Below are 57,671 nucleotides of genomic sequence, written 5' to 3'. Positions count from 1 at the left end.
AACCACGTATTTTACATAAATTTATTTCTTCGTAATCTGGAACACCACTGCTCTCTAGCATATTGCTTTCATAATCAACAACTTGAGCTAATCCTTTAACAGCAGCAACAAATTTTGTCATCGCCCAATCACGATCAATAAGATTATTATCAAGAACTTTTGCTTTTGATGCAAAACTATCATCACCATATTGCACTACAGACATTTTTACTTCCCCTTCAACACTCTTGTTCAATCTTTCAAATGAGGGAGATTAAACAGGTTCTCTTCAATGCTGATACACTCAATAAAGCTCGTGGTGCAAACATCGCTCAAACAACAGCACGACAATCCTTCAAAGCGTATACCACTTCAACTTTCAACGCATTCTCTCAAGTATTTTTCTTGCTTTGCTCCAAAACCATCATTACGGCTATACTAATTCACCAAAACGCTATAAACTTAAACCTTACGCAGCAATATCGAAAGTTCTACATTTGCTCTGTCTATTTTGGTCTATTTCGCCTTGCCGATTTTATCTTTGCCTATTTCGTCACCAGCATGCCTTCAACAGAAAACAACAACGCTCTCACGAGAACTTTGTCCATAAAAAGACCACCTGCCGACAAAAACCCACAGCATATCTCGCAGCATATCAAAGACTTAAGCTCATTAAAAATTTCAGCATTTTAACGATAGCAGCATCTTACCCTCCATAACCTTATGGCTTTTTTTGCACCTAAACTTGCATACCTTCCGGCACCCCATAAGATGGCACCCTACAAAATTAGTTGCACCCATTCAAAAAGACACACCCTCCCCCATGCTCCTTCTGCACATATGCAGTACTTCGCATAAAAAACAAAAAGAATGCTCTTTTGAACAGATTAGCCATACAGCAATATTAAAAAAGACATCTTAAAACAGCTAAACAGCCATCAATCTCCCTTTTTTTAATTATCATTCGCTTTTCTTTGCAATGAACGACTATATAAGATTTTTTGAACCTTTTCAAGAGTTTCTTAGCCAATCAATTCGATACGTCTTCAATTGCATATTCACGCGCTTGTTTTAAAGAAACATCTCTTAAGTGTACCCAAGCCTATTTCGCGCCATAACCCATGAATAATATAATGATAAATCCCCCATGACATGTATAAAATCCATTGAGCACTGTCCATCTTTACGCTTAATAAAAGAAGCAAGCCAGCACACCATCACATATTTTGCTAGCCCCTCATGTTGCGATATCCTTGACATTTAAGTGCGGTTCAAAAAGCATGCCTTTCTTGTACAGTTTCGCTCCGCATGGACCCTCCCCACTTGTAACTGCAAAAGACATGGTTTTGGTTGATTAAACCTAGAGCAGATTTGGAATGAAAAAAATTTACGGTATTCAGGACTCTAATTCAAGTTGAATAACGATAGATTATCATTATAAATCAAAATATTATCCAATGCATAATGCTTAACGCTCCCCACATTGATATTTTCAGAATTTCCACAGCATCTTCCTATAGGTTATTTCACTCCATAACACAGTTTGCTCTTAATATCGCGGCTTTACATGTGCTACTGGTATAAAAACATAGAAACAATCATTTTATAATAAAGGTACAATTTTTGTTACGAACTTTCTCTCATTTTCAACCTTCTAAATGCAGCTCTTCTCTTTCATACTCATCACATTTCAAATCTATCCCATGTTGAATAAATTAAATTTACTTGTTTGCACATCACAAACAACGCCCTGATGTGTTGATAAAATACACTGAAAGAAAAATGCCTCTTATGAACCGTCTCAAATGCCAAGGGCCATAGTAAACATTGGAAGCAAGCGTACGATGACAGTGACTTGCTATTTCATAAGTGTAAAGATGGTAGCATTCTATAGATTTTTATATTATTCAAATTTTATATTATTTCACGAGAGCTTTACTGTTATACCATTTACGAGTGTCATCGTAAAATGTTTGTCGTGTGCATTGAGAGATGTTTTCTTACAAGTACATAAATATGCAATACAAATATATTAATATACAACATAAGTATATTTCGTTTGGAACGTTCTGTTCTTTTGTGCAAAACATGCCCATTAGAACAGCATTAACCAATCTTACTATGAGATAAACGATCAGAAAACATTTTTGTCTTCTTCTGTGCACCTTAAAGGACAAAGATCTTAACTCAATCTGCTCTGTACGCAGTCCGAATTTTTGTCAAGCAATCTTCTCTTGACTTCCTACTCATGTGAGTCACTTAAACGAAAGGCTCAATAAATCAACCTACGAATATTCATCGCACACTAAAAAATACTTAAACGTTACAAGAAAACTTATATGCCTTATATTACCGCTATAAATGATAGTGTTTCATAGCATAACAGGATAAAAAAGTTTTCTGCAACACAAAACCTACAAAATCAATTAATATTCTCTTTAAAACTTTCTTTTTTAAGATTTACAGTGCTCTAATTCCTCAAGCCTTTACAAAAAAGAAACGATTTTAAGCTTGCCTAATATATTGTATCAACATATACTACGGTTTGTAACATATTGTTATTCATAAAATCACCTCAAAAAGAACAGAAAGAGGTTTTTATGGCTGATCTCGTAAAAGCCGCAGTGCTTTATTCAACCTTGATTATCACCATGAATGCTTTTGTTGTTATTTTAGTTCTCGTAATAGAAATATACTAAACATACTCTCTTGGCTTTTTGTAATTTGCGCAAACGATCATTTTAATTTTACATAAGATCAAAGCGAAAATTTAACTCTACAGATAAATTACACACCTAATTTCAAACATCGCTTGCAACTATTTAAGTGTTAACTCTGCTTTTTGTATGCATTTTTAACCATCAGTTTCCATCTTTTCACGCTACTTGAATCTCAACTTCATTCCCGCCTTAAAGAACTAAATTTTCTACCAGATCCGATCTGTAAATAATTTGTCTCCTTATTGAGTAAGTTCCTCTTGCTTCTCCCCTTCAGGGCATATCACAATTCTAAAGGAATATTTCAAGAAGCTTATGATAAATCCATTGAACACCATCATCACACACTTGCGAGGGAATAAACCAGCACCATCACATACTTTTCCAGCACCAAATGTTGCAACAACCTTTAATCCTTGAGATAGTTCATAAAAGACATTTTTACTTCTTTCTTCAACAGTTTTTATCCACACGGCTCTCCATGCTTGTAACGTGCAAGTAGATGGTTTTAATTGATTCAACCTAGAACAGATTTTGACGAGATCCTTATTCAACATAAAATAATTAAATTATTTTTATAAATCAAAGTATTATTCAAAAAACAACTCATACATAAAGTTTTGCATGAGCTCCACCACTCAACATGATAATATTACAACACAATTAAAATAAAAAATAACAAGGAAAAACCTTACAAACTCAGAAAAGAGAGGGGGAAAATGAAAAGATATGGAGAGCGCTCAATTCCTCACACATCCAGCAAAACCGTCCTAGCAAAACTGCCTCACGTCTTAACTAATGTTATAATATTCTCAAATCAAAAGCAATTTTTTAAAAATATTTTGAGAAAAACATTTAAGTATAAAACGATAATAATTCCATTCAGAATATTTTTCTCTTTATTAAGACAGAGAAAAGTAAATTCCAAACAAATGTTTCCTCCCAATTTTTCCGAAATTAGCCGCAACGCTTAAAGCCGGTCTTAGTGTGATGAAACATTTATTTGTGATGAACGCAGAAAAACACCCCAAAGGTAGATTCAATCTCATGTTTTAAATACATGCGACCAAAACATTAAACAATCAGCACATAGTTTGAAAAATTAGCAATAACACGTAGCAACTCATTCGGATGCAATACTATCACAATTGAAAGCACTTTTTGGCTGGACAAATAGACAGTATAGCATCCGTTTACACAAAGAGTACAGATCGTAAACGGCTAATTCTTGAAGCCATCAAAAGGCTCTCTAAAAGTTAGAGAGAGCCTAAAAAACGTAATAGAATCAACAATTAACCAATTCCTTATTGATAGAATAATTTATTGAATTTTATGTTTTTAATTAATGCCAAACACAAGTTCCATATACGCTTGTCTGGCATGTTGACAATTTTTAGATTTCTTTATAGACGATGGATCCATCTTTTCACACTTTTTTACCCACTCTTCGAGTAATGTTTTATCTTTCTTGAATTCCGCCACGCTGTGATTTTTTTCGCAAGCAGCAAGGACAAGTCCAGTACAAAGCAGCACTGCTGTAATAATGACTTTATTCATGATTTAATTCCCTTCCTTTTTATCTTCAGTTTTTTCTTGGTCGTCCTTTCCAGAGCCGAAAACTCCCCATTTTTTACGAGTTTCTAATTCAGCTTTTTCTGCGTTTTTACAATTTTGAGAATCAAAACTCCCTGCAATAAAACATTTCTCTAACCACTGATTGAGTAATTTAGGATCTTTCTTAAAATCTGCTACGCTATAGTTTTTCTCGCATCCAGCAACAGCAAGTCCAGCACAAAGCAGCACTGTTGTAATAATGGCTTTATTCATAAATAAATTCCCCTTTTTTCAAATTTACAAAGTTTAGGACACAATTTAGGGTTCCATTAAATTTGTACATTCGGTTCATTGGTGCATTTTCAAAAATTTTAAAATCGACTTCTGTACGCAATTTTTTCCAACCTATGATGATAAATCGCGTACAAAGAAAAACACCGCTATCAATATATTTTTATGATTTAATTGTTGTCCTGCTTTTTTTCAGTTTCATTCCCTTTTTTGCCACTTTCACGAAGTTCCTTTGCAAGATTTCTATAATGCTCTTGAAAAAGCTCCATATCGGCTTGCATGACATTTTGACAATTCTTGGTTGCAAAAGCAGAGGTCCCGATTTTATCGCATTTCTTTCCCCATTCTTGCATCAATTTTTTATCTTTCTTAAATTCCTCAACACTGTAGTTTTTTTCGTGAACCAACAGTAACAAGCCCCGTGCAAAGCAACAGCGCTGTTATAATGATCTTGTTCATGATTTAACCCCTCTCTTTGTTTTATATTTTATTAACAATATCTTTGGATTCACATCCCCTCCTATATTGTGACCTTGCGTCTAACTTTCCTTTGCAAATACGCAAACTTGCAACGCAAACATGTTAAATCATGAAAACTGCTTTTATTTATCAGACTTGCATTTGTAGCATTATCTGCACGGCTGCTCTTTGTATTTGAAGTATTTAAACTTCAGCAGTAATTTTGATATCTTGGCATTTTTCAAAAACCACTTCATCATGAGAAGTCGCACAAAATCTTATCAAAAATTCGTAATGCCTATATCCATTGCAAATTCCCTGCAAAAGAAAGAATACACCTTTTAACCAACTGATTGCGCTCTTATCATTTCTTAAACCACCGGAAAAGAAAGAAAACTTTAAGTCCCCCTGCACTTTTTAAATGCCAATAGAAATGCTAAAAAAGCGATCTTATACATTATCAATTGAAGCAAAAAAGCCTATTTCCTTGCGTACCATTACGACTGGCATTAACTATTTAAGACTATAAAATCATATAAATGTAAGAAATACTGTCTATAATATGCTCAATGACTTCTTTTATTTATTAGGAAAACTTATAGCGCGCCAATATCAGTAAATTTTACTTATTTATATCCCCCCTTTATAAACATGAATATAATTTAATAAAATAAATCGCTGCATAACAGAAAAAAATAATCAACGCTACTCTTAATTACATTATTTACGCATGTATTAAGTGAAATAAACAAAGAAATAACCTGACGTTTAAAATCATTATCAAGAAAATTTTTATGGAAGAATAAACTTATCTATTCATCTAGCGGATAAGATAGCGATATAAGATCACAAGTAGTATGGTGATTATCATACTTATAGGGAAAAGTTTGTATAGGGAAAAGTTTGAAACGGAGAATTTTTCGCAAACTCATAGCTCTTTCATGAAATGATACAGAACCTTATGAAAAACAACTTAAATGAAGCAGCCCTCGTGAAAAAAGAAGGGAGATTTTATCATTATTAACTTCGTATAAAAACAAATGATATCATCTCTAGAAAAAGTATTCAAACCAACGAAAACTTATTATCATATATCACTTTTTACACTTTTCCGTATTTTTGTGAAAGCAATTCGCGCACCTCATCGGCTATTTTAGTTCCACGACTTGCACAACTTACCTTAATCAATCGATGCAAACTTTCTGGTATATCAATCGTGAGGCGCTTCATACCTCCACTCATGCTCCCTTTGGGGCTTCCTACCCATGCATCTGCTGTTAAAGGAATTGATTTATTCGTTGGTTTCGTGCCGATTTTAATTTTTTTATTCATCGCGCTAACTCCTTGATTTCCGCTGCAACAGCTTCAATCTCTGCTGTTGCTGGTCCTTGCTTATCAACTTCATAAACCGCCTTCCCCTGTGCTGCTGCTTCTGCAAAAATCACGCGCTGCGCAACGCTAGAAGAAAGAACATGCACGGGGTATATGCCAAGAGCTTCGTTCACATCACGCCCTATCGCTGTATTGACTATTTTACGATTAATAACAAAAGCAGATTCAAGATTTTCTTTATAAATACGTGCTTCGTCAATCAGCTTTACAATTCCATCGGCTGCCCAAATATCATAGGGACTAGGCAAAACAGGTATAAGCACCAAATCCGAAGCCATAAGAGCACTACGAGCAAGATCAGTCACACGTGGAGGACCATCGATAATAATATGATCATAACCATGACCAATCTGTGTAATCTCTTTGTGAACCGTTGCACGTGGTAAACCAATAACCGAAAACAAAGGTGCATCTTCACGCGCTGCAGCCCAATCCAATGCGCTCCCCTGTGGATCAACATCAATAAGCAATACCCGTGCACCGGTACGCGCAAAACTGGCCGCAAGATTAACACTCAACGTAGTTTTTCCTACGCCTCCCTTTTGATTCAAAAGTCCAATGATCATTTATTACGCCTTTCAGCATTATCGTTTTTACGATTATACAGAAAGTAATAAAAGAAGCAAGCATCCAATACGTGCAAAATAACCATTTCTCCTATTTTTAGGATAAAACGACAGCCCGCAATTTTGTCTTTATAATATTCTTTTAGCATAAGAAAAAACATTATGAAGATGATGTTTTTGAGAATAACAAAAATAAATCTAAACAAGAGACACGATCTTCTTCCCCCACCCTAAAACGAAGATTCTTACATCCATGTCGATCTGTGAACAATGCTCTGTAAATGATCCAGCTTCTTATCTCGCGCCTGCCATTTGGGCTTCTCCCTTCATGCAGTCCACTTAATGCAACTCTACAAATAAACTCCACTCTGAATATACAACAAACTATAAGAAGCATTCATTGTTTTGCACGTTGAATGAGAGAGCCGAAATCAGGAAGATTCTCTCATTTCATGCCCTCTGATATTAAATCAATCAAAATCATGTCTCTTGTACGTTACAAGCGGGGCTAGCGTGTGGGTAAAAACTGTACAAGAAAGGATTAAAATACTTCTTATGAACTGTCTCAAGAGCCAAGGACTGTAGTAACATTGGGGACTGAAAAATATAACAATGGTACCAGCCTACTTCTTCATAAGCGTAAAGAGGGTAGTGATCAATGAATTTTATACTCTTATACGCTCGACAGGGTAAAATAGGCTTAAGAGAAATAAGGATACCTCTACCAAACGTGTGAACAAGCAACACAATGGAATGTCTATGCTTGGTAAACATAATAGATTATGCATAAAGACCAAACAGCCGTCTTGCATAAGGTCGAATAACGAACATATTGCGGAGTGAGATATTTTGCATCTTACAGCTCATTTTCCCAAAATAGATCTTCTCGACAAAAAGAATATTTTTGTTAAGATACCATTGAAAAACTTACCTTCACTATGTTCTTTTATATACCAAACTAGGGGGGATCGTGAAAATCGTGCAATTGAGAATAAATAAAGATGAATTTACAACAAATTGAACCTGATATTTTTATCAGCGCCCAAATTAGCATAGAAAATATCAAAACATTGGCACAAGCTGGTTTTAAAACAATTATCTGCAACCGCCCCGATCACGAGGAGCTTCATCAACCTGACTTTTCTAGCATTAAAACGGTCGCAAATGAATATGGCATAAAAGCCTATCACATTCCCATTTCTCCTCCAACTATAGAACAGTCAGCTGTTGAAGCTATGCAAACAATTTTAAAAACCGCCTCTCTGCCTCTTCTCGCTTATTGCCATCACGGAGCACGCTCGCTGCATCTTTATCGTTTAGCGCGTCTTTAAACACAGATTTCATACGCTTCCTCCTCGCCTTAAAAGATAAAGACTCTTAAATACACATCGATCTGTAAAAAATAATCTGTCAATAATCTTTGTCTTGCGCTTTCCACTCAGGCTTCCCACTTCATAAGACTCTACACGCAAACTTTGCTGTTAAATATACAACAAACATGCACACCTGAAGCCATAAAAATGCATGAAAATTCATATGATGATCAAGGAAATCTATTTTCACCTCACCTTTTATCACTGCTTCACCTTCTTTGTCTCTCCCCTTACCAGTACGAGCTCATTCGTACACCATAGACACCTAAAACAACAGTAAAGCCACTAAGAAAACCCCATATTCCGTATAAAAGGCATGCAGAATATTTTATAAAAAATCCGTAAGCCATAATCTATGGTTAATTGCAAAATATTGATTTATAACAATTAATTATTTTGCACGTTGAGTGAGAAACCCTAATACCATAAAATTATCTCATTTTAAGTCTATTTATAGTGAATCAATCAAAAGCGTGTTTCTTGTATGTCACAAGCAGGAAGAGTTCGTATGAAATAAAACGAGTTAAGAAAAATCCCTCTCATAAACATAAACGCTCTCAAATAGCCAAGGCTGTACAACACTGAAGGCTTGTCAATATAACTGATGATACCGGATTGCTCTTTTATTAGACATAAAGATGATAGCGCTCAACGGAGCTTGCAAGATACCATTCATGAGTGCCATCATGAAAATGGATATAGGAAGCGTTGAGAGATATTTCTTTAAAACAGGCGCGTAAATTAGCAACACAAGTATATTCCAGCATTTTATTTTACCTGTAGAACGTGATTATCCTATTCAAAAAACAACAAAGCCTGAAACTGTTATTTTCATGATTTAAGAGATATTGCTCTAGACACTTTTGAAAGTGGCAAAGCCGAATTTAAAAAAGACAGTCATCTGGACTGATTTCCCCCTTTATAACTTCATATTTTTCCCCAATAAGGCTGTAGATTGATTTCAGAGATTATCCAAATGAATATAGGCAATAGGGCTGTCCCCATCTGGTATACAAAAGCTGTAACAGCAGAGAGAGCACTAAAGCGCCTTAATCTTTGTCTCAAACATACTGCTCGCGTTGAGGATTGCTAAAGCAAAAGTTTTATGAGAAAAGCAACAAGACATAATTGGCTTTGCATTTTCATATCCTTACAAGACTGCCTTGCCGTTACATTATAGGCGTTATATTTGTGAAGGACAAAGGAGATATATGGACAGTTCTTTGCTTGAGAATCTGAAAGATTTACGTATTACGACAACCAAATTGTGCCTTTATCAATCAAAAGCATTAAAAATTTTTGAAACAAGTACACCTGCTTTCTCACAATGATTTCTTTTTATCTGCAATCGATCATAGTCTCCTTAATGTAGATTTCCTATCACAATATACGAGAGAAACGAGACTTAAAGCATTTTCCATCAGCTTCATTCTCGTTTACGTGATTGGTTAGCACAAAGCCGCTGCTGACCACCGCTCTACTTCACGAGGCTCAACAAACGAACCTTTTTTTTAATATTCATCATATGATACTAAATATCACATGCGTAAGATTTTACATAAACCCAATCCCATCATAAAAGACGATATGTCATAATAAAACAAATTAGAAAAAAGAGACCATAAATTTTTGAAATAAAAGAGTTATCGATTAAATTTTATCAAACTATAAGCTTAAAATCGCAAAAAATTTAAAAAACAGCCTTTCTCTCTCTTCACGTCTATTATTGCCAAATAGGCTGGGGCTTATTCTTTACTGCATCTTTTATGATGGGTTTTAACGGATCAGAAAGAAACAAGCAGTAAACTTTTGAATGACAACAAAAGCCATAAAATGAACTTTGAAAAAGATAATGCCAAAATCAGATATTCAGATATTCGATTCTCCCTCTCAACAACGGAAACAACATATATTCCACGATGTTTTGGAATATATCTTTGTGATTATAATCACTTTAAGTGCTATTTTTACAGCTCTTTTATCTTTTGCAGATAAGTTTAGGGCATATTTTTAAAAGTAAGCAGCCTATCCAACTTTGATAATGGTTGTGCTATCTTTAAAATTTCTTTTGCTTTTTTTTCATCACGGTGCATTTGCGCAATCAAAGGTTCAAGCCCATCAAATTTTTCTTGTCCTCGCAAAAACTGGAAAAAAGAAACGGTACAGCTTTCCCCATAAAGGTCGTCGTTAAAGTCAAACAAATAGGTTTCCAAAAGTGGCGCACCATTTTTAACAACCGTTGGACGACAACCAAAGCTTGCAACACCATCATACAAAACACCGTTCGCACGACGCAAACGTACCGCATAAACACCATGAGCCAAGCGAACTTGGGGAGGCAACATTTGATTGGCGGTAGGAAATCCCAAAAAACGCCCAAGTTTATCGCCTTGAATAATATTGGAGCATACCCGATAGTGATACCCTAACAAATGAGCTGCTTTGTCCACTTTTCCTTGTGAGAGAAGCTGCCGAATAAAACTAGAGGAAATAATCAACTGTTGTGAATCTTGAAGACGCGAAACGCAAGGAACTTGCACAACCTCAAATCCATATTTCTCTCCCCTTTGGCAAAGAAGCTGCACATTTCCACTTTTCTGATGACCAAATTGAAAATTTTCCCCTGTCACCACAACTGAAACATCAAAAGCCTGTTTTAAAATCGATTTGATAAATTCATCCGCTGAAAGCGTGGCAAAGTGCGCATCAAAGGGCTGTTCAATCACACCATTAAAGCCAAGGACTTTAAAAATTTCAGCTTTTTCAGCTGCCTCTGTCAAACGATAGACAGGAGCTGAACGTTGAAAAAAACTTCTTGGATGTGGTTCAAAGGTTAAAACAACTGCTGGTTTCTTTTTTATCCGTGCAAAATCAAGCGCTTTTTGCAACACCATCTGATGTCCGCAATGAACACCATCAAAATTTCCAAGTGCCAACACGGCTCCCCGCCAAGCCGAGGGAAACATGTGAGTCCCCTGAAGACGCAAAAAATTAGCCATTACTGAAGTGCCCACATGATTGCTTGTGGTTTATAACCATGACGTTCAAGAAAAGAATGCAAAGCTTGCTTATCCACCACACCATTTTGCGCATAATCATAATGATGAATCCCCCCCATAATATAAAGGGCATCAAGACCAAAATGAGCCGCCCCCTTAATATCCGTCAAAAGACCATCACCAATAGCTAAAACTTGACTTTTTTCCACAATTCCACGAATGTTTTGAAGTTTTTCAAAGGCACACTCATAAATAGGCGCGTGAGGTTTTCCAGCAATGCGTACTTCCCCCCCTAATTGTTGATAAAGACGCGCCAATGCACCAGCGCACCAAAATTCTTTATTTCCATAATGGACAATCACATCAGGATTAGCACAAATAAAAGGTAAATTCCGCGCCCGCATGCGAAGAAACATCTCCTCATAAGCAGAGGGCTCTTCGTCAAAATCTTCAAGAAAACCGCTGCAGACGACAACAGAAGCCTCCCATTCTTCAACAAATTCACACTCTAACCCTTCAAACAGCACCAAATCACGTTGTGAACCAATAAAAAAAACTTTACGCGGAGCTGTCCGAATGAGATCGCGCGTTACATCCCCTGAAGTGATAATGGCATCATAATAGTCACGATGAACATTCATGCTTTGTAATTGAGCAGCAACATCTTCCCGTAGCCGAGGAGAATTGGTCAATAAAATAACATTTTTTCCCATTTGTCGAATTTTATACAATGCTTTCAACGCTGGTTCAAATGCATGCACACCGTTATGCACAACACCCCACACATCACAAAAAACAGCATCATAATGCGTTATAATATTCTCAATATGGGTAAGTTCATTCATGGTGCACCTATCTTTATTTATCATTTAAAGCTGTCTTTTATTTCAAAACTACTTACCGAAAGATAATACTTGTGTCATCTGCTTTCTCAAACCATATTCCAACTTTGCATCGCTTATAGCAATCATAAGAAATGACAAAATAAATAAGTTATCGTTAAGTTGTGCAAAATTCTAAAACGCTTTATATCAAAAGCTTATCATTCCACAATGCTCATTTTTCTCATAAAAACTTTAATTCTAATAATAACTGCGTTGATACAGTTTTTTATCTAAAACACGCACATTCTTAAAAACGAACAAAAAAACTCCTTAAAAAAACGCTTCCCTAAGTATAGAATTATTGATTTATAATAATAATTTATTATTCATACATAATGAGAAACCAAAATATCTTTTCTCATTTCAAATCTGTTGATATTGAATCAATCAAAACTTTTCGCTTGCACATTATAAGCAGGATAAGCGTATAAATAAAAACACGTGAAGAGAGAAAAAATAGCTCTTATGCTCCCTTTCAAAGGTAAAAACTGTCGTAATATTTTAGACTGACAAAGAGTATGTGCCCTCCAAGCATCTTTTTTTCAGTAAAGATAGAAATATAGCTTTTATCCCATTCATCGAAGCTTTTACGTTATACACTTTACGAAACGCCATTTGTGAAATGGGCGCTAACATTGAGAAATATCTTCTCAAAACAAACATGTGAATATACAACAACCAAATCTATTCTGTTTTGATTTTATTTTGCATGAGGGCTCTTTACTCATAAAAGGTTTCCCCTATCATCATGATATCTCAGACGCATCAAAACAAGCCATTTTGGTTATTGGTTAAGCACAGCACCATAGGCAGTGCCTTGAGCTTAAAAACCAAGGTTTACCTTTGTAAAAAGCGAATCTTAAAACATGAGTTTAGTAAGCGGGTTTTAAAAAGTTGAAAGGCAAATAACCTCTCATTTAAAAAAATCTATCCGTCTTAAGAAAAACTATTTTTATTGCCAATCTCCTAAAATTACTTTACTAATTAGAAAATGTATTGGTCGTATACGCAACGACCAATAGGGCCTTGAAAACCCGAAACCCTAGCGTAAAAATAAACCCAGTGTGTGGGTATCCCGGAATTCCGGGAGATTTTGCTATGTCCAGGTGCTCCAAGCACTAAAAGCAAAATGCTGACTAGGGTTCAGTGTTTTCAAGCTCCCGGAATACCAATGCGAGGGCGCTCGCAACCGGAGGGGGTAAATGCAAACTCAAAATCTTAATGTTGATCTTTTTGTAGGCAAAAAAATTCGCTTTAGGCGAAAAATGCTCAAAATGTCTCAAAAAACATTAGGGCATCATTTAGGTGTCACTTTCCAACAAATCCAAAAGTATGAAAAAGGCTTAAATCGCGTGAGCGCAGGACGTTTAAAGGAAATCTCCGATATATTGGATGTCCCTATTGCCTTTTTTTACGCTGATATCATCAAAAAAGAACATACCCCGTACCATCATGATGAAATTGTAGCGAGCAAAGAGGAATATTTGCTTTTAAAAAGTTTTAGAATTCTTACATCTGTCAAACAAAAAGCAATTTTAAAATTAATTTCTGATCAAAATTAAAACCTTTAAAAACATAAGTATAGGGTGCTACACGCTCTGTTCTTGGCTTCCTTCCCACACATCAAAGGATGCAAATCCCTCCTCAAACTGGTTGATACCCAATCCAACTTCTCAAAAACAGCTCCCTCTCGGCTTCACATTTCATATGGTTCCTTTCACAAAATTATACAAGAAAGCCCTCTCTTGAATATTCACTACACTCTCTTATCAAAACACCCCATGCATAAAGTTTTTATGCCTTACACCACACCTCAAGCGATATTGATTTATAAAGAGTATTCATTGTTTTGCATGTTAAATGAGAATCCAGAATAGCGTAAGATCCTTTCATTTCAGACCCGCTCCATGTTGAATCAACCAAAATCATGTCTCTTGCAAGTTACAAGCGGAAAGAGCCCTTGTGGATAAAAAACTATTAAGAAAGGATTAAAAATGCCCCTAATGAACCGTCTCAAGTGCCAAAGGCTGTAGCAACACCCACGAGCTGGCAAATATGCGCCGGCTTACTCCTTTATGAAGCGTAAAGATCGTGGTGCTCAATGGATCTACCATTATACCATTCACGGACACCACCGTGAAATGGGATTGGCTGCCTTAAGAGATGTTTCTATAAGACAATGCTATCCAGTTTTCTCATGATCATAATCCTCAATCTAACAAAGATGAAACAAACAATAGGATTGCAAATATGATTTTGGAAGCTCATCTGAAAGATGAAAAATGATAAAAATCTCCGCTATAAAATTTAAAGAAGCAACTATTCGTTGAACCGTAACTTCTTTATTTTAGAATTTTTATATAACACTTTACTGTTGAGTATGCATAACCGTTAAAACGCATGACCACGATCTATAGAATTAAGCTTTGGCGAGAAAAACATTTCAGTATCTGCTTGTAAAACATTTTGACAATTTTTAGATTCCTTAACAGCTTGTCCTGAAAGAAAACACTTCTTTCCCCATTCTTACCTTAATTTTGCATCTTTCTTAAAATCCTCTACGCTATAAGTTTTTTCACACCCCACAGCGAATAATAGAGCCATGCATAATAAAATAATTTTTTTCATTTTATCCCTCTTTAAATACCTTATCTGTTAACATCATCCCCCAAATGAGTTTTAAATTTTCATACTGTATGAGAAGACAGCCTTACTATCACTTGCTTTCTTTCAAAGTGAACACTCTGAGTAAAATAATGCAAGAAGAACTCACGACAGCCATCGTATGAGTTTGTCATAAAATATAATGAGAAGAAAAAAGCCCAAACTGAGTAAAAATGACGAAATTAGAAGGCGCACTAATGTTTTTGTCCAACTGATTTCAATAGTGACATTGCGATAGGAACCGCACCCCTCGCCCTATAGAAAGCCTATGAGCATTATAATACTTAAGTATCACGATCAATAGACTACAAAGCTATTACAAAAAAGTATGAGCTCTTTTCACCTATTTGTATGTTGATTATTGTTTCCCCCATCAAATGCTTAAATAAAAACGTCTTGTGATATATAGAAACAATCAACAATGCAAATCATTTTTACGAAGATTTCTTCGTGTAGCGTCTGTTTGAAATCCATCTTTTCGAAGTCTGAGTTTAGAAGCAGATAATTATGAAAGCTTTTCAAGGAATTAAACAGATTGATCACTTTTAAAGAAGTAAAAAAACGTGATCCAATCTTGAAGACAAAATTCTAATGAAAAAAACTTTTGCTATGAATTCTTTTAAGGCACTGTAAAATATTCTATCCGTTATATCAAATGTTACGCCATTTTGGGATCTATTCATTTTTCACTTTTATCAACTCTGCTCTAGAAATCCATTTCTTGAGCGTTTTTTATCGTCTCATTTTCTCCTTCAAACACAAATACTCAAAAATGCTTTGCCACTAACAATGACATTTTCCTGCTTTTATAAAACACATAAGTAAAAATAGAGGAGGGATTTTGAGAGCAAACCTCCCTTGAAAAGGGAAGTATTATTCATTTACTTCACAAATACTTCACAAACGGAAATAATCTCACGGTTTATTCAAATTTGCCCTATGGTCTTTTGCCCTATGGTCTGGTGCAATTTTATTGATAAAGTTTCCTTTATACAAATTTAAATAAATATGTTCGTTAAAGCCAATCACGGATTTTCAAAGGGGTTGTAAGATCCATTATCTCGCCGCCATTTTAAAGGTTCAGTGAAATCACTTGACCAAAGACCAATCTTGTTGTTGCGTGCTTTTTCTTCCGCATGATGGTACTGGGTTGGAATAGGATCTTTCCCCTCTTTTGAGAGTACCAACATACCTTCTGTAAGACCTGCCTCAGCTAAATCAACCCCTTGAACAAAACATTGCGCATAATAAACACCATTGTGCATCAAAGCCTGTTTACAGGATAAATCCTGCCCAAGTGTTTTGGTGACAAGCCAAGCCGTTGTAACCGCACCACAGGGCCATTCTTGATCATTTAATCGTGCTTTTTGGCGTGGTGCACATGTGTCTACACCATAAAGATGAATATCACGGGTGATATATGAGCGCCAAGATTGTGCAGCAGGCGTCAGCAATTTAAATGTAACCCCACTTGTAACAGAGGCCTTACCATGAAAAACAACAGTATTATTTGCAACATCGTTTGATGAAACACTCTTCTGCAAATCGAGAGCTGGTTCATTTTTTTCTAATTGCTGTTTGGTGATAGATTTAACCAAATTTTCTTCTTCTCGATAAAGATTGAGAATATCTTGTATATCTTGCATCCCAAATGTTTTAAAAATGCTGAAATCTATTTTATCTTTATATTGGCTTAATCCCCACACTATGGAACCCATAATGTAAATAATAACAATCAATTTAAATAGCATTTCTTAACACGCTCACTCAAAAAATTCATTGTTTTTCTATCCTTTCATATTATATATCACCAATACCCTTGTTTTTAAAGAAAAAATCCAGATATTTGTGTTGCATATTAACTACATTTTGTAAAGAATAATATTCCTTCTTGCATTGTTTTAATATTATTGTCTTTACCAATGAATACAACTTAAAATTGCCATTTTTATGTAACACAATCTCAATTTGAAAAGACTTCTGTCTCTTTAAGAAAAAGAGTTTGAGAGTGAACAGATCCACTATCAAGGCTTTTAAAACAAACAAACGAGAAGAATTAACTGTCATCAAATAACAGCATTTTTCAGTTTTTAGAGGCAATAGAATGTCGACATATGAACAAATATTATTTGTTAAAGAGAGGTAAAATGACAGATAATAGATCCCAGAACATCATTTTTATCGTTATCATGACCATGCTGCTTTTTACAGCATTGCTTGTATCAGATCCTTCTTATGCTGCTCCTGCTGCTGATGGGAGTGGTTTCGCAAAACTTGAAGGTGTTTTAGGCAGCATTGTCACAATGATGACGGGTCCAACGGCAAAGCTTATTGCAATTATATGTGTTGCTGCTGTGGGTATTGGCTGGATGTACGGCTTTATTGATTTACGCAAAGCAGCTTACTGTGTTCTTGGTATTGCTATTGTTTTTGGTGCCCCTACTCTTGTCGGTAAATTAGCGAGCACGGCATAAATGAACGAAGACACTCTTTTCCTTGCCTGTACACGACCGTCCATGTTTGCCGGTGTCACAATGGAAGCGATGGCGCTCAATGTCATGGCGACGTCCGTTCTTTTTATTTTAACGAGTGGTTTTACCGTGATTGGTTTTGGTATTGGGATGCACTTTATTTTGCGTGAAGTGACAAAACATGATCACAACCAATTTCGCGTATTATTTGCTTGGCTCAATACCCGAGGAAAACAAAAAAACCTCAACCGATGGGGAGGAGGTTCTACCTCCCCCTTACGCCTTATCCGCACTTATAAGGAACTAAGCTGAAGGAGCCAAACCGGTGAAACAGATGTCAATAATGAAACGGGAAACTTTGCCTGAAGAATATATTCCCTATATACGCTATATCAACCAACATGTCGTTGCTTTAAATTCGCGCTGTTTAATGGTTGTGATGGCTGTTGAGGGCGTAAATTTTGACACTGCGGATATTGATCAATTAAATTCTTTACACAACCAATTAAACACCCTTTTAAAAAATATTGCAGATGAACGGGTTGCTTTATATTCTCACATCATCCGCCGCCGTGAAACGATCTACCCAGAAGGTCATTTTCTTTCATCTTTTGCAACAACATTAGATGAAAAATATAAAAAGAAAATGGTTTCGCAAGAACTATATAGAAATGATCTGTTTATTTCACTGCTTTGGAATCCCGCAGTAGATAAAACAGAACAACTGGTTTCATTTTTTCAGCGCTTAAGTAAAGCGAAGAAAACACAATCTGAACCCGATGAGGAAGCTGTTCGTAAACTCGAAGAGTTAAGTCAAGACCTTATGCAAGGTTTAGAAGAGTATGAAGTCCGTCTGCTATCAATCTATGAACATGAAGGTATTTTATTTTCTGAACAAAGTGAATTTCTCCACCAGCTGGTGGGGGGAAGACGTGAGCGTATTCCTCTCACATTTGGAACTATTGCTTCAACGATTTACTCGGATCGTGTTATTTTTGGGAAAGAAATTATCGAAATTCGCCATGAAAGTAATGAACGCTTTGCTGGCATGTTTGGATGGAAAGAATACCCTTCTAAAACACGCCCTGGTATGACTGATGGTTTGCTTACGGTACCATTTGAATTCATTTTAACACAATCCTTTGTCTTTAAAAGTAAGGCGGCCGCCAGTGCGATTATGAGCCGCAAGCAAAATCAAATGATCAATGCAGCTGACCGTGCTAGTTCACAAATTGATGCACTCGATGAAGCGCTAGATGATTTAGAATCAAACCGTTTTGTTTTGGGCGAGCATCACATTTCTTTAGCTGTTTTTGCTGATCATCCCAAAATATTGACTGAAAACTTATCAAAAGCACGAGCCCATTTAACCAATGGGGGAGCCGTAATTGCCAGAGAAGATTTAGGATTGGAAGCAGCATGGTGGGCACAGCTTCCTGGAAACTTTAGCTATCGTGCGCGTTCAGGCGCTATTACCAGCAGAAATTTTGCCGCTTTATCGCCCTTCCATTCTTTCCCTGTTGGCAAACTAAACGATAATGTTTGGGGAGCTGCTGTCGCATTGCTAAAAACACAGGCAGGTTCACCTTACTATTTTAATTTTCATTATGGCGATCTTGGAAATACGTTTGTTTGTGGTCCATCGGGATCTGGTAAAACAGTGATTGTTAATTTTCTTCTTGCACAATTACAAAAACACAATCCAACAATGGTTTTTTTTGACAAAGATCAAGGAGCAGAGATTTTTGTACGAGCTGGAGGAGGAAAATATAAACCTCTAAAAAATGGGCAGCCCACAGGGATTTCTCCCTTAAAGGGCATGGAATACACTGAAAAAAATAAAATCTTTCTTCGTAATTGGATCTTAAAGCTGGTAAGCGCTGAAGGGCAAATCGTAACAGAAGAAGAGCGACAAGATATCGCCAAAGCCATCGATTCTTTAGAAAACTTACCCCCAACACAACGCTCTCTTGGTGCACTTCAACTGTTTTTTGACAACACATCAAAAGAAGGTATCGCCATACGACTACAACGCTGGATTAGAGGCAATGATTTAGGGTGGGTTTTTGATAATGATCAAGATGATCTCAATTTAAATGCACAGTTCATTGGATATGACATGACCGATTTCTTAGACAATGAAGAAATTCGGCGCCCCTTAATGATGTATCTCTTTCACCGCATTCTTGATTTGATTGATGGGCGACGCATCATTATTGTCGTTGATGAATTCTGGAAAGCTTTGGAAGATGATTCATTCAAAGCTTTTGCGCAAGATCGGCTAAAAACAATCCGTAAACAAAATGGCATGATGCTCTTTGCAACACAAAGCCCTAAAGATGCTTTGAACTCAACAATCGCGCACACAATTATTGAGCAATGCCCCACCCAAATATTTTTTCCAAATCAAAAAGCAAATTACAATGATTATGTCGAAGCTTTCAAACTTACTGAGCGTGAATTTGAACTGATACAGTCAGAATTAAGCAGAGAATCCCGCCGTTTTCTCGTCAAACAAGGACAAAGTTCCGTCGTTGCAGAACTTAACTTACGTGGAATGAATGATGAGATCGCCGTTTTAAGCGGCACAACAAAAAACATTGAACTCATGAATGAAATTATCAACGAATATGGAGCAGACCCTGACAAATGGCTGCCCATATTTTATCAAAGGAGAAAAAATCAATGAAAAAATATGGCTTAGTTACACTGTTATCTTTTTCTTTTATTTCTCATGCAATATCACAAACGATACCCGATGCGGATGAATATTATAAACAAGCACTCGAGAATACACAAAAATTAGATGCTGCAAAATCAGAAACAGCTGAAAGCATATATAAAACTGCAACTGAAACTGCAAAAAAAATTAAAGCAATAAGTCATCAACTTGAACAACTTAAGTCACAAACAGATACAACAGCAACAGAAGCTGTAAAAAAACCTAGCCTTGAAGAGTTGCAGAAGCTTCAAGCTCTTCAACAAGAGCTTCAAGTAAAACTTTCTCTTCTTCAAGCCGATCTTCAAGTGGCTTCTTTAAAACTTCAGTCTCTTGATATGATTCAAGCAAGAGATACGAAAACAAAAGACGAAATGCGTGAAGAAATGGAACAACAAAAGCATAAATACCTTGAGGCACAATTAAAAGAAAAAGAAAAACAATTAAAAGAAAAACTTGGAAGTACGAATACAAATGTCAGACTTTAGTTTTTCTCCATTTGAAAGCGTTTCTGGGTATATTTTAACCCCTCTCGATAATGTGATGGACACAACGGTGAGAGGGTTATCTTCTGCTATTTCAGCACCCTTAAATCTCGCCGCAATCATTTTTATCTTTCTTTATGGCTATAATGTTATGACAGGTCGCGTTGCGCTTTCCATGCATAGTCTTCTCAATAATGTTGTTAAAATCGTTGTTGTGACAACAATGGCAACGAATGCGGATACATTTAATACTTATGTCAAGGATATTTTCTTCAATGATTTATCCAACGCTATTGGGAATGCACTTAACAGCAATCCTGCAAGCTCCAATGTTTTTGATTATATTTTGTTAAAGGCAAATGCTCGCTATCAAGAAGTTTTATACAATGCTTGGTTTTTTGAAAAGATCATTGTGGGGCTTCTTGGTTCTATCATGCTTTTAGCCGTTATTCTTTTTTGTATAGGTGGTTTTATTGTGCAAATGTTTGCACAAGTTGCTCTCGTAATGATTATAGGTCTTGGGCCTCTATTCATTAGTTTGTATTTGTTCAACGCAACGCGAAAATACACCGATGCATGGATTACAACTTTGATCAATTTTACCATTTTACAGGTTCTCGTGATCATGCTTGGAACAATTATATGTCAAGTTATTCTACAGGTTCTCAAAGTTTCATATGAATCAATCTATGTTCTTTTCCCCCCTGTCCTCGTCATTTCGATCATAGGGGTTATTATCTTCCGTGCGCTTCCCGGTATTGCAACAGCGCTGGCCTCTGGTGGACCATACTTTAACACTGGTGTCTCTTCAGGGGGACAGGTTTTCACAATGCTTGCCAATGGTGCAAGAACGAGTGCTAATACAGTAAAAAATGCTGCTTTACAAATCTCAGGTGCTGCCGGTAACGCTACTAAAGGTGTGGCAAGCGCGGCAGCAAAAGCAGGAAGATCTGGAGGTGGTCGTGGTCGGTTTTAAGATAAAGCACCTCTTTAAAAGAATAAGCATTTTTGTTTTTGCCTTGCGTGCGCCCTTTGGCGCACGCGCCATGATCCTGTTTCAGGTAAGATCTAACATCTTAGATCTTACAACAAAACCAATCACATAGACTTTTAAAAGTGTCCAGAATAAAGGCTCTCATGCATTGTATTCCAAGATATTTGTGAGTTCAAAAAATGAAACGAAAAATAACTTTTGTTATGGTCCTAACAATCGCTCTTACTGGTTGTGCCTCTTTGAGTGGCCCCAAAAAACCACCACGCTGCAATGGCAAACATACCCGTGCTTTAAATAAAGATAAGTGGAATTGGGACAATCAAAACGTTGTCCACCCAGAAAAGAGCGTAAGGACTGTTACCACTCCCATCATTCTCAATACTTTAGAAAGTGAAAAAGCAACAGCCAATTCAGCTTTATTAAAGCCGGTTATTCATGAAGCACGATCTGATAAAACTGTGGAGGTTACGCGTGAAAAGTGATGCCCTTGAAGAATATATAAAAGAAGCGCGCTCATTTGACATTGATCGCATGCATAGCATGCGCGTGCGAATGAAAATTTCCATGGCTTTAACAGTGCTTTTTGGATTGATGACGATTGCGCTGGCTTTAGCTGTCGCAGCTTTGACGCCTTTAAAAACGGTAGAGCCTTTTGTTATCCGCGTCGATAACTCAACAGGCATTATTGATACTGTAAGCGCCCTCAAAGAATCCCCTAACGACTATGATGAAGCGATAACGCGTTATTTTGCCAGCCAATATGTTCGTGCCCGTGAAGGTTTTCAAGCATCAGAAGCAGAAAACAATTTTCGCTTAGTTTCTCTTTTATCTTCTCCAAAAGAACAAAACCGTTTTGCAAAATGGTACGCGGGCAATAATCCAGAAAGTCCGCAAAATATTTATCATAACATGATTGCTACCGTCACAATCAAATCAATCTCTTTTATAAGCAAAGATCTTATCCAAGTTCGTTACTATAAAACGGTCAGAGACTTTAATGAAAAAGAAAATATTTCCCATTGGATTTCAATATTAAATTTTTCCTACGTGAACGCACACATTTCAACCTCTGATCGTCTCATCAACCCTCTTGGTTTTCAAGTATCGGAATATAGATCTGATCCAGAGGTGATAAAATGATCAGACTTTTACAAACAACCTTTTTAATTTTTACGATCACTCTCAACTTTCACACTGTCCTCTCACTTGCAGAAACAGCGCCTGTCAGTGCACGTAAAGATAACCGCATCAGATTTGTCAATTATGACCCCTACAACGTCGTACAAATCATTGGCTCCATTCGCTCTTCAGTTCAGCTGGAATTTGCCGATGATGAAGAAGTAACCTATGTAGGAATTGGAAATTCCGTTGCTTGGCAAGTTGCACCGGCTGGTCACTTTGTTTTTCTCAAACCACGTGAAATCCAACCTGTGACCAATTTACAAATTGTCACAAGCCGTCAAGATGGAACACAACGATCTTATCAATTCGAGCTGCAAATCCGTGAAGGCGATGTTTCAGCTGGCAATGAGACATATTTCTTGGTAAAGTTTCGTTATCCAGAAGATGAAGCCTTGCGTAAGAAATTAGCCGAAGCAGAAAAAGCAAAACAACGTGAAGAAAACTTTGTCAATGATGTTTTAAATATCCATGAAGATTTTGGACCACGCAATTGGGCTTATGAAGCCCAAGGTTCATCCCTCATTGAACCTGCTTCTGTCTATGATAATGGAAAAACAACAACCTTTACCTTTTTAGGCAACATTGAAATCCCTGCCATTTACATTGTATCGCCTGATGGGCAAGAAGCGCTTATTCCCAAATCAATTAAAGGCAACAAGGTTATTGTTCATGCAACAGCTGCACAATTCACGCTACGGCGTGGGAATGAAGTATTGTGCATCTTTAATAAAAGGTTCGTACCAGAAGGAATTAACCCTGAAACAGGTACGACATCACCATCTGTACAACGTAAAGTGAACCTAGGAAGCAGCCATGAATAACACCGTGGATGAAAAAAGCATTAATGATCGCGATACAATAAAAAATGCTCAAGGAAAAAGTCAACAGAACAATGCAGGAAAAGCTATTGCTCTTATTATTCTTTTCAGTGTCTGTCTTTATTTAGCCTATTCAACACTTGTTACAGAAAAAAAACAACCAATTGAATCTTCAAAAGAAGGAAAAGTTATAAAACAAACAGAGCTTTTTCGCCCTGCAAAGCCTACCCCTTCCCCCCTTGAACAGCCTCAACGAAATAACGCTCTATTGCCAAAAGTCGAGCTACCAACACCAAACATCAATCAATTAAATTCTGATGACTCACTGTTGGAAGCAGCACAACGTGCTCCTGTATTAGCTTATGCAAATACACAACAAGGCAAAATAGATTCACAAACAAATAATGGTGTTTTGCCTCACCAACTTGAAAGTAAACCTGATGAAACGACACAACGTTTTAATCATCTTCTCAAACCCACAGTGCTTGAAGGTATTCGTGCTTCAACCCTTGGCAATCGAAACTACATCATCGCGATGGGAACTTCTATCCCTTGTATTTTAGAAACAGCCATCAACAGTGATCAACAAGGTTTTGCCAGCTGTATCGTTTCCAGAGATATCTTATCAGACAATGGTCGTGTTGTCCTTCTCGATAAAGGTACCCAAATTGTTGGTGAATATCGCGCCGGATTGAAAAAAGGCCAAACACGTCTCTTTGTGCTATGGAATAGAGCAAAAACCCCTAATGGTATCATTATATCCTTAGCTTCACCTGCAACAGACAGTTTAGGGCGTTCTGGTATAGATGGAGATATTGATAACCATTGGTTAGAGAGGATTGGATCTGCGCTTCTTGTTTCCCTGATAAAAGATGTGACAAACTATGCCAATAAACGTTTAGCAAAAAAACAAGAAAAAGAAGAAACTGAAACAATCTCTTCAGGACAAAATATTGCAAATATTGTCGTCGAAAATTATGCCAATATTCCTCCAACATTATCCAAAAACCAAGGAGAAATGGTGAATATCTTTGTTGCCCGCGATTTAGATTTTTCCAGCGTTTATAAATTGAAAGTCATCGAAAACAAAAAACAGATTACCAATCGAGCTGTTTCAAGAAACTTTTACAAAAATTCTGCGATACCTTTAGAATGAACTCAAATTTACATACCATGAGCGATGAAACCATCGCGATTGTTCTCACAAAACTTGAACCCATCCGTGCTTTTTTGAAAGATGAAAGTCTTTTTGAAATTGTTATCAATCGTCCCTATCAAGTAATGACGGAAGGTATTGATGGATGGAAAACAATAGAAGCACCGGCTCTCTCTTTTAATGAGCTTATGGGGATTGCAAAAGTTGTCGCGTCCTATTCCAAGCAAAACATATCAGACAAGAATCCAATATTATCGGCTACTCTGCCAGGTAATGAGCGCATTCAAGTTGTTATTCCGCCGGCTGTCGAAAAAAACACGATTAGTATGACAATTCGCAAACCATCATCGCAAAGTTTTTCTCTCGAAGAGCTCGCGAATAAAGGTCTGTTTTCGCTCTGTGAACAGATATCTTTCACGCCATTGAATGATTATCTTTCTCGTTTTAACGAACTCAAAATCATCGAGCATAACTTAGCTCATGCCTACTGCAATAAAGACTTTGTCTCCTTTTTAAATCAAGCTGTAAAATGCCAGAAAAATATTTTAATTGCAGGAAAAACTGGTTCAGGTAAAACAACATTATCAAAAGCATTAATCGCCAAAATCCCTCAAGAAGAGCGTATTATCACCATTGAAGATACACAAGAATTGGTGATACCGCACCCTAATCATGTCTCGATGTTCTATTCAAAAGATGGACAAGGCTTAGCCTCTGTTGGACCCAAAGAATTGCTTGAATCATCTTTACGGATGCGTCCTGATCGTATTCTTTTGCAAGAACTTAGAGATGGTACAGCCTTTTATTATATCCGCAATGTCAATTCAGGTCATCCAGGTTCCATTACAACTGTTCATGCCTCAACAGCCCTTGCTGCCTTTGAGCAAATGACCCTTTTGGTCAAAGAAAGTGACGGAGGAGGTGATTTAGAGCGTGATGATATTCGAGGACTGTTGATTTCAATGATTGATATCATCATCCAATGCAAACGGGTTGAAGGAAAATTTAAGGTCACAGAAATTTATTATGATCCCTTCAAACAACGAAACATCTTTGGAGGAGACTAAAAGAAGATCACATCGGCTGCTAAAGGCTCTTTTAAAGCAACGATTGCACATAAAAGGAAAAATACATGAAAACCAAAGCAACAGAAAACAGCGAAAATCTTTTATCGATGACAGTGGAAGAATTAAAACAACGCCGTGAAGCGGTTGAATCAGCCATCAGCACTCATGCAATAGAGGGAATAGCGCTACATTCCAAAACGCTAAAAATTTTAGAAGAATATGCAAGGGGGAATATTTCACTCGAGGAATTTAATACTCTCATGGACAACGTAACATTATAAGGAAGCTACGATGCCAAAAGCAAAAGAAAAAACAAAAAATATACAGACAGTTTCTCCCCATCATTATGTCTACCCGAACACCACAACACTCAAAAATAAATATGGAATAAAAAACTTGAAATCCTTTCTGGAGAAATGCTCGCATGATACAGCAAAAGCGATGGTTAATTTGCGTGAAGCCCCCCTACCAGAAAAATTTGATACCTCCTATCTATGCTCTATTCATTATCAGTTGTTTAAAAATACCTTTGAATGGGCTGGTCATCTTCGCCATCTTCCCTTTACATTTGAAGATGGTACCACAGCCGCTATGCCCGAAATGAAAAGAACAGGATGGGAAAATCCTTTTGCACTCGGTGATGAAATCCCTGAAGGTTTACAAAAATTAGATCAAACACTTGCCGAAAAAGATAATTTGCAAGGCTTAACGCGTGAGAAATTTAACTCTGAAGCAATAAGCTTATTTAACTTCCTTAACCAACTCCATCCTTTTAGAGAAGGCAACGGACGTACACAACGGGTCTTTTTTGAAAAGCTTGCTCAAGCAGCAGGCCATCAGCTTGATTTTTCACTTGTTACAAAAGAACGCATGATGCTCGCCAGTGTTGCTGTAGCAGAAAATGGTGATCTAGAACCAATGCAACATCTATTTGAGGATATCTCTAATCCCAATAAAATACTTCTTTTAAAGGAATTCATGAACAACATGAAAGAACTTGGGCGCAATGTTAATGATCGTCCCGTTATGGTTGCAAAAGAAGGTGAAACCTACACAGGGATGTATAGAGGTGCTGGTTATGATAGCTTTGCATTCAATGTGAAAGGGGCTTATATCATCGGCAATAAAGAGCATCTCACACCAGAACAACTCAAAACATTAAAACCCGGTGACAAATTTACCTTTACAGTTCCAAAAACAAAAGAGCTTGAAAGCATTCTCATTCCAGAAGAAAGACTAGCTCCTTTGACAGAAAATAAAAAAGCCGAAATGGTTGCAGAAGATTCTTGCGTCCACGCAAGCCTAAAACAGGTCCAGAAATTGGCAAAAATTGTTTATGGTAAAGAAAAAATATTAGATAAACAGATGGTAGATATCATCAAAAATCCAAGCTTAGGCCAACAGCTCGCCAACCAGATTGAAAGAGCACCACACTCTGTTTCTCATCTTGCAGGTTTCAGTTTATGCGGACTACAAAATCAAGCACGTGCAAACGCTAAAAATCATCTTGAGATGCTCTGTACTACCGTTGCAAATTTCGCCCATGCTGTAAAACATGCAGAGAAGGAAATTACTCAAGAACATGCAACAGAACAAAGTCGTCGTGCAAAAATAGTAAAAATGCCAAGCAAAAGCTTACAAGAGCTCTTCACCTTGCCAAAAGAATTACAGAAAGAAGCTTTAGTAAAAAATCCTTTACTTCAAAAAGAGCTTACCGACTTTGTAAAAAACATTAATAGCCGTCTCTCACTAACTGAACATCAAGCTGTCAAAAATAATGAGTATGAAACACTGGCTCAAAGCATTGGTGTATCAGAAAATAAAGCCAAACAAATTACACAAACCGTTAAGCAAGCCAAAGAACTACATCAGCAAACACAAGTATGCACAATGCATCGTTCCAAAGCATTTTCTATGGCTTGCTAAGAATGGATAAAAGCTTCCTACTTTATAAGAAGGGCTCATAAACGAGAACTGTTTGGCGTCATCTGCGCTTTTTCAAAAAAGAGAGAGTTTAATATCACACACCTGAAAAAAGAGCTTTTAGCAGCATAGTCTGATAGAATTGAAAGTAAATACAATGAAATATACCAAGACACAAATGGTGCTCATTTTAACACCAATCGCTTTAGGTGCTTTAACGATATTCCTTGTTCCTCATTTTTTGTTGTTTATAACAAATGGACTAAAGAGCAATCAAATTTATTGGACTCTTCGTTCAGAACCTTTACTAGTCCTAGCACTAACAGCTGCTGTGTCATTGTTTTATAGTCTCTCGCAAAAGCTGCACTTACGTAAAGGAATTACTTTCGTTTCCCTTATCTTTTTTGGAACCACAGCTCTTTACTATATTGGTGGAGAAATAAAACGTTTAGGTCCCTATGTTGGACAACAAGGAATAACGTGGAATTATGCGCTTCAATTCATGGACCCCATGGTTGTCTTTGGCATCATCATTGGTGGTTTTTTTTCCATTATTCAATTCATAACAACCTCTCCACCTAAAAATAAGGTCAAGCGTGCAAAAAAAGGTGTGTTTGGTGAATCCGCATGGATGAATTTAAGAGAGGCAGCGAAAATTTTTCCTGCCAATGGGCAAATTGTTGTGGGGGAAAGATACCGTGTTGATCAAGATAATGTGTGCAAAATTCCCTTTTCACCTGGCAATAAAACAACATGGGGAAAGGGGGGAACAGCCCCTTTGCTAACCTTTAATCTTGATTTTGGTTCAACTCATATGATCTTTTTTGCTGGTTCTGGTGGCTATAAAACCACAAGTACAGTAGTTCCCACGTGTCTAACCTATCCAGGGTCTATTATTTGTCTTGATCCTTCAACAGAAGTTGCCCCAATGGTCAAATTTGCGCGTCAAAAGATGGGGAATAGAAATGTCATTGTTCTCGATCCCAATTCATTTTTAACAAAAAATTTTAATGTCATTGATTGGCTTTTAGACGACAGCGTACCACGCACACAACGCGAAGCAAATATTGTAAGCTTTTCTAAATTGCTTCTTACAGATAAAAAATCAGACAATTCTTCAGCGGAATATTTCTCGACACAAGCTCATAACCTTTTAACAGCCCTTCTTGCTCATGTTATATTTTCTGATGAATATAAAGACAACGAGCGCAATTTAAAAACATTGCGTGGAATTCTCTCTCAATCAGAAACAGCTGTTGTCAATCAACTACGTATGATTCAAGAAACAACACCTTCTCCTTTTATTCGCGAAATGGTTGGTATTTTTACAGAAATGGCAGAGCAAACCTTTTCAGGAGTCTATACAACCGCATCAAAAGACACTCAATGGCTTTCTTTGTCCAATTACGCAGATCTTGTCTGCGGAGATGATTTTTTTTCCTCAGATATTACAAATGGCAATACAGATGTTTTTCTCAATCTCCCCGCAAGCATTTTAAACAGTTATCCAGCTATTGGACGCGTGATTATTGGCGCTTTTCTCAATGCCATGGTTACAGCAGACGGTAACTATAAAAAGCGTGTTTTATTTGTCTTAGATGAAGTTGATCTTCTAGGCTATATGAATATTTTAGAAGAAGCGCGCGATCGTGGACGTAAATACGGTACATCTTTAATGCTTTTTTATCAATCCTCTGGTCAGTTGGTCAATCACTTTGGAGAAGCTGGAGCACGTTCATGGTTTGAAAGCTGCTCCTTTGTCAGCTATGCTGCCATTAAAGACCTCCAAACTGCCAAAGACATTTCAGAACGCTGTGGCCAAATGACTGTTGAAGTAACCGGAACAAGCAAATCAAGAGGCTTATCTTTAGGAAAGAGTTCATACAACGTCAATTACCAACAAAGAGCTCTGATTTTACCCCATGAGGTTATTCAAGAAATGCGTCAAGATGAACAAATTATTCTTATGCAAGGACAACCTCCTTTGCGATGTGGTCGCGCCATCTATTTCAGAAGAAAAGAAATGTTAGCCGCAGCTGCCAAAAACCGCTTTGCCCCACAAAAGAAAAACTAGCCTCCTATTATGAGATCTTGACTATGAAAAGAACAACAACAAAAACAATATACATTTCTGTTTTTTAAAAGCCCGTTAACAAAAAGTTTTTGCCCACTTCCTCACACACATAGGGAAAACATGATAAAAAAACCGTGTTTTTTCCTTTTTGTATTTTGTGTATTGTTTTACCAGCGCCCATCGTCTTTATAAAAAACACCAATCCCCTCAAATCACCTATAACTAAACCAACATCTCCACTGAGGAAAGCCTGTAAATACATTCCTACAAAGCTTTTTGTGTATAATTTATCCCCTACAAAAAACCCAAAATTTAATCTTTGAGATAAGAACTCTCAAGACACCTACACTCAAGAACATCGATTTTTTCCAAAAAAATATTTTAGATATGCATCAAAATGAATAAATCGTTCTTATACAAACTTTTACCCCTTTACGATATCATAAAGTGTTCTATTTTAAAGATAAAGCGCTGAAAAAAGGCTTTTCTCCCCAACTAAAGAAAGGGTTTCCTCTCTTATGGATCTTAAAGCAGCGCAATACGATAAGAGTAACAATACAAAATAAAAAACAATTTGTTTCAAAAATACACAAACAAGATGTTCATATGGCAAGATGTTCATATGGAGCAATAAGAAAAACATAATGGAGAAAAATTTTTGATGACTGCTTTTGCCCATAGATTCACTAATCTGAGTACTGTGTATGAAAAGTACCAACTCCATCCGCAAACCAAGAGCGATTGCACCCGCCATATCCACGATCTTCATCAAAGCGCTCTTGCAAATAACTTTGTTAAAAGTAAAAAACCAACAATTTTAAACAACATTTTTCTTTTTGACCTCTTCCTTACACCTCAAAGAATGAAGGTTTTATCCAGAGTCAATTTGTAGATAATCCATTTTCTGACCACTCATGGGATTCATATCAGCGCCCTCAATAGCAGTATTTTACAGCACAAGATAATAAACAAAGGAAACATCAGAAAAGCTTTCCAAAAATAAATGAAAAAAGAAAATATACATGAAAACAATCACAACAGAACATTTGGCATTTCTCACACCAAAAACCTTTCAAAAGTATCACAAAACGATCGATACAACCATCCATACACTTGAGGGAAAAGCGCTCCCTCTCATAACACCAAAATCTCAAAAGAATACGCGAAGGGGAATTTTTCATATGCAGCGTTTAAGACGCTTATCAACCACCACCCCACCTACCTAGGAGAGATTATATGTTAGAGCAAAATTATTTATATAAAGGTACCCTAACACTCAAAAATAAATATGGCATAAAAGACCCCAAAAAACTGTATGAACGCTGTGCCCATGATACCGCCAGAGAAGCCATCAATTTTCGCCATGAACCACTTCCACAAAAATTTGATTCCACTTATTTAAAATTAATCCACTGGAGCCTCTTTCACAAAACTTTTGAATGGGCTGGAAAAACCCGCGATATATCCTTTACATTTGAAGACGGAACCTCTGCCCATATGCCGGCGATGCGTCCCAAAGGTTATGAAGTTCCTTTTGCTATTGGTCCACAGATAAAAAAAGAGTTAAAACAACTCGAAAAAACACTGAATGAGAAGAACAATTTAAAAGGTTTATCGCGCCAAGAATTTGCTGAAAATGCCGCTGAAGTTTTTATGGTGCTCGAGCACGCACATCCTTTCCGAAAAGGGAATGGGCGCGTAAATCGAATGTTTATGGAAAAACTTGGACAAGCAGCAGGACATACCATTGACTTTTCTTTCATCACAAAAAGACGCATGACAGCAGCTTGTATTGAAGCCATGCAATATGGCAATCCCCAACCGATGAAAGATCTTTTTGAAGATATCACGCATCCGCAAAAATCCCTTGTTTTAAAAGAATTCATCTCCCAAATGAGAAATGCTGGACTGGATGAAATTAACAATCGTATTGTTGTTGCCGCAAAAGAAGGGATCCCCTATGAAGGCATCTTTAGAGGTTTTTCAGCAGAAGGTTTTGTCATGGAAGTAGACGGTGCTTTCGTCGTCGGCCACAAAGATGATCTCCCCCCAGAACTCGTCAAAACATTACTCAACGGTGCCCGCCTCTGCTTTCAAAAAAACAACGTTCAAAGCTTACAAGAAACACTGATCCCAAAAGAGACATTAGCACCTCTCACACATGAAGAGTTATTCACAAGGATTTCACATGACCCTTATGTTGAAGCATGCCGAAAAGAAATCGAAAATTTATCAAAGATTGTTTATGGTAAAGCCCATGCCTTAAAGACCAAAATGGATATCTTAACGGCAGATCCAAGCTTAGGAAATCAGTTTGCCGATCAAATTTTACAAAACCCTCAATCAATTTCTAAACTTGCAGGAAGAAAAATACTTGACATGAAAAGTCCAAATCGCAGACAGGCGGAACAAACTGCTCCACAACTCAGCCAAGCCCTTAAAAATTATGCCACAATAACAGAACAAACAAAAGAAGAAATTTTAGAGCAACATCAAAGAGAACAAAAACGCCTGAGCCACACTGTCGAAACACCTGGAAAAAATTTACAAAACCTGTTTGCCTTACCAGGAGAACAACAAAGAGAAGCTTTATTGCATTCTCGTTCACTGCGACAAGAACTCCATCACTTTTCGCGCCAACTACACAATCGTCTATCTTCAGAAGATCGTAAAGCCATACAAGAAAAAGATTATACCAGACTAGCTTGCCTACTTGGGACATCGGAAAGCAGAGCAAAAGAAATTGCGAATACTGTAAGGAACACCAAAGAAGCACAATGTCAAGCTCACACCTTAAAAGTTAATCGCTCTTCATCACTTGCTCTTACCGGCTAGAAACGCGTGAACTTTTGCCTTCCAACTAACTCTTGGCGCAAATCATTTTATCTCCATTGCGCCCACCAGTTGTTTTAGAATGTTACAAAAAACAGTCCTAAAAATGAATCCTGTAATTTACTATAACTTATTGATAAAATTTCATAAAAAAGCTGTATAAAAGACATAAATGTCCACTATATACAAATATGAATAGCGCGAAATCTTTGGAGGTCATTCAATTCGATATCTGCCTTGTGTCTTACAGTTATCAAAAAGTGGGGAATGCGCCAAAGCCAAAGAGGTTTTCTAAAAATATTGAAAGGAAACAGCCATGAAAAAAAGTCACCCAACCGCTTCTACCAATATAGATGAACTAAGACAACAATTTGAACAACAAAATCTAGGAGCTTCTAATGTAGAAGACCTCTACGCAAAGGTTAATAAACCACCCAAAGAACAGCGCAACTCACAACAATATACACTTCAACAACCACCAAAAACGATCTATGCTCCCCAAAAGCCACTAGAACAACAAAACCTAGGAGCTTCTAAGGTAGAAGACCTCTACGCAAAGGTTAACAAACCACCCAAAGAACAGCGCAACCCACAACAATATACACTTCAACAACCACCAACAACGATCTATGCTCCCCAAAAGCCACTAGGAAATCCCTATGACAGACTTGGTGGAGAACCAAGTGATGGGCGACGCGCCGATAGACTCGTAGATCCCTATGCAGTAACCGATCTGGGGGCAAAAGGTTGGCAAACGTCCCCCTACGACACAGTTGGTGGAGATGCACAGGGTAGGCATTCTTCCCATGAACCAGAACATCTCTATGCAGAGCTTGAATTTGGTGAACGTGGTGGTCTCTCTCCCCAAAAATCACTCGAATCTGTCTATGCAACGGTTGGCATGGGGGCTGAAGGCAGGCAAGAATCTGAACAACGAGAAAATCCCATATATCAAGGCGTTGGCTCAGGCAAGATCTCCCCTCCCAGAACCCCAAAAGATGTTGTTACAACAAAGCTTTTACAAAATACAAGCTTTCAATATGGTGTAAGAGAAATCCAAGAGCGATGCAGAGTTGTTTATGGTAACGAGCATGCTTTGAATGGACCACTTGCGAAGATCCTTGATGATCCTCAAAATGCAGAACAAATCTTATGGGATCTTGCAGAAAATCCTCAAAGCGCTGGTAAGCTTGCAGGTCACAAAATACTTGGTGTAAAATCTCCAAGCCGCAGAGAAGCTGAAGAGGAGTTTACTCACCTTTGCTCAGCTCTTGAGAGACATATGCATAACACACAAAAGCTCCATAAACAATTTACACATGAACATGAAAGAGGTCAAAAACAAGAAAGTCCAGAAAGAGACCCAGAACACAAGCATCACCACCATCATCGTCGTCATCACACAAGAGGACAAGAACAAAATAGTCCAGAGCACAGCCCACAACGGCAAAGACATGGCGAAAAAGGAATGGCTTTTGCCATGTAAGTGAGCCCCCGTAAAGTACATAAATTTTTATTTTTCATTGAATTTCTTGGCGCAAATCGTTTCATTACGATTGCGCCAAGAGTTGTTTTAAAATATTATAAAAATAGTTCTAAAAGTGGATCCGTAATTTATCATAATTTATTGATAAAATTTCATAAAAAAACTGTATAAAAGACACAAAGGTCCGTCACACTGATCCTGAATAGCGCGAAATCTTTGGTGGTCATTCAGTTGGATATCTTCCTTTGTACAAAAGTTATCAAAACTAAAAGTGGGGAATGCACCAAAGAGGTTTTCTAAAAATATTGAAAGGAAACATGCATGAAAAAACATCATCCACACCCTTCTGCAAATCCAGAAGCCCTCTATGCAACAGTTAATAAACCAAACAGAGGAAACCAGCACACACCAACCCCAGAAGAGGAAGTTCTGTACGCGTCAGTTAGCAGTATTGCTCCTTCAAGGGGTAGACACCATCATCAAAGAAGAGAAGATCCTGAAACAGACTATACAGAGGTTGCTCCCCCAAAACACGAAGCTGAAGTTACATACGCGTCAGTTAGCAGTATTTCTCCTTCAAGGGGTAGACACCATCATCAAAGAAGAGAAGATCCTGAAACAGACTATACAAAGGTTGCTCCCCCAAAACACGAAGCTGAAGTTACATACGCATCAGTTAGCAGTATTTCTCCTTCAAAAGGTAGACACCATCATCAAAGAAGAGAAGATCCTGAAACAGACTATACAAAGGTTGCTCCGCAACAAAGAGGAAGACCTTCATCTTCCCTCACAGCTGAGCAAATAACTGTCATACTTTTAAAAAACCCACATGTCCAAGCTTATGGAGAAGAGGTTATGCACTGGGGTAAGGTCGTTTATGGCAATGACACGCTTTTCCAACAACACTTGCAAGGAATACTTACAGATCCCAGTAAAGGAAAAGACCTTTCAAATCAACTTGCTGAAAATCCTGAATCTATACATAAACTTGCTGGCCGCTCCGCACTTGGCTTAAAAAGTCAAACACGCAAAGCAGCTGAAGACGGTTTTAAACCACTCGTTGATGCTATTGATGGTTATACAAAGGCTGTAAAAGAAGCAAAGGAGAGGCTTTTGCAAACCCCTCAAGCGGAGCAAAGACGCCATCAAGAAAATTCTCAGCAAGCTGAAAGAGCTCATCATCGTCATCATCACACAAGAGGACAAAACCAGGAGAGTCCAGAGCACAGTCCTCAACGACAAAGACACGGTATGGCTTATGCCATGTAAGGGGTTATAAGCATAAAGACGATAGTTTTGTTTTTCATGTAATCTCTTGGCGTAAATCGTTTTATTGCGGTTGCGCCAAGAATTGTTTTATCTTGTGACAGAAAATAGTCCTAAAAATGGATTCAGTAATTGACTATAACTTATTGATAAAATTTCACAAAAAAACTGTATAAAAGACACAAAGTCCCATTACGATGGTGACAAATAGCGCCGATCTTTGGAGACCACTCAATTTTGATATCTTCTTATAAAAACCATAAAAATATAAAGGGCGAGAGTGTACACCAAAGAGGTTTTCTAAAACAATTCTTGAAAGGAAACATGCATGAAAAAAGATCACCCTCACCCTTTTTCATCCCCTTCAATACAAGAACTTATAGCGCTCTATGAAAAAGCGGCGGCAGAAGTTACAAGCCCAGAAAGCCTCTATAAAGAAGCTCCTTCACAAAGCAAAAGACTGTCATCCATACCGGAAAAAGATGAGGAAAGACAATCTCTTTTAAAAGAAGAAACTGTACATGAATCAACAAATCCAACAACGCTTCTAACAAGAGGTAGCTCTACCAAAAGGCAGCAAAAACCTGAAACGACACATTCAACAGTTACTTCACAAGTTTCTCTAAAAAGGGCAACAAGAGTTCTCTCAGAGGAAGAAATCATTCAATTGCTTCCACACCATTCATTGGTTCAAACATATCGAGAGGAAATCCAACGTTTATCCGCAAGTGCATATGGAGATTCAAATATTTTGCAAGAAAAAATGCAGGAAATTCAAAAAAATCCCGCTGCAGGAAAGGAGCTCTCATGGCGCATGGCAGCCCATCCTGAAAGTATCGCTAAACTTTCAGGCACCAGTACGTTGGGCTTCAAAAATCGAACGCGCAAACAAGCGGAAGAAGATTTTTCCGCCCTTTGCGTCACCGTTGATTGTTATACAAAAGCTGTAAAACAGGCAAGAGAGAGTCTATTGCAATCTCCAGAGCAAGAACTCAAAAACTATGAACGTTTAATGGGAAAGGCAGCAGTCACTGAACTTCTGCAAAAACCAGATCAACGTGAAAAAGAAACTCTTTCAGGGGCAGAAATTTCTACCAAAATCCAACAACATTCAAAAGTTAAAAGGCACCATGCCCAGATCAAATATTGGTGCGAAGTTGTTTTTGGTAACGCAAACATTTTGCAATCACAAGTGGAAAAACTTTTCCAAAACCCTGAAACAATAGAAGCGCTCGCACAGCAACTTGTCGGAAATCCTCAATCTTTTCACAAGTACGCTGGTATCAGTCTTTGTGGCTTTAAAAATCAAGCACGCAGACACGCTGAAGCTGGTCTTTCTCACTTAATTGACGCCGCTGACAATTATGCAACGGCTGTAGAACAAGTAAGAGAGAGCATTTTGCAAACCGAGCAGGCAAAACAAAAACGCCATGAACCATCTTCTAAACGGACGCAAGATTTGCATCAACAACAACGCTTATCACAATCTGTTGAACGCACTGAGCATTCAACAGTAACTCATGAAGAAGCAACAACCTCTACTCAACAAAGAGAAACAGATTTTAGTCCTCGCAAAACTGCGATACCAAAAGCGATGGCTTTTGCGAGCTAATAAGTTTTCACATTGAATCTAACGTCTTGGCGCAACACATGGCAAAGGTCATTTGCGCCAAGAGAGCCAAGTCTTGTGAACAATTCAGTTTCATATCCTCTCTCATAAAAGCAAGTAAAAAAGCATACAACAGAATAAAAACCAACGTACATTTTTAAATAGTATTTAAAAACAATATTGGAAGAGTTTGAAAGGAACATGTATGAAAAAAAGAAATCCTTCCCCTTTTATCACCGAAATGATGGAAAAATTTCAACAACAGACTGAACAATCCCCCACCAGAACCCCCCCTCCCCAAGTTTCTCAAAGTTTGCCAAAACCAACTGTACAAAAACGCCCAGAAAATTTATCACACCACCCAAAGGTTGCTCCACCGCCCCCCCCACGCATGAAAAACCCAGTGCAAACCAGCACAATACCTCCTAGCACCAAAAACCAAGAGACGCCTCTCCCACAAAAAAAAGTGGCTCCGCCAAAACCTCCGCGTGCAAAAGAGAGACAACAACATAAACCAACAGCTCAAGAGTCCCCCTCCCTACAGACAAAAGTGGCTCCGCCAAAACCTCCGCGCATGAGAGAAAAAACACAAACCGGCACAACAATCCCCAGTTCAAAAATCCCCAGCTCAAAAATCCAAGAAAACTCCTCTCCGCACACAAAAGCAGCGCCACAAAGACCTCCGCGTGCAAAAGAGAGGCAACAAAACAAACCAACAGTTCAAGAGTCCCCCTCCCTACAGACAAAAGTGGCTCCGCCAAAACCTCCGCGCATGAGAGAAAAAACACAAACCGGCACAACAATCCCCAGTTCAAAAATCCCCAGCTCAAAAATCCAAGAAAACTCCTCTCCGCACACAAAAGCAGCGCCACAAAGACCTCCACGCGAAAAAGATAGGCAACAAAACAAACCAACAGTTCAAGAGTCCCCCTCCCTACAGACAAAAGTGGCTCCGCCCCCTCCCCCACGCACGAGAGACAGAGTGCAAAACGGTGCAAAAATTCAGAATCCTGAAGCACACTACCCAAGTGTTAGACCCAAAACACCATCACATATGAAAGTCAGGCAACAAAGTAGTTCATCATCACAAGATAGTGGAACATATGCAGTACCTCCTTCACGAAAACCGCACCGTATGGAAAACAGAAAACAAAGCGATGCTGTCATCCCAAAACCTGCCTCTCCACACACAGCAATTGAACAGCCAAAACCGTCTCACGGACAAAAAAAATCTATTAATACAATGGAACGAGAGCTATTACTCGTAGCATATCAAGAAGAAATACGATTTTTGTGCGAAAAGGTTTATGGCAACAAGCTTATTTTAGAAGAAAGAATAGAAGCAATCAAAGAAAACCCCGATATGGGAGAAAAGCTCTTATGGGATGTTACAGAACAGCCTAAGTCTATTTCTAAGCTTGCTGGTAAAAAAGTTCTGGGCATAAAAAATCATGCGCGCAGAAAAGCTGAAGAAAATCTTCCTACCCTACGTACTGCCATTAACGATTATGTGTATACTTTAAAATATACAAAAAGTGAAAAGATTTCACAAGGTTCTCACACGGAACAACAACACCAGCGACAAACACAAAAGGAAGAGCCAATAAATCAACATTTACAAAATCCGCTCAATTCAGAAAAGAAAATAAAGCCTCTCTCAAATCAGGAAATTGCCCGCAGAGTTCAACAAGATCCATCGGTTCGATATGGTCAAAGAGAGATCGAATATTGGTGCGAAATTGTTTATAATGATCCATTTATTTTGCAATATAGAATAGAAGATATGCAAAAAATTCCAGAGATAGGAGAAGAGCTTGTATTTCAAATTGAAAACCCTTCTAGATCTTTTGCTCCGCTTGCTGGTAGGCAAGTCCTTGGCATAAAAAATGGAGCACGCAAAGCTGCTGAAGAAAATCTTCCTACCCTGTGTACCGCCATTAAGGATTATGCTGAAACTGTAAAACAGTTAAGAGAAACCATTGTGCAAAACCATCAGGCAGAACAACAAAAACGTCATCAACCGCTTAACGATCCCGATAAAAAATTGCAAAAGCAGCAAAACTTATCGCGGTCCCCGAAGTTACCTGAACGCTCAACAGCAAAGCAGCATCAAGAGGTTGCAGAAACTTCTAGACAAGAAGACCAGCCGCATGTTCGACCGCGCAGAGCCGAAACATCAAAAGCAATAGCTTTGTCGTGATAAATCTCCTAATTGTTGGCTTTTCATACAAAACTTTGGTGCAATTACCTTGCCAAGATTGCATCAAAGAGGGTGTATAAAATACAGAAAACTTTGAATAAGACACCCCATTATTTTACAGAATTCATTGATAAAATTTCACGATAATACTTCATAAAAATTACAAACTTTAACTTTGTTCCATGCGAATAAGGTCAATTTTTTCAAGCATTCAAATGGGCATTCTTCTTTGAAGAAAACGCAATGAAAATAATTAAAGGCAAAAAATGTAAAAAAAGCTTTCAAAAAATAATGTTAACATTTGAAAGGAAATATACATGAAAGAAAACACTAAACATTATGCCTCTTCCACACAAGAAGAATTGCAAGAACAACACCCTGCAATTAGTGCAGCCATTTCTAAGCAAATCAATAAAGCATCGCAAAATTTCTTTTATCCCAATAGCAAAGTGCTTAAAAATAAATACCGCATCAAAGAGCAAGAAATATTAAAGGAACAATGTTGTGATGATGTAAAAAAAGAAATGATAAAACTGCGTCAAGAACCTCTACCTGAGCAGCTTAATTCCTCCTATCTAAAATATCTTCATCAACACCTCTTTTCCCGTGCATTTGAATGGGCCGGACAAACACGCGAAGAACCTTTTACATTTGAAGATGGTAGTGTTGCTTCTATGCCCATTTTGAAAAGAAAAGAATTTACAAAACCTTTTGCGATTGGCAGAAAAATACAGGAGGGACTAGAAAAGTTAGATAAAACACTTGCTGAAAAGAATAATTTACAAGGCTTAACTCGCGAAGAATTCGTTGAACAAGCAGCTGGAATAATGATAGATTTGCACCACATGCATCCTTTCAGAGAGGGCAATAGGCGCACAAAGAGACTGTTTGTTGAAAAACTCGCTCAAGCAGCAGGACATAAGTTAGACTTTTCTCTTGTGAGCAAAAAACGTAAAGACTTTGTCCGCGCCGCTGCCATGGAACATAGCGATCCAGAACCTATGAAGCATCTGCTTGAGGATATCTCAAATCCAGAAAAATTGCTCATTTTACAAGAATTTACCAACTCTATGAGAGAGCTTGGATTGGATGAAAAAAATTATTATCTCGCTGTCGTCGCAAAAGAAGGAGAAACCTATCATGGTACCTACAGAGGCAGTGGACCCAATGGCTTCATGCTTGATGCCAACGGGATTTTCATCTTGGGAAATAAAAAAGATCTCACCCCAGAGCAAATACAGACATTAAAAATCGGTGACGCCCTCTCCTTTACAGCGCCCAAAACTCAAAACCCAGAAAAAACTCAGCGAAAAACATTGCTTCCAGAAAAAAAAGAGCCGTTCTCACAAGCGATGAAATAACTGAAAAGAGCAAAGATAACGCATCCATTCAAACAAAGAAAAAAGAAAACGCCCTTTTTTCACCATGGATTACCCCTCATGCTTTACATGACAGCATTGAAGTTATGCCTCAAAGTTTGCAAGAACAAGAACAAATGGCCAAACCAATTGCGCAATCTGCTTCCTCCATGAGGAAAACACAAAAAGATTTCCAAAAAAACATTTTACAGACCAGCAATACAGCGACAAATGATCCAATATCTGTCCAAACGACAAAGGAAAAACGCTCTGATCATCAAGAAAGAACAAAACAACCCCCAAAAAAAGCAATGGCATACTGGGACACTGGTACAAAAAAGACGGACAGCGTCCCTCTCACCTTACAGGAGAAATTATCCTCATCGCCTGAAACCGAAGAAAATAAGACAATGTACCGTAATTTCTTTTGCCCTAATAGTATCACCTTAAAAAATAAATATGGAATAAAAGACTATAAAAAATTAAAAGTGCAATGTGCCCATGATACAACAAAAGCAATCATTCATCTACGCCAAGAAGCGCCACCGCAAAAACTAACTTCCACATATCTCCAATATATTCATCACACCCTATTTAAAAATACTTTTGAATGGGCCGGACAAACACGCGAAAAACCATTTACATTTGAAGATGGTACCGTTGCTTATATGCCAATGATGAAAAAAGCTGGTATTTCTTTTGCCTCAGCAAAACAGATACAAGAGGGACTAGAAAATTTAGATAAAATACTTTCTGAAACGAATAGTTTAAAAGGCTTAACCCGCGAAACATTTATTGAACATGTCACTGAAATGTTGATACAGCTCAACTATACGCATCCCTTCAGAGAAGGTAATGGACGCACACAACGAATGTTTTTTGAAAAACTTGGGCAAGTTGCTGGCCACACACTCGACTTTTCTCTTGTAACAGAAAAACGCATGAATCTTGCCAGCATTGCATCGCTAAAACATAACGATAAGGAAGAGATGAAACATCTTCTTGAGGATATCTCAAATCCAGAAAAAATACTTATTTTAAAAGAATTCATAGACAATATGAAACATATTGGATTTGAAAATATTCATCATCATCTTATTATAACAGCGAAAGAAGGTCATACCTATAAAGGCTTCTACAGAGGCAGTGGACCCAATGGCTTCATGCTTGATGCCAACGGGATTTTCATCTTAGGAAATAAAAAAGATCTCACTCCAGAGCAAATACAGACATTAAAAATCGGTGACGCCCTCTCCTTTACAGCACCAAAAGTTCAAAACCAGCAAGAAGTGCTTATCCCCGCAGAAACAATAGCCCCCCTTACCAACAATGAAATTGCCACAAGGATAAAAAACAACGCATCCATTCAAGTAAGAAGAAAAGAAATCGAAACTTTGTGCCAAATCATTTATGGCAATCGTCATATTTTGCAGAAAAGAATAGAAATGATCCATGAAAATCATACTGAAGGAGAACAGCTCACCTATCAAATTGCCACCTCTCCCCAATCTATTTCTAAGCTTTCTGGTAGCAATGTATTTGGCATAAAAAACAACGCGCGCGCCCATGCTGAAGCAAATATTTTGCCCCTCTGTAGAGCCATTGATCGTTATATCAATATTTTTAAACAAACAGAAAGAGACATTCTCCATACCCATCATGTAAAACAAAGGCGGTGTGAACAGTCGGTAAAAATTCCTGAGGCTTGGATGAAAAATCTCTTTTCCTTGTCAAAAGCACAACAGCAAGAAACTTTATCAAACTCTCCTGAATTAAGGGGGGAGATAAGGACTTATATCAAAAAAATCAATGAGCGCTTATCCTCAAGCGAGCATGAAGCTATAAAGGAAAATAATCCTGAAAAACTTGCGAAGTGTCTTGGCACATCAACCGTTAAAGCAAAAGAAATTATGGAAATAGTCAAGCAGATAAAAGAGATAGAACAGCATATACACCCCATGTATTTTTATAACCATAAATTCGATGAGTGCTTAGCACCAAACCAGTATCAATCTATCCAGCATCAATCTATAAAGACAAACAATGAAAAAAAATGTTCCAACACTCTTGATAAAGAAGCAATTAAAGTGCAAAAAATGACAGAAAACGTCAATCAGAGTTCTAAACGACAAGAAAATATTCAACCTCACAAAACAGAGCACGCAAAAGCCATGACAATGAATATCTAAAGGATTCATAAACTTTAACTTTTTGCCCTCTCTGGTAAAAATGATAGCCTTTACCCGCCTGCTTTCATTGGCAAATCAATCGCACCTCAACGGGAATGGAAACCATGAGAGAACAAATTTATCTTATTTCCTCAGATTTTATCCTCATTAACTATGAAAAGAAACCTGAACAAGTAAAATGAAAGGATCAATCATTTTTGAAAATGATAATTAATCACTTTCATTACCTATAGTGCTAAAAACAGACAAAATGCTGTTGAAAGATCACGTCTTCCTATCCTTTTGTTTATGTAATCTCTAAAATGGGAAGGCAGCCTAATTTTGAGAGAATATAAAGCCGTAAAGGTAAAAACCAATCACGAGCTTTGCCATCACCTTTTAGCTTAGCCTTACAACTTTTAAAAACATCTAAAGCACTGTCTTTTAAATAATGGATAGATAATGGAGATTGTACATTGCTTCACGCTTTTATTTTATTTGCGTTCTTTAATAGGGTCATGCCCCTTACATAAAAACAGAACGGTATTGGGGTGCACTATTCACGACATCACACCATAAAGAGAAATTAACATTATATATCCCTATATGTCCCTTCAAACTGTCATGATGTCGCTCCCATATTTCAGTTTGAAAAAGAAATTTTAATTATTTTATGGCAACAATAAAAATTGTAATGCAACAGTAAACAAGGAGCATAAAAAAGTCTTCAAGCACCATTGTTGACAGAAAGATAAACACCGTCGTAAAACGCTTACAAAAAGTATCCTTGATTGGGATACAGATCAGATTTTTACGATTTAAAACGGTTTATTTCTCCTATCATCGCTTCTCTTTTACAACGAACCCGATATATCTTTATGACATTGATTAAAAAAATTGCAACAGTTGCTTCCGGAACCCTCATGAGCCGTATTTTTGGCTTCGTACGCGAAATGCTTATGGCAGCAGCCCTAGGGACTGGTCCTGTTTCTGATGCCTTTAACGCTGCTTTTCGTTTTCCCAACACATTTCGTCGTTTTTTTGCTGAAGGTGCCTTTAACGCTGCTTTCATTCCTCTTTTTGCAAAAAAAATTACTGAAGATGGTCAAGAAACAGCATGCAAATTTGCAGAAGAAGTCTTTGGCGTTCTCTTTTCGATGCTCTTACTGTTAACGATTGCGATGGAACTGAGTATGCCTTTTTTGGTACGAACCATTATTGCCCCAGGTTTTACCGAAGATGCAACAAAATTTAACGCTACAATTCACTTTACTGCGATCATGTTTCCCTATTTAACCTGCATGTCGCTTGCTGCCATGATGGGGGGCATGCTTAATGCTCTGCGACGCTATTTTATTGCCGCCATTGCCCCACTCTTTTTAAACATTATTCTGATTGGTGTGCTTGCCTATGCTTGGATCTATAAACTTGACGCTTGGCATATCGGCTTAAATCTCTCTTGGGGTGTATTGGCAGCAGGACTTCTTCAACTCACCTTAATTGCCCTTGCTTTGCGTCAAAGTGGAATGAAAATTTCCTTCCGCCAACCCCATTTAAGTCCTAATGTTCGCAAACTATTAACTTTAGCATTCCCAGCAGCCATCACGGGTGGCATCACACAAATCAATTTGCTCATTAATACCAACATTGCTTCTAGTCAATCGGGTGCTGTCTCTTCTTTGATGTACGCTGATCGTCTTTACCAATTGCCTCTAGGTGTAATCGCCATTGCCGTTGCAACCGTTCTTTTACCAGAATTAACACGCGCTTTGCGAAGCAAAAAGCACAAAGAAACCCACCATTTACAAAACCGCTCTATTGAATTAACGCTATTGTTAACACTTCCAGCATCCATCGCTTTTTTACTGCTCTCCACTCCCATTGTCAGTTTGCTCTTTGAGCGAGGACAATTTACCAGTCAATCAACACACCATGTTGCACAATTACTGGAACTTTATGGATTAGGACTTCCAGCTTTTGTTCTCATTAAGGTCTTTATTCCTAATTTTTTTGCCCATGAAGATACCAAAACACCGATGATTTTTACAGGTATTTGCGTTTTCATCAATATCAGTCTCGCCTTAACATTATTTCCTATTCTATCTGCACGAGGCATTGTTATTGCTGAAATTACCTCTGGATGGGTCAACGCCCTGTTGCTTTGGGGTGTCCTTATCAAACGCGGTTATTGGAAATACGACTTCCAACTGATAAAGCAAATATTATGTCTCATGATAGCAACCCTTTTGAGTGCACTAGCCCTCTATTACGGATTGAATGTGTTTGGTTTTTTGTCTTTTCCTTTATCCTCACAAGCATCCTTTTTCTTGCGCGCCAGCACCTTAGCTGGGATCATGCTTGGCATATTCTTGATCTATTTTAGTGCCTATTTTTTATTCAACACCCATTCCTTTTTTCACATGCTTAAAAATTTGAAAAAACGCTCATAATATCTATACTTTGTCAAAAACAATAAAACAAATAACCTTAATTGAAGAAAGAGCACTCCTATGGATACCTTCACACCACTTGTCTTTTCCGGCGTACAACCGAGTGGTCATTTACATCTTGGCAATTATCTTGGAGCCATTCAGCGTTGGGTTGAATTGCAAAACTCTCATCACTGCCTCTACTGTGTTGTGGATATGCATGCGCTCACGGTCAACCCAGATCCCCTTACTTTACGCGAATCCACCAGAACAGTGACAGCAGCCTTTTTAGCCTGCGGTATTGATCCTCAACAACACATTATTTTTAACCAATCACGTGTTTTTCAACATGCTGAACTTGCCTGGATTTTTAATTGTGTTGCCCGTATCGGCTGGCTTCAACGCATGACACAATTTAAAGATAAAGCAGGAAAAGATCGCGAAAAAGCATCTCTAGGGCTTTTTGCCTATCCCACTTTGATGGCTGCTGATATTTTAGTCTATCGTGCAACGCATGTTCCAGTAGGCGAAGATCAAAAACAGCATGTTGAACTCACACGCGATATTGCACAAAAGTTTAACAACGACTATGCACAGCGTATTGCCGAATTAAATTTTGGTATCTCTATGCAAACGGATGAAGAAAAAAAACAAGGCTTCTTTCCCCTCCCAGAGGCGCTTATTGGAACAACAGCCACACGCGTTATGTCTTTGCGCGATGGGACGAAAAAAATGTCAAAATCAGATCCTTCAGATTTTTCACGCATTAATTTGACCGATGATGCTGATCTTATCGCAAAAAAAATACGCAAAGCCAAAACGGATTCGGCTCCTCTTCCCGATACCCTTACCGCTTTAAAAGAACGACCAGAAGTGGATAACCTGCTTGGTATTTATGCCGCCTTTGCCAAAGTTAGCAAAGAAAAGATTCTTTTAGAATTTTCTGGTCAACAATTTTCGCATTTTAAAACCGCTCTAGCCGACCTTGCTGTCTATAAGCTTGCCCCTATAACAGAAGAATTACGTCGACTTCATCAAGAAAGTGATTATATCGACTCTGTTTTGCATGATGGCGCTAAACGTGCTAGTATGCTCGCAGAAGAAAATATGAAGAAAATTCGTGAAATTATTGGATTTTTGCACGATACATAAAGGTAATAAAACTAAAAACTGTAGAGAGCAAAAAAATCGTTTGTACAAATATAGAGAAAGTGCATGATTTCCAAACCCAAAAATCCGAAAAAAGAACCCAAGAAAAAGAACTTAGTCATTATCGATGAAACACCAGAGTGTCGGCGTGCCGTTGCGTTTGCCGCACAGCATGCCCAAAATACCAATAGAACATTGGTATTACTTTGTGTCGTTGATAGTGCAGAATTTCAACATTTTCTGGGTGTAAACAACGTTATGCGCACAGAATCAACGCAAAGTGCTCATAAAATATTAGGAGACATTGCCAGTGAAGTCCGCACCACCCATGCGCTTGAAACAGAAATAGTGGTGCGTGAAGGAAAAAAAATTGATGAGATTTCCAAACTGATCGACGAAGATAAAAGGATTGCACTAATTGTTTTAGCAGCCAGTGGACATACAGAAGGACCAGGACCCCTTGTTCAATTAATCGGAAATAAAGGGACAGCTTTTTCAATCCCTGTCATTGTTATTCCTAGCAATCTTGCCGATGAAGATATTAGATCTATTGCCTAAAAAATATAATATTCTACAATGTAAGATCTTCCCAATCCTTCATTATAAAAGGAGAGTTTATGTTTATTCAAACTGAAACCACCCCAAACCCTGCAACGCTTAAATTCCTGCCAGGACGCGTGGTTCTTTCTGAGGGCGTATTAGAATTTCGTGACCCTGAAGAAGCAGCTAAAAACTCACCTTTGGCAGCTAAGCTGTTTAATATTCCCAATATCAATGGTGTTTTTTTAGGCTATGATTTTATCACCGTAAGCAAAAAAGAAGGAGAATGGCAACATCTCAAGCCCGTCATTTTAGGCACAATCATGGAACATTTTCTATCCAATGAGCCAGTGATCGCCACCAACGCTACAACACAAGCACAAACCCATGCCCTTAACGAAGAATTTTATGACGAAAAAGATGCTGATATTGTCTTAACCATTAAAGAGCTGCTTGAAACGCGTATCCGCCCAGCAGTTGCCAATGATGGTGGAGACATTACTTTTCGCGGATTTGAAAATGGTATTGTTTATCTCAATATGCGGGGCTCCTGCGCTGGATGTCCCTCTTCAACGGCAACCCTCAAACATGGTATTGAAAATCTTTTACGCCATTTTATCCCTGAAGTTTTAGGCGTTGAAGCCATGCCACAATAAATATTGGCCTCAATAGGTAAAATAACCACAGCGATTGCCCCTCTTCAACAGCGCTCAAACATGGAGTGCAAAAATCTTGCGTCATTTTATTCCTGAAATTTTAAAAGTAAGCTATGCAGCCATAAAAATACAGTACTGTTAAAAAAATCTGTCTAATAATGATACCTTCACTCATATTTCACCTCCACATATGCCTTAAAAAGATTTCAAAGCCCCTTTTAAGAAGCATAGGTTGTTTCAACAAACCAATCCGTACACAGAAGTACAATGCATGGATGTGCACTTTAAATTTATTTTGTTTCATAATCTTGTCATGTAATTTTAACCAAGAAACCACGACCCGTTACAAAAAAGAAAACCCAAAAAAGAAAACATTGTAAGATAGAGTGCCCATTTGCTCCATCTTTCTCAGTTCTCCCAACAATAAAATCACGCAAAATACTTCTTGTAGCAACCAATCGACAAAGATCACATTTTGCAACTTGAATGAGAATTCTGACATTCTTCTTATTTCAATTCTGTTTTTATTGCATCAATCAAAATCGTCCGCTTACACAGCACAAACTGGATAATAACAAAAACTATTTTTAATAGCTCTTATGCACACTTTTTATAAGGGACTGTTGCAACACTAAGAGCTGGAAAATGCATGACCATACAACCTTATCAAGATCATACCATCCTTTTTCCATTCTTAAAATCAAGAATTCCCCCTCTATCATTTTCAATCTCATTTCCATAAATATGACGCAAACGGTGTAACTACCTGTAAAAATAAATACATTGAAGCTAGATCTATTATGGTTGTTTGAGAAATTATCTGATAAAAAAATGAGAATATTTCTTCAATTCAGCAGGAATAAGTTTGTCTGCTTTACCACGTTGTTCTTCTCATAAAGCACATACTTTTACTGTTGCATGTAAGTCAACATCCAACTTCATCCATAACCGCATATTAAAAGAAAAGACAGAGCCACTATTCCTCTGCGATACATGGCTTTGCAATAAAGGAAAATATATTGCCTCTATCTGATTGGTGTAATCTGTGAAACAAGAAAAGAATCCCATTCGAGAAGAATGTAAAAATAAAAAACCAACGAAATGCAAAAACAATTGCAAGGGGATAAATGCCTAAACTTTTTTCACAAACTCCGACTTTAAACTCATCTGACCAATCCCTGGAATTTTGCAATCAATGTTATGATCCCCATCCACCAAGCGAATATTCTTTACCTTAGTACCACCTTTTAAAACAGATGAAGCGCCTTTTACTTTCAGATCTTTTATCACCATAACGGTATCTCCGTTTGTTAAAATCTGACCATTGGCATCATAAACAGTATCGGAAAGAACAGTATCATCGTTTTTTTGTGGCCATTCATGTGCGCATTCAGGACACACAAAATTTTCACCATCTTCATAAGTATAAAGACAATCACAACGAGGACATTTAGGATATTGGGTCATAAATTCCCCTTTTAAAAGAAAAATCATTCACTATGACTGGTCATAAAGCAAGAAGTGCTTATTGTCCATTATTTTAGAAAAACATTTTCCTTTGTTTCAACCCTCATCTGCCAACTGTGTTCATGAATGCTATCGTCACATACCATATGAGTTTATAAAAATGATTGATCATTATATAACTTAAATGAGCCCCCCGCATATCATAAAATTTACTCACTTCATTCTCTCTAATAAATTAATCAAAATCATTTTCTTATACATCAGCAATGCAATTAACGAATGGATAAAAAACAATTAGAAAAGGAACCTCTCTAAATAAAACGCTCTCAAAAAGCTAAAAACTGAAAAACAAGAAAATGATGCCCTCAACTTGACCTTTTATTTAAGTAAAGATAACAGTCACAATGTTAGAGAACAGACTGATTTATAATCATAGTTAATGGTTTTGTATATTGAATGAGAGCCGATAAATAAGCTGAGATTCTCTCACCCCCTTTTACATTGAATCAACCAAAGCCTTTTGCTTGCATGCTACAAGTAGGAAGAGGCGTGTAAAACGATTATTCAAAATACTAAATATTTTCAAATATAAGAACCAACATTGAAAGCGAGCAAAGTGAATGATGGTACGGTCTTACTCTCTCATAAGCGTAAAATTGTGCTGCTCGATAGATGGTCGCTCATCCCTTTCAAAAGCAACACGCATAAGATGCGTTTTTAGTGTTTTGAGAGAGACGCTTCTTTAAAACAAGCATATGAAATGTGCAACAATGATAATATTTTTTTTGCATAAGGAACATCTCCCCTATTAAACAAACATTGCTATCAAACCATCAAAAACCATCGGACATAAACTCCCCGATTATGCCGGATTATAATTACCTACAGGATTCGGTTTTAAGAAGCCCGCAGTTTTAGAAATCCGATTGATATGTAAAGGAGGAAAAAACAAAGCGCGCTTGAAAATGGAGGATCTGCCTTATGGCAAATAAAATCACACCCCTAAAATCATACCTCATGTGATCAATCATCATACCTTTACAAAAAAATATTCCAATGAACTTAGGTGATAATATCAGGGCGATCTCGCCCCAATGCTTGTTGTATATTTAACAGTTTTAGCGCCACCTGTTGCAAAGGTTGGAGAACTTCTTGCGGATTAAAATTGTGTTTGTGCGGATCACTTTCATACTGTTCAAAATAAAGTCGTAAAGTAGCACCTAGCGTCCCTGTTCCCGACAACCGGACCACCAACCGTGCTCCATTTTCGAAAAAAATACGTATACCTTGCCGCGTGCTAACACTCTGATCAACAGGATCATGATATGTAAAATCATCTGCTTTTTTGACGAAAAATCCTGCAATTTCAGTTCCTGCATGTGGTAAGTGCGTACGCAAATGTTCTATAAGTTCCAAAGCTTTATCTGCTTCGACTTCTTCATAATCATGCCGTAACGTGTAAAAACGCCCATAGGTGTACCAATGCTGTTGAACAATTTGTGCAACAGTTTTTTCTGTTACCGCTAAAAGATTTAACCAAAATAAGACAGCCCATAAACCATCTTTTTCGCGGATGTGATGAGAGCCAGTTCCAAAGCTTTCTTCACCACAAAAGGTTACTTTCCCCGCATCCAAAAGGTTTCCAAAAAACTTCCATCCCGTTGGCGTTTCAAAAAAGTTTAATCCGTGTTTTTCCGCAACCAGATCAGCAGCACGCCCCGTCGGCATAGAACGCGCTATCCCCACAACACCTTTTCGATATCCTTTAATGAGGTGTGCATGTTCAGCCATAATAGCCAAAGAATCTGAAGGTGAGACAAATTGTTGACGACCAATAATGAGGTTACGATCTCCATCACCATCAGAGGCTGCACCAAGATCTGGTCCTTGCTCTGACATCAATAAATCATAAAGAGCCTTGGCATAAACCAAATTGGGATCCGGATGACCGCCTCCAAAATCTGGCAAAGGAATACCATTAACCACCGTCCCTTCAGAAAATCCTAAGCATTTTTCAAAAATTTCATGAGCATAAGGCCCTGTTACCGCATGCATGGCATCAAACCGTAAAGTAAGACCTCGAGTAACGGCCTTGGCAATACAGTCAAAATCAAAAAGCTCCTGCATCAAAGCAACATAATCAGCGACAGGATTAATAATATCAATCCGCATGGCTCCCATAAAGATCGTACCTTGCCTATCTAAATCAATATCTGGTGCTTCAAGAATTTTATAAAAGGAAAGACGTTGCGATGTTGCAAAAATAGCATCACATAAAGAATTAGGAGCGGGTCCACCATTAGAAACATTGTATTTGATACCACAATCTCCCTCTGGACCACCAGGATTATGGCTTGCAGAAAGAATAAGTCCACCATGAGCATGGGTTTTACGAATAAGATGCGAAACAGCAGGTGTAGAAAGAATACCGCCCCTTCCCATTTTAACACAAGAAACACTATGCGCCGCTGCCATCTTCAACACAATCTGAAGGAGAGTACGATTAAAAGTGCGCCCATCCCCCCCAAGAATCAACATTTTTCCTTCAAGAGGCCCAATGTTATCAAAAAGAGACTGTATAAAGTTTTCTACATAATGAGGTTGTTGAAAAACAGATACTTTTTTGCGCAAACCAGACGTTCCCGGTTTTTGCCCCTCGAAAGCCGTGGTCAAAACTGTCTTGATGGTCATGTAAATACCTTCATATTCTTTCCTTTAATTTTAAGGTGAAGAGTATCCAAAGTCGACCATTAATTCTACTTGACGGAAGTGTGAAATATTTGCACACTCGTTAGAAGTAAAAATTCTTGAAGAATCCCTTTTATTTAAACCGTTCTTTCCGATATGCTTTTAAAGACAAAAGCTGTTTTAAAACGAAATTTTTGTAAAAAATATAGGAGCATCCTTATGATGAAAAAAACTGTTCCCAATGTAACATTCCATACACGTGTCCGAGATGAAGTGGGTGAAAATAATTCTTATCGGTGGCAAGAAGTTAACAGCGATGCTTACTTTAAAGGAAAGCGTGTTATTCTTTTTTCTCTTCCTGGAGCTTTTACCCCTACTTGCTCAACTTTTCAGCTGCCTGACTTTGAAAAACTCTATGATGAATTTAAACAAGCGGGTATTGATGAAATTTATTGTCTTTCCGTCAATGATGCTTTTGTCATGAATGCTTGGGGAAAAACACAAAATATCAAAAACGTGAAATTAATTCCTGATGGCTCTGGTGAATTCACACGCAAAATGGGTATGCTGGTTGCAAAAGACAATGTTGGTTTTGGCATGCGATCATGGCGCTATGCTGCCGTTATTAATGATGGTGTGGTTGAGAAATGGTTTGAAGAAGCAGGTTTTTCAGATAATTGTGCAACAGATCCTTATGAAGTTTCTTCACCACAAAATGTTTTAAAAGCTTTGAAAAACTAATTCCGCCCCCAAATCGTCTATTTAAACAAAATTTAACGACACAAATTTCCCTAATAAAGAAAATTTGTGTCGTTTATATTTTTTGAAACATCTATTTGTCAAAGCAGACACTATAAGTTGGTTGTGCGTTTTTGGTGAGAAAATATTCCAGCAATAATTTTTTAATAGGTATTTCACGTTTTAACTGCTTTGAAAAAACTTGAAAAATTTCCAGTAAAAAATCTAAACCAATTATAGTGCTCAAAGAATAAAAAGCTAAAAACTGTTGCACGCTATCAAAAAATGGGGATGCAATTGCGAAATGCGCAAATTCATACAAAACTCTCTCAGAAACATCAAGGACTAACGTATCGATGAAATATGCACGATCAATGCTAAATTTCTCCTATTGAGAAAAACTTTGTGTCAAACAATAATTTGATTTATAATTTTTCATGTCGAATGAGAGGCACTGAATATCATAAGATTGTTTTATTTTATCCCTTCTTATATTGAATCCCTTAAAACTATTTTCTTGCTCATTAGCAAGTGAGATTGGCATATGAATAAACGATTAAAAAGAGTAAAAGTACGTCTCATAAACGCTCTAAAATACAAGAGCTATGAACACCATTACTGCAAGGTTCATAAAAATATCAAGAAAGAAAATATGCCATAAAAACGGCTCTGCATAAATAACTGTTCATGAAGAATATTAAATAAAAACAGATCCCGTAAACATTCCAATTCACATACCATAAACAGACTCATTGCTGTTCTCATAGCCATTTATTCTAAGCTTTTATTTTTCTCTAAGAGAGAAACAGTTAAAGAAGGCGTTTATTTGGATATTCTACCATAAAGTGTGTTTTCATTTCTTCCTCTTCTATCTCTTCCTCTTCATCGAACTCAAAATCTTCATCACATTCAGGAAGCCCAAAAATATCTGGATTAATGAAATAACAATATTTTTTTGTCCCCTTCGCTACAATTTTATTCTTTTCTAATTCTTTGATACCTTCTTTAAAACTTTCAAAATTAAGATATTCTGGTTCTTGAATTGAAAGATCACAAATCAAAAATTCATTGAGAGTATCCTCATCTAATCTTACCTGATCAAACCATAAATCCACATCATCTTCATCTGACATTTTCCCTACTTGCCACAACATCACAAAAAATGCTTTCATACCACTAAATGATAGCCCAAAAATCATACGCCGACTATCGGACGCTCCTGAAAACGTAATTTGCGGAAGATCTTCAAATCCGAAATTTGAAGGAGGAAGTTTAAATGATTTTCCAATATCTTCAGGTTTTTTCAAAATAAAGGGATTTCTTTCATATAATACTGTAAAATCATATTGGGCCATTTTCATTTCTCCGTAAAAAATTGATTTGTTATAATAAATGAATAATTTCAAATGGTTGTCATTATAATCTCTTATAATTCCTCCCATATTTTCCCTTTAAAAATTGTCTGATTTAAGTTATTCGTTGCTTTTGAAACTAAAAAAATCTTCTAAAATAAAACTCTTGAGATTTCTTTCATCTCTCATGGATGTGAGATTGTAGACTGCCGACAATAAAACAGTAGAAATATGATATCAGCAAATGAGAATTCAAAAATTAAATCCATATGAATGATCAATATTTCTATAAACTATTGGGTTTCTGTTATTGATCATCAATTTTTCTAAACAGGATTGCGTCAAGAACCTCAAATGCTTCAGTGTCCAGTATCTTGCTTCACGCAAGGTACTTACCTCGCGCGCTCAAAAGCATTCATTTCATAATGAAGACAAAGCATTTTTATCTTTAAAAAATTGCTTTTATGCCGCAGGAACTTTAAAAAATAACGCGATTTTAAGAATATCTAAACAAGTAAAATACAAATTCTGAAAATTGAAGAGGAAATGTTCGAGCTTTTCCCAACAATCGCTTTCACAAAACTTTTATCATTACCGTTTTTGGGCTGCCAAAATATCTTGTACTGTTTGAACCAATTGCTCTTCATCAATCATCACTTGCGCAGGACGGCTTTCACGCCATGTTTGATTGTCCTTAATTTCGTGGGACAAACGCGCCCCTTCAATCAAATCTTTAATCTGTATTTTTCCGCTCTCACGTTCTTGTGAGCCTTGGATCACCACACAAGGCGCTTGACGTCGATCTGCATATTTCATCTGCGCTTTTATCCCCGATGCCCCCAAATAGAGCTCAGCACGAATTCCCGCACCACGCAACTGCATCACCATTTTTTGATAGCGTGCAACAGCTTCTGGTTCTTTATCCATCATCAACACCACAACCGGCCCTGTTGTCTCCTTCATAGGCAACTTTCCAAGATTTTGCAAAGCAGCAATCAAGCGTGAAACCCCGATTGAAAAACCTGTTGCTGGAATATTTTCACCACGAAAGCGTGCCACCAATCCATCATAGCGCCCACCACCACCAACGGAGCCAAAAACAACTTTTTGCCCATCATCATTGAGAACATCAAAAAGCAATGCCGCCTCAAAAACAGGTCCAGTATAATATTCCAATCCACGAACCACCGAAGGATCAATTTTAATGCGATTGTGATAACCATTAGCGACAAAGATTGCTTGCATTTCCTCAAGCTCGCGAACCCCTTCAAGCCCCTGAGCACTCTGACCAACGACTTGTCTGAGAGCATCAAGGATTTCTTCTGCTGTTTTTGCGTTTACAGTCAGTAAGGAAAGAATACACTCAATCTCTTTATCCTTAAGCTCGGCCCCTTTTGTAAAATCACCACTTTCATCCAAACGCCCCTTGCCTAGAAGAAAACGCACGCCTTCAGGACCAAATTTATCCAGTTTATCCATTGCTCGAAGCACAGTTAAGCGCCTTTCAATCTGCTCCCTTTCCCCTAAACCAATCAATTCTAAAACACTTTCCAGAATTTTTCGGTTATTCAAGCGAATGGCATAATCATGCTGCTGAAACCCTAACTTTTCCAAACTGTCTGCTGCCATCATACAAATTTCGGCATCCGCTGCTACCGTTGGTGTTCCAACAATATCCGCATCAAACTGCATAAATTGCCGAAAGCGCCCTGGTCCAGGTTTTTCATTGCGAAACACAAAACCAAGACGATAACTGCGATAAGGCTTTGGCAAAACTTCAAAATTCTCTGCAAAATAACGGGCAAGAGGCGCAGTAAGATCATAGCGCAAAGACATCCATTGCTCATCATCATCTTGTAGCGAAAAAACGCCCGCATTTGGACGATCTTCATCAGGCAAAAACTTACCCAGCACATCTGTATATTCAAAAATTGGTGTTTCCAGTGCTTCAAAACCGTAAAGTTCATAAACTTCACGAATTTGCGCAATCATTGTTTCAGTTGCATACAACTGTGCACTTGTACGATCCACAAAACCACGGGGTAAACGGGCTTTGGTTTTTTCTTGTTTCAATGACATGTTTTTCTCTAACAACAATATGTATTCACAGATAACGTGTGTCTATCTTATAGAAACCAACGCTGCAATGACTTTATCAATCTAAAAACTTTTAATAACATGTTAGAGTCCTTTATTTTACAAAAGTAATATCCTTATAAAGCAATATTCTAAAAGAGTTTATCCTGTAAGATGAGTCATAGCCCTTAAACTAAAACGTGCCCAAAACGAATACACTCTCCAAGCCCTCTTATGCCTCATCTTTTAGCACTGTTCAGGTATTTCTTACATTTTCTTCCTTTATCTCGTCTTTCTTGAAGCAATTTTTCATATATTCCCAAGATTTCTGCATTTTTTTCAAACCTTTGCTTTCCGTATTTGGTCCTCCCAATCCCAACAGAAAATAAGAAATATATGAACACTTTTTGAAAAGATCAAAAACAACTCTTAACTTTAGATAAAGAAAAACACTTCTTGAAATTCGTATCTGACTTAAAATTTGATAAACCACCTTCTTTTATAAGAGCTTTTTTTCTTTGATGACTTAGCAAAAAACTTTAAGATAGAAGCGTGTTTTTAGATTGCTCGGCAAAATCATGAATAACATTTTTTAAATCAACACTATTTCGACCAACCTCTGTAATCGATCTTGAAATGGAAGGAATAAGATTCTGCCATAACCTTTGAGGAAACTGCTGAGTTAATTGTGTTATTGTTCCCCCTTGAGCCCCAATGCCAGGAACGAGAAATAAGTTATTTTCTAACTGTTCGATTGTATCTTTTGCTTCATTGCCCAATGTTGCTCCAATCACTGCCCCAATAGGACCAACATGATGATATTGACTTGAAGATTGGCTATTATATTCAAAAATACGCTGCGCCAAATGAACAGAAACCGTTTGATCACCAATGCGCGCATTGCGAATGTGCCTTCCCTCTGGATTCGAAGATTGAACAACCATAAAAACAGCCGTTTTTGTTTCTTCTGCAATCTTTATTAAAGGAATGAGAGCATCAAATCCTAAAAAAGGATTGACTGTTATGGCATCTGCTTTAAACGCACTGCTTGAACCAAGCCAAGCTTTACCGTAAGCCTCAGCAGTAGAGCCAATATCCCCTCTTTTCGTATCAACGAGAACCAACAAACCTTGTTCGTGTGCATTTTCAATAAGTTCTTTGAGAATTTGAAGCCCTTCCACCCCATATAACTCAAAAAATGCGGCTTGAGGCTTTATCATCCCCACTTTATCCACAACCGCTGTTAAGAGGATATCACAAAAATCTTTTAGACCTTTATAATCACAGCTTAAATTCCATGATTGCAAAACTTTATGACTCGGATCAAAACCAACGCAAAGCGGTCCATATTTTTCACTATTTTTAAAAAAAGCTGAACAAAACATTTTATATCCTAACACGGTCTGTCTTTAAACTTTTTGATACAATCAAAAAGAAAAGCATTTGTCAAAAGAATACAATACTGAAAACACAAAGAAAGAGCTCTCTATACAAAGTGTGCTTTTATTTATGAAACATAAATATATTCCCATTCGTAACGCTTATCACATGTTTATCGATCAAGACGTTGTCATGAGACAAAAATTCAAATTTATGAAAGAATATAAACAAAAAAAGCGTTCATATTATTTTGTTCAATGACCTCATAAAGCCCAATAGGCGTGCCTTTTCGTTTTCACACCCTTTTTTATGATCAACAAAAACTCTCTATGAACACGCTTTAAACAAAAGTTTCAAAAGAAAATGCCCCACCATGATGATCTCGATCTTAACTTTAGATCTTTCTTATCCCTTTTTAGCGGCTATTTATCCATTTTGGAACATAATTGGCAAAAAGACATTGTATCTCCAGCATATTCAAGGAGATAAAACATGGAAACTCGCATTCCT

The 57,671-nt window shown here is 37.5% G+C and carries 41 protein-coding genes and 3 pseudogenes (1 of these 44 running past the window's edge); 29 read left to right on the top strand and 15 right to left on the bottom strand.

From position 1 onward, the window contains the following. Together ACFIJ7_RS07510 and ACFIJ7_RS07505 are read right to left on the bottom strand one after the other, a co-directional pair. Nucleotides 1-205, bottom strand: the 5' portion of a protein-coding gene (locus tag ACFIJ7_RS07510) for a flagellar protein FlgN (RefSeq protein WP_273788300.1). Its footprint begins 200 nt before the window's first position; the window shows 205 of its 405 coding nt (coding positions 1-205); it begins with the start codon at nt 203-205; its stop codon lies beyond the left edge, outside the window. 2,733 nt (nt 206-2,938) lie between these two features. Next, a complete protein-coding gene (locus ACFIJ7_RS07505) occupies nt 2,939-3,169 on the bottom strand; it encodes a hypothetical protein (RefSeq protein WP_375644942.1) in 231 nt (76 codons plus the stop codon). 428 nt (nt 3,170-3,597) lie between these two features. Between ACFIJ7_RS07505 and ACFIJ7_RS07500 the strand changes: the two are divergent. After that, a pseudogene (locus tag ACFIJ7_RS07500) lies at nt 3,598-3,956 on the top strand (integrase); the annotation flags it as partial. Between the two features lie 78 nt (nt 3,957-4,034). Here ACFIJ7_RS07500 and ACFIJ7_RS07495 read toward each other — a convergent pair. The 5 genes from ACFIJ7_RS07495 to parA form a co-directional block, all read right to left on the bottom strand. Further along, nucleotides 4,035-4,253, bottom strand: a complete 219-nt coding sequence (locus tag ACFIJ7_RS07495; RefSeq protein WP_375644941.1) for an EexN family lipoprotein — start codon at nt 4,251-4,253, stop codon at nt 4,035-4,037. Nucleotides 4,254-4,256: 3 nt separating this feature from the next. Beyond that, complete coding sequence (locus tag ACFIJ7_RS07490) at nt 4,257-4,523, bottom strand: EexN family lipoprotein (RefSeq protein WP_375644940.1); 267 nt, start codon at nt 4,521-4,523, stop codon at nt 4,257-4,259. A 188-nt stretch (nt 4,524-4,711) separates the two neighbouring features. Next, entirely contained in the window at nt 4,712-4,948 is a 237-nt protein-coding gene (locus tag ACFIJ7_RS07485) for an EexN family lipoprotein (RefSeq protein ID WP_375644939.1), read from the bottom strand. Nucleotides 4,949-6,101: 1,153 nt separating this feature from the next. Next, on the bottom strand, nt 6,102-6,332 hold the full coding sequence (locus ACFIJ7_RS07480; protein ID WP_015856697.1) for a plasmid partition protein ParG: 231 nt from the start codon (nt 6,330-6,332) through the stop codon (nt 6,102-6,104). Continuing rightward, nucleotides 6,329-6,958 (bottom strand): ParA family partition ATPase, encoded by a 630-nt coding sequence (gene parA, locus ACFIJ7_RS07475; RefSeq protein ID WP_375636396.1) that lies wholly within the window; start codon nt 6,956-6,958, stop codon nt 6,329-6,331. The genes ACFIJ7_RS07480 and parA overlap by 4 nt, the downstream gene beginning before the upstream one ends. Before the next feature lie 1,001 nt (nt 6,959-7,959). On the opposite strand from parA, the gene ACFIJ7_RS07470 reads away from it, so the two are divergent. Together ACFIJ7_RS07470 and ACFIJ7_RS07465 are read left to right on the top strand one after the other, a co-directional pair. After that, nucleotides 7,960-8,289: a TIGR01244 family sulfur transferase gene (locus ACFIJ7_RS07470; protein WP_375636395.1), complete on the top strand. Its 330-nt coding sequence runs from the start codon at nt 7,960-7,962 to the stop codon at nt 8,287-8,289. 159 nt (nt 8,290-8,448) lie between these two features. Continuing rightward, nucleotides 8,449-8,676: pseudogene (locus ACFIJ7_RS07465) on the top strand (D-alanyl-D-alanine carboxypeptidase); the annotation flags it as partial. 1,652 nt (nt 8,677-10,328) lie between these two features. Here the strand turns inward: ACFIJ7_RS07465 and ACFIJ7_RS07460 are convergent. Both ACFIJ7_RS07460 and ACFIJ7_RS07455 read right to left on the bottom strand, forming a co-directional pair. Next, the gene (locus ACFIJ7_RS07460) at nt 10,329-11,330 is read right to left on the bottom strand and encodes a bifunctional riboflavin kinase/FAD synthetase (protein ID WP_375644938.1); all 1,002 of its coding nucleotides are present in this window, start codon (nt 11,328-11,330) and stop codon (nt 10,329-10,331) included. Further along, on the bottom strand, nt 11,330-12,175 hold the full coding sequence (locus tag ACFIJ7_RS07455) for a TIGR01459 family HAD-type hydrolase (RefSeq protein ID WP_375644937.1): 846 nt from the start codon (nt 12,173-12,175) through the stop codon (nt 11,330-11,332). Before ACFIJ7_RS07455 ends, ACFIJ7_RS07460 begins: the two co-directional genes overlap by 1 nt. A 1,241-nt stretch (nt 12,176-13,416) precedes the next feature. Between ACFIJ7_RS07455 and ACFIJ7_RS07450 the strand changes: the two genes are divergently transcribed. Continuing rightward, complete coding sequence (locus ACFIJ7_RS07450; RefSeq protein ID WP_375636387.1) at nt 13,417-13,776, top strand: helix-turn-helix domain-containing protein; 360 nt, start codon at nt 13,417-13,419, stop codon at nt 13,774-13,776. Between the two features lie 2,127 nt (nt 13,777-15,903). On the opposite strand, the gene ACFIJ7_RS07445 is transcribed toward ACFIJ7_RS07450, so the two are convergent. Continuing rightward, nucleotides 15,904-16,629, bottom strand: a complete 726-nt coding sequence (locus tag ACFIJ7_RS07445; protein ID WP_375644936.1) for a hypothetical protein — start codon at nt 16,627-16,629, stop codon at nt 15,904-15,906. A gap of 396 nt (nt 16,630-17,025) precedes the next feature. On the opposite strand from ACFIJ7_RS07445, the gene ACFIJ7_RS07440 reads away from it, so the two are divergent. The 24 genes and pseudogenes from ACFIJ7_RS07440 (at nt 17,026) to ACFIJ7_RS07325 (ending at nt 47,460) form a co-directional block, all read left to right on the top strand. Next, the gene (locus ACFIJ7_RS07440) at nt 17,026-17,352 is read left to right on the top strand and encodes a TrbC/VirB2 family protein (protein WP_375636380.1); all 327 of its coding nucleotides are present in this window, start codon (nt 17,026-17,028) and stop codon (nt 17,350-17,352) included. Continuing rightward, a complete protein-coding gene (locus tag ACFIJ7_RS07435; protein ID WP_273788309.1) occupies nt 17,353-17,661 on the top strand; it encodes a type IV secretion system protein VirB3 in 309 nt (102 codons plus the stop codon). 22 nt (nt 17,662-17,683) lie between these two features. Next, nucleotides 17,684-20,038 (top strand): VirB4 family type IV secretion/conjugal transfer ATPase, encoded by a 2,355-nt coding sequence (locus ACFIJ7_RS07430; protein ID WP_375636421.1) that lies wholly within the window; start codon nt 17,684-17,686, stop codon nt 20,036-20,038. Next, nucleotides 20,035-20,556, top strand: a complete 522-nt coding sequence (locus tag ACFIJ7_RS07425) for a type IV secretion system protein VirB5 (RefSeq protein WP_375644935.1) — start codon at nt 20,035-20,037, stop codon at nt 20,554-20,556. The genes ACFIJ7_RS07430 and ACFIJ7_RS07425 overlap by 4 nt, the downstream gene beginning before the upstream one ends. Further along, nucleotides 20,543-21,529: a type IV secretion system protein gene (locus ACFIJ7_RS07420; protein WP_375636376.1), complete on the top strand. Its 987-nt coding sequence runs from the start codon at nt 20,543-20,545 to the stop codon at nt 21,527-21,529. The genes ACFIJ7_RS07425 and ACFIJ7_RS07420 overlap by 14 nt, the downstream gene beginning before the upstream one ends. Nucleotides 21,530-21,726: 197 nt before the next feature. Continuing rightward, nucleotides 21,727-22,029: a hypothetical protein gene (locus tag ACFIJ7_RS07415; protein WP_015856709.1), complete on the top strand. Its 303-nt coding sequence runs from the start codon at nt 21,727-21,729 to the stop codon at nt 22,027-22,029. After that, on the top strand, nt 21,983-22,687 hold the full coding sequence (locus ACFIJ7_RS07410; protein ID WP_273788313.1) for a virB8 family protein: 705 nt from the start codon (nt 21,983-21,985) through the stop codon (nt 22,685-22,687). Before ACFIJ7_RS07415 ends, ACFIJ7_RS07410 begins: the two co-directional genes overlap by 47 nt. After that, nucleotides 22,684-23,550 (top strand): P-type conjugative transfer protein VirB9, encoded by an 867-nt coding sequence (gene virB9, locus ACFIJ7_RS07405; protein WP_375636374.1) that lies wholly within the window; start codon nt 22,684-22,686, stop codon nt 23,548-23,550. The genes ACFIJ7_RS07410 and virB9 overlap by 4 nt, the downstream gene beginning before the upstream one ends. Then, nucleotides 23,543-24,703, top strand: a complete 1,161-nt coding sequence (gene virB10, locus ACFIJ7_RS07400) for a type IV secretion system protein VirB10 (protein WP_375644934.1) — start codon at nt 23,543-23,545, stop codon at nt 24,701-24,703. The genes virB9 and virB10 overlap by 8 nt, the downstream gene beginning before the upstream one ends. Then, on the top strand, nt 24,700-25,770 hold the full coding sequence (gene virB11 / locus ACFIJ7_RS07395) for a P-type DNA transfer ATPase VirB11 (RefSeq protein WP_015856713.1): 1,071 nt from the start codon (nt 24,700-24,702) through the stop codon (nt 25,768-25,770). Before virB10 ends, virB11 begins: the two co-directional genes overlap by 4 nt. A gap of 65 nt (nt 25,771-25,835) precedes the next feature. Continuing rightward, on the top strand, nt 25,836-26,051 hold the full coding sequence (locus ACFIJ7_RS07390; protein ID WP_375636370.1) for an antitoxin VbhA family protein: 216 nt from the start codon (nt 25,836-25,838) through the stop codon (nt 26,049-26,051). Between the two features lie 10 nt (nt 26,052-26,061). Beyond that, nucleotides 26,062-27,696, top strand: a complete 1,635-nt coding sequence (locus tag ACFIJ7_RS07385) for a BID domain-containing T4SS effector (protein WP_375644933.1) — start codon at nt 26,062-26,064, stop codon at nt 27,694-27,696. A 154-nt stretch (nt 27,697-27,850) separates the two neighbouring features. After that, nucleotides 27,851-29,767, top strand: coding sequence for a Ti-type conjugative transfer system protein TraG (gene traG, locus ACFIJ7_RS07380; protein ID WP_375636367.1), 1,917 nt, complete (start codon nt 27,851-27,853; stop codon nt 29,765-29,767). 1,022 nt (nt 29,768-30,789) lie between these two features. Continuing rightward, nucleotides 30,790-30,993, top strand: coding sequence for a hypothetical protein (locus ACFIJ7_RS07375; protein WP_375636365.1), 204 nt, complete (start codon nt 30,790-30,792; stop codon nt 30,991-30,993). A 10-nt stretch (nt 30,994-31,003) separates the two neighbouring features. Further along, the gene (locus tag ACFIJ7_RS07370; RefSeq protein ID WP_375644932.1) at nt 31,004-32,602 is read left to right on the top strand and encodes a BID domain-containing T4SS effector; all 1,599 of its coding nucleotides are present in this window, start codon (nt 31,004-31,006) and stop codon (nt 32,600-32,602) included. A 313-nt stretch (nt 32,603-32,915) separates the two neighbouring features. Next, nucleotides 32,916-34,085 carry a BID domain-containing T4SS effector gene (locus ACFIJ7_RS07365; RefSeq protein ID WP_375644931.1) on the top strand — a complete coding sequence of 390 codons (1,170 nt, stop codon included), beginning with the start codon at nt 32,916-32,918 and terminating at the stop codon, nt 34,083-34,085. Between the two features lie 321 nt (nt 34,086-34,406). After that, entirely contained in the window at nt 34,407-35,354 is a 948-nt protein-coding gene (locus ACFIJ7_RS07360) for a BID domain-containing T4SS effector (protein ID WP_375644930.1), read from the top strand. A 325-nt stretch (nt 35,355-35,679) separates the two neighbouring features. Continuing rightward, complete coding sequence (locus ACFIJ7_RS07355) at nt 35,680-36,963, top strand: BID domain-containing T4SS effector (RefSeq protein ID WP_375644929.1); 1,284 nt, start codon at nt 35,680-35,682, stop codon at nt 36,961-36,963. A gap of 202 nt (nt 36,964-37,165) precedes the next feature. Continuing rightward, complete coding sequence (locus ACFIJ7_RS07350) at nt 37,166-39,160, top strand: BID domain-containing T4SS effector (protein WP_375644928.1); 1,995 nt, start codon at nt 37,166-37,168, stop codon at nt 39,158-39,160. A gap of 317 nt (nt 39,161-39,477) precedes the next feature. Continuing rightward, nucleotides 39,478-42,707: pseudogene (locus ACFIJ7_RS07345) on the top strand (BID domain-containing T4SS effector). An 857-nt stretch (nt 42,708-43,564) separates the two neighbouring features. Further along, nucleotides 43,565-45,136, top strand: coding sequence for a murein biosynthesis integral membrane protein MurJ (murJ, locus tag ACFIJ7_RS07340; protein WP_375636419.1), 1,572 nt, complete (start codon nt 43,565-43,567; stop codon nt 45,134-45,136). 60 nt (nt 45,137-45,196) lie between these two features. Beyond that, complete coding sequence (trpS, locus tag ACFIJ7_RS07335) at nt 45,197-46,267, top strand: tryptophan--tRNA ligase (RefSeq protein ID WP_375636354.1); 1,071 nt, start codon at nt 45,197-45,199, stop codon at nt 46,265-46,267. 63 nt (nt 46,268-46,330) lie between these two features. Continuing rightward, nucleotides 46,331-46,822: a universal stress protein gene (locus ACFIJ7_RS07330; protein WP_015856726.1), complete on the top strand. Its 492-nt coding sequence runs from the start codon at nt 46,331-46,333 to the stop codon at nt 46,820-46,822. Nucleotides 46,823-46,881: 59 nt separating this feature from the next. After that, nucleotides 46,882-47,460, top strand: a complete 579-nt coding sequence (locus ACFIJ7_RS07325; protein ID WP_375644927.1) for a NifU family protein — start codon at nt 46,882-46,884, stop codon at nt 47,458-47,460. 1,131 nt (nt 47,461-48,591) lie between these two features. On the opposite strand, the gene ACFIJ7_RS07320 is transcribed toward ACFIJ7_RS07325, so the two are convergent. Both ACFIJ7_RS07320 and ACFIJ7_RS07315 read right to left on the bottom strand, forming a co-directional pair. Continuing rightward, nucleotides 48,592-48,927 carry a zinc ribbon domain-containing protein YjdM gene (locus ACFIJ7_RS07320; protein ID WP_015856728.1) on the bottom strand — a complete coding sequence of 112 codons (336 nt, stop codon included), beginning with the start codon at nt 48,925-48,927 and terminating at the stop codon, nt 48,592-48,594. 1,062 nt (nt 48,928-49,989) lie between these two features. After that, nucleotides 49,990-51,618 (bottom strand): alpha-D-glucose phosphate-specific phosphoglucomutase, encoded by a 1,629-nt coding sequence (locus ACFIJ7_RS07315; RefSeq protein ID WP_375644926.1) that lies wholly within the window; start codon nt 51,616-51,618, stop codon nt 49,990-49,992. A gap of 216 nt (nt 51,619-51,834) precedes the next feature. Here ACFIJ7_RS07315 and ACFIJ7_RS07310 point away from each other — a divergent pair, with 216 nt between their 5' ends. Beyond that, entirely contained in the window at nt 51,835-52,356 is a 522-nt protein-coding gene (locus tag ACFIJ7_RS07310) for a peroxiredoxin (protein WP_375644925.1), read from the top strand. Between the two features lie 806 nt (nt 52,357-53,162). On the opposite strand, the gene ACFIJ7_RS07305 is transcribed toward ACFIJ7_RS07310, so the two are convergent. The 3 genes from ACFIJ7_RS07305 to pyrF form a co-directional block, all read right to left on the bottom strand. Further along, nucleotides 53,163-53,795: a replication protein gene (locus ACFIJ7_RS07305; RefSeq protein ID WP_375644924.1), complete on the bottom strand. Its 633-nt coding sequence runs from the start codon at nt 53,793-53,795 to the stop codon at nt 53,163-53,165. Nucleotides 53,796-54,296: 501 nt separating this feature from the next. Then, a complete protein-coding gene (gene hisS / locus ACFIJ7_RS07300) occupies nt 54,297-55,784 on the bottom strand; it encodes a histidine--tRNA ligase (RefSeq protein ID WP_375644923.1) in 1,488 nt (495 codons plus the stop codon). 536 nt (nt 55,785-56,320) lie between these two features. After that, complete coding sequence (gene pyrF, locus ACFIJ7_RS07295; RefSeq protein WP_375644922.1) at nt 56,321-57,166, bottom strand: orotidine-5'-phosphate decarboxylase; 846 nt, start codon at nt 57,164-57,166, stop codon at nt 56,321-56,323. Between the last annotated feature and the right edge of the window lie 505 nt (nt 57,167-57,671).

It is taken from the genome of Bartonella sp. MR100HLJHH (assembly GCF_042194215.1).
Classification (GTDB): domain Bacteria; phylum Pseudomonadota; class Alphaproteobacteria; order Rhizobiales; family Rhizobiaceae; genus Bartonella; species Bartonella grahamii.
This window is presented reverse-complemented; position numbering and strand designations above follow the sequence as displayed.

Coding starts and splice junctions, on each gene's coding strand:
- ACFIJ7_RS07495 (WP_375644941.1), bottom strand. CDS start 4,253: ATGAATAAAGTCATTATTACAGCAGTGCTGCTTTGTACTGGACTTGTC.
- ACFIJ7_RS07490 (WP_375644940.1), bottom strand. CDS start 4,523: ATGAATAAAGCCATTATTACAACAGTGCTGCTTTGTGCTGGACTTGCT.
- ACFIJ7_RS07480 (WP_015856697.1), bottom strand. CDS start 6,332: ATGAATAAAAAAATTAAAATCGGCACGAAACCAACGAATAAATCAATT.
- parA (WP_375636396.1), bottom strand. CDS start 6,958: ATGATCATTGGACTTTTGAATCAAAAGGGAGGCGTAGGAAAAACTACG.
- ACFIJ7_RS07470 (WP_375636395.1), top strand. CDS start 7,960: ATGAATTTACAACAAATTGAACCTGATATTTTTATCAGCGCCCAAATT.
- ACFIJ7_RS07460 (WP_375644938.1), bottom strand. CDS start 11,330: ATGGCTAATTTTTTGCGTCTTCAGGGGACTCACATGTTTCCCTCGGCT.
- ACFIJ7_RS07455 (WP_375644937.1), bottom strand. CDS start 12,175: ATGAATGAACTTACCCATATTGAGAATATTATAACGCATTATGATGCT.
- ACFIJ7_RS07450 (WP_375636387.1), top strand. CDS start 13,417: ATGCAAACTCAAAATCTTAATGTTGATCTTTTTGTAGGCAAAAAAATT.
- ACFIJ7_RS07445 (WP_375644936.1), bottom strand. CDS start 16,629: ATGCTATTTAAATTGATTGTTATTATTTACATTATGGGTTCCATAGTG.
- ACFIJ7_RS07440 (WP_375636380.1), top strand. CDS start 17,026: ATGACAGATAATAGATCCCAGAACATCATTTTTATCGTTATCATGACC.
- ACFIJ7_RS07435 (WP_273788309.1), top strand. CDS start 17,353: ATGAACGAAGACACTCTTTTCCTTGCCTGTACACGACCGTCCATGTTT.
- ACFIJ7_RS07430 (WP_375636421.1), top strand. CDS start 17,684: ATGTCAATAATGAAACGGGAAACTTTGCCTGAAGAATATATTCCCTAT.
- ACFIJ7_RS07425 (WP_375644935.1), top strand. CDS start 20,035: ATGAAAAAATATGGCTTAGTTACACTGTTATCTTTTTCTTTTATTTCT.
- ACFIJ7_RS07420 (WP_375636376.1), top strand. CDS start 20,543: ATGTCAGACTTTAGTTTTTCTCCATTTGAAAGCGTTTCTGGGTATATT.
- ACFIJ7_RS07415 (WP_015856709.1), top strand. CDS start 21,727: ATGAAACGAAAAATAACTTTTGTTATGGTCCTAACAATCGCTCTTACT.
- ACFIJ7_RS07410 (WP_273788313.1), top strand. CDS start 21,983: ATGAAGCACGATCTGATAAAACTGTGGAGGTTACGCGTGAAAAGTGAT.
- virB9 (WP_375636374.1), top strand. CDS start 22,684: ATGATCAGACTTTTACAAACAACCTTTTTAATTTTTACGATCACTCTC.
- virB10 (WP_375644934.1), top strand. CDS start 23,543: ATGAATAACACCGTGGATGAAAAAAGCATTAATGATCGCGATACAATA.
- virB11 (WP_015856713.1), top strand. CDS start 24,700: ATGAACTCAAATTTACATACCATGAGCGATGAAACCATCGCGATTGTT.
- ACFIJ7_RS07390 (WP_375636370.1), top strand. CDS start 25,836: ATGAAAACCAAAGCAACAGAAAACAGCGAAAATCTTTTATCGATGACA.
- ACFIJ7_RS07385 (WP_375644933.1), top strand. CDS start 26,062: ATGCCAAAAGCAAAAGAAAAAACAAAAAATATACAGACAGTTTCTCCC.
- traG (WP_375636367.1), top strand. CDS start 27,851: ATGAAATATACCAAGACACAAATGGTGCTCATTTTAACACCAATCGCT.
- ACFIJ7_RS07375 (WP_375636365.1), top strand. CDS start 30,790: ATGAAAACAATCACAACAGAACATTTGGCATTTCTCACACCAAAAACC.
- ACFIJ7_RS07370 (WP_375644932.1), top strand. CDS start 31,004: ATGTTAGAGCAAAATTATTTATATAAAGGTACCCTAACACTCAAAAAT.
- ACFIJ7_RS07365 (WP_375644931.1), top strand. CDS start 32,916: ATGAAAAAAAGTCACCCAACCGCTTCTACCAATATAGATGAACTAAGA.
- ACFIJ7_RS07360 (WP_375644930.1), top strand. CDS start 34,407: ATGAAAAAACATCATCCACACCCTTCTGCAAATCCAGAAGCCCTCTAT.
- ACFIJ7_RS07355 (WP_375644929.1), top strand. CDS start 35,680: ATGAAAAAAGATCACCCTCACCCTTTTTCATCCCCTTCAATACAAGAA.
- ACFIJ7_RS07350 (WP_375644928.1), top strand. CDS start 37,166: ATGAAAAAAAGAAATCCTTCCCCTTTTATCACCGAAATGATGGAAAAA.
- murJ (WP_375636419.1), top strand. CDS start 43,565: ATGACATTGATTAAAAAAATTGCAACAGTTGCTTCCGGAACCCTCATG.
- trpS (WP_375636354.1), top strand. CDS start 45,197: ATGGATACCTTCACACCACTTGTCTTTTCCGGCGTACAACCGAGTGGT.
- ACFIJ7_RS07330 (WP_015856726.1), top strand. CDS start 46,331: ATGATTTCCAAACCCAAAAATCCGAAAAAAGAACCCAAGAAAAAGAAC.
- ACFIJ7_RS07325 (WP_375644927.1), top strand. CDS start 46,882: ATGTTTATTCAAACTGAAACCACCCCAAACCCTGCAACGCTTAAATTC.
- ACFIJ7_RS07320 (WP_015856728.1), bottom strand. CDS start 48,927: ATGACCCAATATCCTAAATGTCCTCGTTGTGATTGTCTTTATACTTAT.
- ACFIJ7_RS07315 (WP_375644926.1), bottom strand. CDS start 51,618: ATGACCATCAAGACAGTTTTGACCACGGCTTTCGAGGGGCAAAAACCG.
- ACFIJ7_RS07310 (WP_375644925.1), top strand. CDS start 51,835: ATGATGAAAAAAACTGTTCCCAATGTAACATTCCATACACGTGTCCGA.
- ACFIJ7_RS07305 (WP_375644924.1), bottom strand. CDS start 53,795: ATGGGAGGAATTATAAGAGATTATAATGACAACCATTTGAAATTATTC.
- hisS (WP_375644923.1), bottom strand. CDS start 55,784: ATGTCATTGAAACAAGAAAAAACCAAAGCCCGTTTACCCCGTGGTTTT.
- pyrF (WP_375644922.1), bottom strand. CDS start 57,166: ATGTTTTGTTCAGCTTTTTTTAAAAATAGTGAAAAATATGGACCGCTT.